At 34.4% G+C, this 57,671-nt stretch carries 48 protein-coding genes and 5 tRNA genes (1 of these 53 running past the window's edge); 40 read left to right on the top strand and 13 right to left on the bottom strand.

Annotation, left to right across the window (positions count from 1 at the left end; all coding sequences use genetic code 11):
- The 4 genes in view from GBH57_RS10225 to GBH57_RS10210 are tightly spaced (at most 9 nt apart) and all read left to right on the top strand, a layout consistent with a single transcriptional unit that may run on beyond the window.
- Nucleotides 1-141, top strand: the end of a protein-coding gene (locus tag GBH57_RS10225) for a sulfatase-like hydrolase/transferase (protein ID WP_151674403.1). Its footprint begins 1,338 nt before the window's first position; only the last 141 of its 1,479 coding nucleotides appear in the window; its start codon lies beyond the left edge, outside the window; it ends in the stop codon at nt 139-141.
- Entirely contained in the window at nt 77-1,114 is a 1,038-nt protein-coding gene (locus tag GBH57_RS10220; RefSeq protein ID WP_235904689.1) for a GNAT family N-acetyltransferase, read from the top strand. The genes GBH57_RS10225 and GBH57_RS10220 overlap by 65 nt, the downstream gene beginning before the upstream one ends.
- Nucleotides 1,111-2,214, top strand: coding sequence for a DegT/DnrJ/EryC1/StrS family aminotransferase (locus GBH57_RS10215; protein WP_151674402.1), 1,104 nt, complete (start codon nt 1,111-1,113; stop codon nt 2,212-2,214). Before GBH57_RS10220 ends, GBH57_RS10215 begins: the two co-directional genes overlap by 4 nt.
- A 9-nt stretch (nt 2,215-2,223) precedes the next feature.
- Nucleotides 2,224-3,546, top strand: coding sequence for an O-antigen translocase (locus GBH57_RS10210; RefSeq protein WP_151674401.1), 1,323 nt, complete (start codon nt 2,224-2,226; stop codon nt 3,544-3,546).
- A gap of 23 nt (nt 3,547-3,569) precedes the next feature.
- On the opposite strand, the gene GBH57_RS10205 is transcribed toward GBH57_RS10210, so the two are convergent.
- Complete coding sequence (locus GBH57_RS10205; protein ID WP_151674400.1) at nt 3,570-4,703, bottom strand: glycosyltransferase family protein; 1,134 nt, start codon at nt 4,701-4,703, stop codon at nt 3,570-3,572.
- Between the two features lie 49 nt (nt 4,704-4,752).
- Between GBH57_RS10205 and GBH57_RS10200 the strand changes: the two genes are divergently transcribed.
- Nucleotides 4,753-5,862: a glycosyltransferase gene (locus tag GBH57_RS10200; RefSeq protein WP_151674399.1), complete on the top strand. Its 1,110-nt coding sequence runs from the start codon at nt 4,753-4,755 to the stop codon at nt 5,860-5,862.
- The gene (locus tag GBH57_RS10195; protein ID WP_151674398.1) at nt 5,849-6,265 is read left to right on the top strand and encodes a sugar 3,4-ketoisomerase; all 417 of its coding nucleotides are present in this window, start codon (nt 5,849-5,851) and stop codon (nt 6,263-6,265) included. The genes GBH57_RS10200 and GBH57_RS10195 overlap by 14 nt, the downstream gene beginning before the upstream one ends.
- 2 nt (nt 6,266-6,267) lie before the next feature.
- Here GBH57_RS10195 and GBH57_RS10190 read toward each other — a convergent pair whose 3' ends face one another.
- The 5 genes from GBH57_RS10190 to GBH57_RS10170 all read right to left on the bottom strand — a co-directional run bounded on the left by GBH57_RS10190 (nt 6,268) and on the right by GBH57_RS10170 (nt 11,056).
- Complete coding sequence (locus GBH57_RS10190; protein ID WP_151674397.1) at nt 6,268-7,200, bottom strand: glycosyltransferase family 2 protein; 933 nt, start codon at nt 7,198-7,200, stop codon at nt 6,268-6,270.
- Nucleotides 7,193-8,098 (bottom strand): glycosyltransferase family A protein, encoded by a 906-nt coding sequence (locus tag GBH57_RS10185; RefSeq protein ID WP_151674396.1) that lies wholly within the window; start codon nt 8,096-8,098, stop codon nt 7,193-7,195. The genes GBH57_RS10190 and GBH57_RS10185 overlap by 8 nt, the downstream gene beginning before the upstream one ends.
- 9 nt (nt 8,099-8,107) lie before the next feature.
- Nucleotides 8,108-8,791, bottom strand: a complete 684-nt coding sequence (locus GBH57_RS10180) for a cell division ATP-binding protein FtsE (protein WP_151674395.1) — start codon at nt 8,789-8,791, stop codon at nt 8,108-8,110.
- A 67-nt stretch (nt 8,792-8,858) separates the two neighbouring features.
- Complete coding sequence (locus tag GBH57_RS10175; protein ID WP_151674394.1) at nt 8,859-10,535, bottom strand: S8 family peptidase; 1,677 nt, start codon at nt 10,533-10,535, stop codon at nt 8,859-8,861.
- Complete coding sequence (locus GBH57_RS10170) at nt 10,535-11,056, bottom strand: hypothetical protein (RefSeq protein WP_151674393.1); 522 nt, start codon at nt 11,054-11,056, stop codon at nt 10,535-10,537. Before GBH57_RS10170 ends, GBH57_RS10175 begins: the two co-directional genes overlap by 1 nt.
- Before the next feature lie 327 nt (nt 11,057-11,383).
- On the opposite strand from GBH57_RS10170, the gene GBH57_RS10165 reads away from it, so the two are divergent.
- The 3 genes from GBH57_RS10165 (at nt 11,384) to GBH57_RS10155 (ending at nt 18,092) form a co-directional block, all read left to right on the top strand.
- Complete coding sequence (locus tag GBH57_RS10165) at nt 11,384-14,407, top strand: tetratricopeptide repeat protein (protein WP_151674392.1); 3,024 nt, start codon at nt 11,384-11,386, stop codon at nt 14,405-14,407.
- A 60-nt stretch (nt 14,408-14,467) separates the two neighbouring features.
- On the top strand, nt 14,468-16,237 hold the full coding sequence (locus GBH57_RS10160; RefSeq protein WP_151674391.1) for a TonB-dependent receptor: 1,770 nt from the start codon (nt 14,468-14,470) through the stop codon (nt 16,235-16,237).
- A 166-nt stretch (nt 16,238-16,403) separates the two neighbouring features.
- The gene (locus tag GBH57_RS10155; RefSeq protein WP_151674390.1) at nt 16,404-18,092 is read left to right on the top strand and encodes an amidohydrolase; all 1,689 of its coding nucleotides are present in this window, start codon (nt 16,404-16,406) and stop codon (nt 18,090-18,092) included.
- A 75-nt stretch (nt 18,093-18,167) separates the two neighbouring features.
- Here the strand turns inward: GBH57_RS10155 and GBH57_RS10150 are convergent, their stop codons facing one another.
- The gene (locus tag GBH57_RS10150; protein WP_151674389.1) at nt 18,168-18,953 is read right to left on the bottom strand and encodes a zinc metalloprotease; all 786 of its coding nucleotides are present in this window, start codon (nt 18,951-18,953) and stop codon (nt 18,168-18,170) included.
- Nucleotides 18,954-18,998: 45 nt separating this feature from the next.
- Here GBH57_RS10150 and GBH57_RS10145 point away from each other — a divergent pair, with 45 nt between their 5' ends.
- Nucleotides 18,999-19,532 carry a DUF2059 domain-containing protein gene (locus GBH57_RS10145; protein WP_151674388.1) on the top strand — a complete coding sequence of 178 codons (534 nt, stop codon included), beginning with the start codon at nt 18,999-19,001 and terminating at the stop codon, nt 19,530-19,532.
- On the opposite strand, the gene GBH57_RS10140 is transcribed toward GBH57_RS10145, so the two are convergent.
- On the bottom strand, nt 19,510-20,277 hold the full coding sequence (locus GBH57_RS10140) for a class I SAM-dependent methyltransferase (protein ID WP_151674387.1): 768 nt from the start codon (nt 20,275-20,277) through the stop codon (nt 19,510-19,512). The genes GBH57_RS10145 and GBH57_RS10140 overlap by 23 nt on opposite strands.
- A 40-nt stretch (nt 20,278-20,317) precedes the next feature.
- Between GBH57_RS10140 and GBH57_RS10135 the strand changes: the two genes are divergently transcribed.
- The gene (locus GBH57_RS10135; RefSeq protein WP_151674386.1) at nt 20,318-20,857 is read left to right on the top strand and encodes a YkgJ family cysteine cluster protein; all 540 of its coding nucleotides are present in this window, start codon (nt 20,318-20,320) and stop codon (nt 20,855-20,857) included.
- Here the strand turns inward: GBH57_RS10135 and GBH57_RS10130 are convergent.
- Entirely contained in the window at nt 20,854-22,206 is a 1,353-nt protein-coding gene (locus GBH57_RS10130) for an exo-beta-N-acetylmuramidase NamZ family protein (protein ID WP_151674385.1), read from the bottom strand. The genes GBH57_RS10135 and GBH57_RS10130 overlap by 4 nt on opposite strands.
- A gap of 8 nt (nt 22,207-22,214) precedes the next feature.
- On the opposite strand from GBH57_RS10130, the gene GBH57_RS10125 reads away from it, so the two are divergent.
- From GBH57_RS10125 to GBH57_RS10080, 10 genes are all read left to right on the top strand, one after another.
- The gene (locus tag GBH57_RS10125; RefSeq protein ID WP_151674384.1) at nt 22,215-23,453 is read left to right on the top strand and encodes an ABC transporter permease; all 1,239 of its coding nucleotides are present in this window, start codon (nt 22,215-22,217) and stop codon (nt 23,451-23,453) included.
- A 77-nt stretch (nt 23,454-23,530) separates the two neighbouring features.
- The gene (locus GBH57_RS10120) at nt 23,531-24,184 is read left to right on the top strand and encodes a hypothetical protein (protein ID WP_151674383.1); all 654 of its coding nucleotides are present in this window, start codon (nt 23,531-23,533) and stop codon (nt 24,182-24,184) included.
- A 94-nt stretch (nt 24,185-24,278) separates the two neighbouring features.
- A complete protein-coding gene (locus tag GBH57_RS10115) occupies nt 24,279-25,637 on the top strand; it encodes a pyridoxal-phosphate dependent enzyme (RefSeq protein ID WP_151674382.1) in 1,359 nt (452 codons plus the stop codon).
- A gap of 135 nt (nt 25,638-25,772) precedes the next feature.
- Nucleotides 25,773-27,044 carry a DUF2851 family protein gene (locus GBH57_RS10110; RefSeq protein ID WP_151674381.1) on the top strand — a complete coding sequence of 424 codons (1,272 nt, stop codon included), beginning with the start codon at nt 25,773-25,775 and terminating at the stop codon, nt 27,042-27,044.
- Nucleotides 27,045-27,096: 52 nt separating this feature from the next.
- Nucleotides 27,097-27,327, top strand: a complete 231-nt coding sequence (locus tag GBH57_RS16240; protein WP_151674380.1) for a PspC domain-containing protein — start codon at nt 27,097-27,099, stop codon at nt 27,325-27,327.
- A complete protein-coding gene (locus tag GBH57_RS10100; RefSeq protein WP_151674379.1) occupies nt 27,324-28,334 on the top strand; it encodes a potassium channel family protein in 1,011 nt (336 codons plus the stop codon). The genes GBH57_RS16240 and GBH57_RS10100 overlap by 4 nt, the downstream gene beginning before the upstream one ends.
- 93 nt (nt 28,335-28,427) lie before the next feature.
- Nucleotides 28,428-30,026: an alanine/glycine:cation symporter family protein gene (locus GBH57_RS10095; RefSeq protein ID WP_151674378.1), complete on the top strand. Its 1,599-nt coding sequence runs from the start codon at nt 28,428-28,430 to the stop codon at nt 30,024-30,026.
- 65 nt (nt 30,027-30,091) lie between these two features.
- Nucleotides 30,092-30,979, top strand: coding sequence for a ComEA family DNA-binding protein (locus tag GBH57_RS10090; RefSeq protein ID WP_151674377.1), 888 nt, complete (start codon nt 30,092-30,094; stop codon nt 30,977-30,979).
- A gap of 57 nt (nt 30,980-31,036) precedes the next feature.
- On the top strand, nt 31,037-32,194 hold the full coding sequence (locus tag GBH57_RS10085; RefSeq protein ID WP_151674376.1) for an acyl-CoA dehydrogenase family protein: 1,158 nt from the start codon (nt 31,037-31,039) through the stop codon (nt 32,192-32,194).
- A gap of 64 nt (nt 32,195-32,258) precedes the next feature.
- Entirely contained in the window at nt 32,259-33,686 is a 1,428-nt protein-coding gene (locus tag GBH57_RS10080; protein WP_151674375.1) for a carboxypeptidase-like regulatory domain-containing protein, read from the top strand.
- Nucleotides 33,687-33,695: 9 nt separating this feature from the next.
- Here GBH57_RS10080 and GBH57_RS10075 read toward each other — a convergent pair whose 3' ends face one another.
- From GBH57_RS10075 to GBH57_RS16300, 3 genes are read right to left on the bottom strand one after another with little or no spacing between them, the layout of a single operon-like run.
- Nucleotides 33,696-34,061, bottom strand: coding sequence for a hypothetical protein (locus tag GBH57_RS10075; RefSeq protein ID WP_151674374.1), 366 nt, complete (start codon nt 34,059-34,061; stop codon nt 33,696-33,698).
- A gap of 28 nt (nt 34,062-34,089) precedes the next feature.
- Nucleotides 34,090-35,217, bottom strand: coding sequence for a hypothetical protein (locus GBH57_RS10070; protein ID WP_151674373.1), 1,128 nt, complete (start codon nt 35,215-35,217; stop codon nt 34,090-34,092).
- Between the two features lie 3 nt (nt 35,218-35,220).
- Nucleotides 35,221-35,346 (bottom strand): hypothetical protein, encoded by a 126-nt coding sequence (locus GBH57_RS16300; protein WP_262714255.1) that lies wholly within the window; start codon nt 35,344-35,346, stop codon nt 35,221-35,223.
- A 304-nt stretch (nt 35,347-35,650) separates the two neighbouring features.
- Between GBH57_RS16300 and GBH57_RS10065 the strand changes: the two genes are divergently transcribed.
- The 18 genes from GBH57_RS10065 (at nt 35,651) to GBH57_RS09980 (ending at nt 51,339) form a co-directional block, all read left to right on the top strand.
- Nucleotides 35,651-35,899, top strand: a complete 249-nt coding sequence (locus GBH57_RS10065; RefSeq protein ID WP_235904688.1) for a helix-turn-helix domain-containing protein — start codon at nt 35,651-35,653, stop codon at nt 35,897-35,899.
- A gap of 58 nt (nt 35,900-35,957) precedes the next feature.
- The gene (gene rpsU, locus GBH57_RS10060; protein ID WP_151674372.1) at nt 35,958-36,152 is read left to right on the top strand and encodes a 30S ribosomal protein S21; all 195 of its coding nucleotides are present in this window, start codon (nt 35,958-35,960) and stop codon (nt 36,150-36,152) included.
- A 99-nt stretch (nt 36,153-36,251) separates the two neighbouring features.
- Nucleotides 36,252-37,142: a tyrosine-type recombinase/integrase gene (locus tag GBH57_RS10055; RefSeq protein WP_151674371.1), complete on the top strand. Its 891-nt coding sequence runs from the start codon at nt 36,252-36,254 to the stop codon at nt 37,140-37,142.
- Nucleotides 37,143-37,353: 211 nt separating this feature from the next.
- Nucleotides 37,354-37,427 (top strand) — tRNA-Thr (locus GBH57_RS10050).
- Nucleotides 37,428-37,499: 72 nt separating this feature from the next.
- A tRNA-Tyr gene (locus GBH57_RS10045) sits at nt 37,500-37,581 on the top strand.
- 90 nt (nt 37,582-37,671) lie between these two features.
- Nucleotides 37,672-37,744 (top strand) — tRNA-Gly (locus GBH57_RS10040).
- Nucleotides 37,745-37,861: 117 nt separating this feature from the next.
- Nucleotides 37,862-37,933 (top strand) — tRNA-Thr (locus tag GBH57_RS10035).
- A gap of 56 nt (nt 37,934-37,989) precedes the next feature.
- On the top strand, nt 37,990-39,177 hold the full coding sequence (gene tuf / locus GBH57_RS10030; RefSeq protein WP_151674370.1) for an elongation factor Tu: 1,188 nt from the start codon (nt 37,990-37,992) through the stop codon (nt 39,175-39,177).
- 160 nt (nt 39,178-39,337) lie between these two features.
- Nucleotides 39,338-39,410: transfer RNA gene (locus GBH57_RS10025), tRNA-Trp, on the top strand.
- Nucleotides 39,411-39,510: 100 nt separating this feature from the next.
- A complete protein-coding gene (gene secE / locus GBH57_RS10020) occupies nt 39,511-39,696 on the top strand; it encodes a preprotein translocase subunit SecE (protein WP_151674369.1) in 186 nt (61 codons plus the stop codon).
- 5 nt (nt 39,697-39,701) lie between these two features.
- On the top strand, nt 39,702-40,256 hold the full coding sequence (gene nusG, locus GBH57_RS10015) for a transcription termination/antitermination protein NusG (protein WP_151674368.1): 555 nt from the start codon (nt 39,702-39,704) through the stop codon (nt 40,254-40,256).
- Between the two features lie 73 nt (nt 40,257-40,329).
- Nucleotides 40,330-40,770: a 50S ribosomal protein L11 gene (gene rplK, locus GBH57_RS10010; RefSeq protein ID WP_151674367.1), complete on the top strand. Its 441-nt coding sequence runs from the start codon at nt 40,330-40,332 to the stop codon at nt 40,768-40,770.
- Nucleotides 40,771-40,784: 14 nt separating this feature from the next.
- Nucleotides 40,785-41,480 (top strand): 50S ribosomal protein L1, encoded by a 696-nt coding sequence (rplA, locus tag GBH57_RS10005; protein ID WP_151674366.1) that lies wholly within the window; start codon nt 40,785-40,787, stop codon nt 41,478-41,480.
- A 12-nt stretch (nt 41,481-41,492) separates the two neighbouring features.
- Entirely contained in the window at nt 41,493-42,014 is a 522-nt protein-coding gene (gene rplJ / locus GBH57_RS10000) for a 50S ribosomal protein L10 (RefSeq protein WP_151674365.1), read from the top strand.
- Between the two features lie 51 nt (nt 42,015-42,065).
- Complete coding sequence (gene rplL / locus GBH57_RS09995; protein ID WP_151674364.1) at nt 42,066-42,440, top strand: 50S ribosomal protein L7/L12; 375 nt, start codon at nt 42,066-42,068, stop codon at nt 42,438-42,440.
- A gap of 134 nt (nt 42,441-42,574) precedes the next feature.
- Nucleotides 42,575-46,387: a DNA-directed RNA polymerase subunit beta gene (gene rpoB, locus GBH57_RS09990; protein WP_151674363.1), complete on the top strand. Its 3,813-nt coding sequence runs from the start codon at nt 42,575-42,577 to the stop codon at nt 46,385-46,387.
- Nucleotides 46,388-46,496: 109 nt separating this feature from the next.
- Nucleotides 46,497-50,801, top strand: a complete 4,305-nt coding sequence (rpoC, locus tag GBH57_RS09985; protein WP_151674362.1) for a DNA-directed RNA polymerase subunit beta' — start codon at nt 46,497-46,499, stop codon at nt 50,799-50,801.
- A 223-nt stretch (nt 50,802-51,024) separates the two neighbouring features.
- The gene (locus GBH57_RS09980) at nt 51,025-51,339 is read left to right on the top strand and encodes a DUF3467 domain-containing protein (RefSeq protein WP_151674361.1); all 315 of its coding nucleotides are present in this window, start codon (nt 51,025-51,027) and stop codon (nt 51,337-51,339) included.
- A gap of 101 nt (nt 51,340-51,440) precedes the next feature.
- On the opposite strand, the gene GBH57_RS09975 is transcribed toward GBH57_RS09980, so the two are convergent.
- The gene (locus GBH57_RS09975) at nt 51,441-53,051 is read right to left on the bottom strand and encodes a peptide chain release factor 3 (protein ID WP_151674360.1); all 1,611 of its coding nucleotides are present in this window, start codon (nt 53,049-53,051) and stop codon (nt 51,441-51,443) included.
- 551 nt (nt 53,052-53,602) lie between these two features.
- Between GBH57_RS09975 and GBH57_RS09970 the strand changes: the two genes are divergently transcribed.
- On the top strand, nt 53,603-57,671 hold a 4,069-nt coding region (locus GBH57_RS09970), incomplete at its 3' end, for an Ig-like domain-containing protein (protein WP_151674359.1).

Genomic DNA, 57,671 nt, shown 5'->3' with positions numbered 1-57,671 from the left:
ACAGCATATTTAAGTGAAGAGCCACGTTTTTTAGAGAATTTGCAAGACGACGGTAGTTACTTAATACTCAATGATAATGAGTTTAAAGGAGTGTACAAATACTTTGATGACGATGGGGAATCCACATTTAAAAAACAATAATATTTATACAGTAAAACGATATACGGAGTCTCAAAAAGAACTGTGGAATGCCTTTGTTGAAAACGCAAAAAACGCCACATTTCTATTTAACCGAAACTTTATGGACTATCACAGTGATCGATTTAAAGATCACTCGGTTTTAGTTTTTAAAGAGGAAAAACTCTATGCGGTTTTACCAGCTAACGAAGTGAATGGTAAGGTGATTTCGCATCAAGGTTTAACCTACGGTAGTTTTGTTTTAGCCGAAAGTGGAAAGCTTTTATATTCCTTAGAAGCATTTAAAGAAGTGCTTAAATATTATGAAAGTGAAGGGATTACAGCAATTGAAATACGAAACATTCCTACCTTTTATAACACAATGCCGGCAGATGAATTGTCGTACTTTCTATTTTTAGCAAAAGCCGAAATGGTAAAGCGCGATGTGTTAATGGTTATAGATACTACTAACAAATTAAAATTTCAGAAAAACCGTAGAGAAGGAATTAATAAAGCCATTAGAAACGGATTGAGAATAAAAACAGATGGTAATTTTAAAGACTTCTGGAATAAAATTTTAATCCCTAATCTAGAGCAAAAACACGGTATAAAACCTGTGCATACTTTAGAAGAAATAGAATTGCTAGCAGCTAAGTTTCCTGAACAGATTAAACAAGTAAACGTGTATAAAGATGATGAGATTGTGGCGGGAACAACGGTGTTTTTGACAAAGACTACAATTCATCCGCAATATATTTCTGGAAATGCAACTAAAAATGCTTACGGAAGTATTGACTTGGCGTACGATTTTATTATCAATCATTTTGATAAGTCGAAGCGTTATTTTGATTTTAATATATCGAGTGAAAACAATGGTAAGGCACTTAATAGCGGACTCATTTTCTGGAAAGAGACTTGTGGTGCTCGCGCTTACACTGCAGATACCTATGTTATCAATACAGCAAATTATCGATCAATAGATCTTACCATATTATGATACCATTTTTAGATGTCCATAAAATTAATGCGCGCTTTGAAACTAAATTTAAAGAGCAATTTGATGCGTTTTTAGCATCGGGTTACTATATTCTAGGAAACCAAGTAAGCCTGTTTGAATCGCAGTTTGCTGACTTTTGTGGTGCTAAATACTGTATTGGAGTTGGTAATGGCTTAGACGCATTAAGGCTTATTATTGAAGGTTATAAAGTACTTGGAAAATTAAAAGATGGAGATGAAGTTCTTGTAGCTGCAAATACATTTATTGCAACCATTATCGCAATTAAGCAAGCAGGTTTAAAGCCTGTACTTGTTGACTGTGAAGGAGTAAATTACAACTTTAATATGTCGGCATTAAAAAGTGCAATAACAGCTAAAACTAAAGCGATAATGCCTGTTCATTTGTATGGCGAATTAGCGCCAATGCAAAAAATTAAAACACTGCTAAAAGGGAGTGATATTTTAATTATTGAAGATGCAGCACAAGCACACGGAGCAGAAAGTGTGAATGGTAAACGTGCAGGGAATCTTGGAGATGCTGCAGGATTCAGTTTTTATCCTACTAAAAATTTAGGAGCCTTAGGCGATGGTGGAGCAATTACTACTAATGATGACGCTTTAGCAACTGCTATTAAAAAATTACGTAATTACGGAACATCATCAAAATATGTAAACGAGCTAGTAGGTTTTAATTCTCGTTTAGACGAAATTCAAGCTAGTTTTCTTCATTGTAAATTGCCAAAATTAGAAGCAGATAATGAGAAAAGAAGAGCTGTCGCAACACGTTATTGTGCTGAAATTACTAACGATAAAGTGACATTGCCTAATTACACTTCAGGGAAATATCATGTATTTCATTTGTTTGTTGTGCAGGTAGAAAATAGAGTGGAATTTCAGGAGTATTTGACGGCTCATAAAATTGGGACATTAATTCATTATCCTATTGCACCACATCAACAAGAGGCTTTAAAAGAACTTAACACCTTTAGTTTCCCACAGGCCGAAATGTTACACAACCACGTAATTAGTATTCCTATAAGTCCAGTAATGACTAAGGCGCAAGTGACAAAAGTAATTAAGGTTATCAATAACTATATATAAAATAAGCTTTTGAAAATACCAGATTTTATTAAGTCTAACTTATTATTGAAAATGACTTCGCTTAATGCGGTGGTTGTTTCTATGCGCTTATTAGTGAGTGCGGTGATACAGCGACTACTTTTTGATCAAGTAGGAGCAGAGGGCTTATATAAAATAGGACAACTTCGTAGTTTAACACAGTTACTAACATCAGTTACGTCACTTGGTGTTTTTAATGGAGTTGTAAAATACCTAGCCGAATATAAAGATGATAAGGAAAAATTAAAGGAGTTGTTTTCTTCCACCTTTGTGTTTATTCTAATAGGATCTTTAGTTTCAGGAACGTTTTTGTTTTTCTTTTCAGACTGGGTGAGTTTCTATTTGTTTAACTCAACGGAGTATTCTTATTTAGTAAAGTTTGTGGCCATACTTACACCGTCGATAGCAGTGCAAAGAGTTTTTAATGGTGTTATAAACGGACTTTCAGAATATAAAAAGTTTGCTAAAATTGAATTGATTAGTTACTTACTAGCAGCAGGTTTATTAGTATTATGCCTATATACTAATAACATAGACGGAGCTTTAATGGCCATTGCTTTAGCGCCGTTAATTTGGATTTTAGTGATTCTTGTTATCTTTTTCAAATTATTAAAAGATACGATTCAGTTTTCAAGTTTGAAGTTAAAAGCGCCACTCGCTAGAAATTTATTAGCTTTTTCATTAATGTCTTTTGTAGCAACGGTGTTACTCAACTTTGTTCATATTGATATTCGTTCTATGTTAGCGGAACAAATGACGGAACGCGATGCAGGTGTCTGGACTAATATCACCTTTATTTCACAAAATTATATGGTGTTTTCAAGTTCACTTTTCACACTATATGTATTACCGAAATTCTCCGGAATTTACACTGGTTCAGATTTTAAGAAAGAAGTTTTTAATATCTATAAAACACTACTTCCAATATTCGGGTTAGGAATGTTGCTCGTATTTTTTGCTAAATCGATTGTTGTAAACTTACTATATCCTGGCCTTGACGAAATGCTACCCTTGTTTAAATGGCAGTTATTAGGTGACTTTATTAGGTTAGCATCTTTGGTTTTAGCTCATCAGTTTTTAGCTAAAAAAATGGTGCGTAATTTTATTTTTAGCGAATTACTATCGCTTGGACTATTTTATGGATTTGCAAATTATTTAGTTGCGAGTTATGGTGTGGAAGGTGTTGTAATAGCGCATTGTATTCGCTATGTTATTTATTTCTTTGTAGTGAGTTTCTTGGTTTGGAGATATTTCAGAAATAAGAAAACACAAAACTTCGATACAGGAATAGCAAATGATATTGTTAGTGATTAGGGATAATTTAAATAACTAAAAGTTTATTTCCCCCAAATTTCAAGATACTTTTTCGCTACAGTTCTATATTCGTGATGCGTTTCTACAAAGGCTCTTGCGGCAGAACCAATTTGTACTAACTGCGCTGGAATTTCAATAAGTTTATTAAGTTCTGTAACTAAATAATCTACATTAGGTAACGCATTAATAGCAACAGGTTGCTTTAAGTGATATTGCTCTTCAAATGCTTTTTCAGCTCCTGTAAATACTACTTTACCTTTTGCCATTGCCTCTAGAGCATTGTATCCTTGGTCATAGGCAAGTACTTGGTCTAAAACAATATGTGCGGTATTATACTTTTCTATATATTCGTTATACGGCAGGTTTTCTGCAATTTCTATTTTGACCTTTTTACCGTGTTTCTTTTGTATTTTTTCAATCGCCTTTTCGAAATAAATAATACCTTTTGTATGATAGGTAGATCTATTAATCCCCATAAAAATAACTATAGGTGCTTGTTGCGTTAGCGATACAAACTCTAAGTTTTCAATGTTTATAGGGTTAGGAATAAGACCTAAATATTTAGGGTGATTTTTTAATGGAATATGATAATCGATATCACTTGCAATTACACCATCAATCAATTTAAAAACGTGTTCGTGTAATTTTTTAAACGGAGGGCTTACATACTTTAAAATGTACTTGAAGGTATCAGCTTCAACACTTTTGTCTTTGTAAAAACTTAAAATAGAATAAGGGTTGTCGTCGCTTAAAGCGTGACTAACACTTGTATAGTCAGTTCCGCAGCTTAATAAAACTAGTTTTTTGTTATATTTTTTTAAAAATGAAATCATGGTCATTTCATCTTTAGGTGAAGCGCTAAAAGGGCTCTCGTTAATAAGCTGTACAATGTCAAATCCTTTTAGCATTTCCGCATTAGCGAAAAACTGTTTTTTTAGATTTTGAGAAGTAATATCCCATTTAAAAATACTATAAAGAATAATTTTTACTTTTTTCATCACACCACTTTCGTGATGACGAATCAGCTTAATATCACTGGGGTAATCTTTAAAATAATCGCCAGTCGAAATTAACGTAACCTCGTGGCCTAGATGCCGCAATCCCTCTTGTAAAGAGTTGTGCAATCTACTGTATTCTCCCACGAGCAGTATTTTCATATTTATGGTATCTTTGATGTTTAGTGAACTTCAAAAATAGCATTTATTGATGACGCAAACGGCGAATCAGTCTACATTTAAAATTTGTCTTGTCTCAATTTCTTTAGCAAAAGGAGGTGCGGAACGATCTGTAGCCATGTGCTCGCAAATGCTAGCAGCACAAGGACACAACGTCCATATCGCGGTATTGAATGATGATGTAGGTTTTCCTTTTGAGGGCACATTGTTTAATATGGGAGCTTTAAAAAATACAAATGGGTCAGTAAAATCAAGATTGCAACGGTTTATAGCACTTCGGAAATATCTTACATCTGAAGCCTTTGACGTTATAATAGACCATAGACCAAAAAATCAATATTTTCGAGAGCTGTTTTATGCATACTATGTATATCGAAACCTAAAAAAATGTTATGTAATTCATAGTAGCAACGTTCCAGAATATTTTACGCATAGAACAAAATCTTTTGTGAAAGTGTACAATAGCACTGTTAAAACGGTAACTGTTTCAGATTATATTACTAACGAAATAGCGGTTAAAAAAGGTGTTACTAATGTTGTGACAATACATAATGCATTTAATGCTAACTGGGGTAAAGTTGAAGTGCAATCTCAAGTTTCTGGAACATATATTTTAAGCTATGGTAGGTTAGTAGATACTATAAAAGATTTTAAGTTTTTAATGCAATCTTTTGAAGCATCGTTAGTTTGGAAACAAGATATCAAATTGGTTATTATGGGAAATGGTCCAGATGAAGCCCAATTAAAATTGTTTGCTAACTCTTTAACTTGTGCAGCATTTATTACATTTTTACCATTTCAGAAAGTGCCTTTCGCTATAGTAAAAGGTGCACGATGTGTTACATTAACAAGCAAATATGAAGGTTTTCCAATGGTGCTAGTGGAGTCTTTAGCAATAGGAACTCCAGTGGTTTCGCTAGATATTGTTTCAGGACCTTCGGAAATTATCAAACACCGAAAAAATGGCTTGCTCATTAAAGATAGAGATGTGTCGCAGTTTGGCGAAGCTCTAAACCTCATAGCCACAGACGAAAAGTTATATTTAAAATTAAAACAACATACCATTCCATCAGTTCAGGCGTTTTCAATGGAGCACATAGGGATTAAATGGAACAAATTATTACAAGATGCAATACATTAATATAGATAAAATAGCGTTAACCGAAATCACTAAAATTAGTGATCCAGACGGTCGCGGAAATCTTTCAGTAATTGAAAAGGATGTGCTTCCCTTTGAAATTAAGCGTGTGTATTATTTGTATGATGTTCCTAGCGATAGTAGTAGAGGAGGTCACGCTCATAAAGAGTTAAAACAGTTTTTAATAGCACTAAGCGGTAGTTTTGATGTGGTGCTTGATAATGGAAAAACTAGACGAAGTATTACCTTAAATAGACCCAATAAAGGATTGTTGATTCCTAGTGGTGTATGGCGTGAGTTAGAAAACTTTTCCGCAGGAGCAGTTTGTCTATCTTTAGTGAGTGCTGAATATGATGAAACAGACTATATTAGGAACTACGACGAATTTAAAACCTTTGAGTTTTAAGCTTATTTGTAAGCGCTCGTAGAAATACCTAATAGATCCATAAACTTTTTAGTGTACTTAAAAATTACAAGTTGATATCTAGGAGATGCTAATAAATAGCGTTGTTTGTTATTCAGGTTTGTAACGTCAATGCCTTTTTGATACTTTTCAAAAGCTGTTTTGTTACCAGCTAAATTTGCAGCTACTGCAAGCGAAAATCTATTGATATCTAAAAACTTTTTAAGTCCGGGATGATGAGGAGTTTCACTTTCATAAGCGTCAAGATTTAACACGCTATCAAAATCTATACGTCCGTTTGAAAGACTTTCCCCATCAAATCTGTAAGTAGCTAGCGGAGTATTTTTAAAAGCGATAGCATAATTTAATCCAAGTCGTATCCAGTAATCTGTATCTTCAGTACTTTTTAGTTGTACATCGAATTCTCCTATCTCAGCAAGTGCTTCTTTGTGTACAACTGTACTTGACGACGTAAGCAAACTACTTATTAAACTACTTTCAAAAAAGTTGAGTACTCGAGTTTCATTTGGTTTTAAATCTGAAACTGAATATACAGGAGCGATGCTTTGTTTTTTAGTTTCAACAACACATTGTGTTGCAAATACACGTTGTCTATCGAATGTAGAAATTAGTTTAGAAATACTACTTAAATAACTAGGATCCCATAAGTCATCTGCATCTAAAAAAGCGATGTAGTCATATTTTGCAGCTGTAATTCCTGTATTTCTAGCTGCTGAAACTCCACGGTTAATTTGCGATATATAGTTGATTTCACTGTTATCAAACTCTTTGATGATAGCTTCACTTTTATCTGTAGAGCCATCATTTACAAGGATAATTTCAAAAGTAACGTCCACTTGGTTGAGAACAGATTGTATGGTTTCTTTAAGGTATTTTTCCTTGTTATAAACAGGTATGACTACAGAGAACTTATGCATTTTTTTTAGTGTCAAGTTCTAGATAGTATCCTAATCTGTACACGTCAAAAGTGCGTAAGGAAGGTTTTTTAGAAAGTAAGTTTGAGCGCATCGTGTTTTTCGCTCTTTTGTAAAACACCAATACAAATCTAGCTATTCCAGATTTTTTTAGTGAAGCCGCTTTTTTAGAGAGCGCTGTTTCATTTGCATCAATTAAGCCTTCTTTTACAAACATATGTAGTGCCTCAACAGACTCCATTGACTTACGTAAAAACGTTTCACTGCTTTCTAATCCATTATGTTGAACAGGGTTGTCAATGTGTGCTACATTGATGTTGTTCTTTTTACAATCGAGTGCAAATAAGGTGTCTTCGTGTCTAAGATTTGGGATTTCTTCGTTGAAAGTCAATACATCAAAAACCGCTTTTTTAATCAAGAAGTTTAATGTTAGAAAACGTAAATGTGGAGCTTTCATTCTCTCAGAAACTGGCAATGCTTCTCTTGCATGACCATAGTGCCACCTTAAAATTTCAGAAGGACTAGGTATTTCTTTTTGATAGGTAATACCGCCGTAAATAATTTGCGATTCAGGTTTTAAAGCTGTTAAATATTGCGATAGGAAATCGGCTCTTATAATTTCAGTATCAGCATCAAGAAAAAGTAGGGTGTCGAAGTTGGCATCTTTTGCAAGTTTATTTCGAATTGCGCTTCGGCCTATGTTTTTATCTAATACTGTAAATGTTGCGTTTGAGAGTGTATTTATTCCATTGTTTCTTTTTACTGGAGTTGGCGAGCAGTCGTCATAAACAGTGATTTCAAAAGGTATAGTACTAGCAATTCCTTGACGATGTAATTCGAGTACAAGCTGTGACACATCATAATTATATGTGGGAATTAAAATAGAAAGCGATTGTTGCATAAGTAGTTATTAAACCGTTTTCTGCACAACTTCGAAAATTTGATTTTCATCGCATTTTAAAGTTTTAGAAGGGTATTTTAAAATCAATGCGTAATCGTGAGTAGCCATTAATATGGTATTTCCGTTTGCATTAATTTCTTTTAAAACTTGCATAACTTCAACACTGGTTTGTGGATCTAAATTTCCCGTAGGTTCATCAGCGAGGATTAACTCAGGGTCGTTTAATAATGCTCTTGCGATAGCAACCCGTTGTTGTTCACCACCAGAAAGTTGGTATGGATATTTAAAACTTTTAGTTTTCATCCCAACTTTTTGAAGGACTTCATCAATTTTAAGTTCCATTTCTTTTTTGTCTTTCCAGCCGGTTGCTTTTAAAACAAAGCGAAGATTATCTTGTACCGTACGATCGTTAAGTAATTTGAAATCTTGAAAAACAACACCTAATTTACGTCTCAAAAAAGGAATGTCTTTTTCCTTAAGTTTCGCTAAATCAAATCCAACAATATTTCCTTCACCTTTTTGTAATGGTAAATCGCCATAGAGTGTTTTCATAAAACTACTCTTTCCTGCTCCCGTTTTTCCTATTAAATATACAAATTCTCCCTTTTCAATAGAAACTGTTACATCATCAAGAATGAGGTTTTCTTTCTGAAATATAGTAGCATTTGTAAGGTGTAATACGGCGTTAGACATAAGTTGCAGTTTTTAACAAAGATAGCGTGATTTTCTAATTTTTAAAATTTCCGAAGTACTTAACAAATTACTTCTCATAAGTAGCTTCTTTCCAAGGACCATAGTCTTTTACGGGTTGCACATCGCAAGTTTTTAAAGTTATAGAAGGGTCAGACTTTAAGGCGATTGCACCATCTTTGTTTGGCTTTAAATGAGTTCCGGGTTTTAGCACGATACCATTTTTAGCTTTAAAGTTAACGGTGGCTTCATCTCTAAACGTTTGGTTTTTTATGGTTATTATATTTGGTGCGCTTGTTAAATTGAAATCGAACCTATAAAAATCTCTGTTTTGAACAATGATGTTGCTGTTTTTTGTTGCCATTAGTTTAGACATAGCAACAGCGCGATACGTGTTTAATCTACCTGCACCCATTAATCCTTTATAATGTGTATTTCCTGGCAGATTTTCAATTTCCTCTGTTGTAAGTTTTAAAATGGTTTCAATCTCATAGGACGATAAGCAATAATTTGCAGACCACATTAGTCCAATAGTCCCCGTTACATAAGGTGCAGCCATAGATGTCGCTCCTCCATATGATACTTCAAGTTCGCATTGTTCGTTAGTAATTAGTAAACTTTGGCAAGGAGACATTAAATCTATAGCTTTATTAACTTGCATCCCTTTTTGAACTTGGAATTGGCCTAAAGATCCATCTTCTTCCACAAAGAAATACCCATCTCTACGATCCTTTAATGTCTTAGTCATAAGGTTTCCTTCTTTATCAGGAAACACTTTGTCTGTACTAAAATTATGTTGAACAAAAACTCCGGAAACTGAAATTACTCGTTTAAAACTTGCTGGATAAAGTGAATCTCCAACGGCAATTTTGTCTTTATTGCAATCTGTTCCATTTCCGGCACCTGCAACTATAATAATTCCATCGTCGTACCATTCACTAATTCTGGCATCAATGTTTTCTGAATATTTCCCTCCCATTTTACACATTGCCCAACTTGCATTAATCACTTTTGCACCAGCAGCAACAAGTTCTTCTAATTGTGCCATACCTCCGTAATTTGTGGCAATTACATCGCAGCCGCTGCAAATACCAGCTTTCCCAAAATTATTATCCATACGGCCTATTGCAATTCCTGCAACATTACCACCGTGAGCACAGGCTTGACCTTTCTCACTATTTCGGTAATGTAAATAGTTGCTGACCCTTCCCCTTAAATCAGGGTGGAGGGAGTCTATTTTAGTATCGGAAATACCAACAACTACTTTTTTGTCACCCTTCGTTATTCCCCAAGCTTCAGGAGCCATTACAATATCTAAGTCTTGAGAAGGATAGTCTAAACCACTGTTTTTAATTGGACTTGTTTCGCCGTAATCATTGGGATAGTAGGCGTTGTCTGTGGTATAGAATTGATCTATTCTAGTGTATTTTTTTGGGAAATTATAACTAAGTTCACTTAATAAATTCACGTTATCTGTAGCAATAGTGTGCACTGTTTTAATTAAATCGGATTTAGTATTGGGGAACGCTAATTGAAATTTGTAAATCGTATATTTTTCAAAAATGGCATTCTCCTTTCTATTTCTACTTTTTACATCGATAGTTCCGTTTCTGTTTTCTTTAATTTTTAAAGATGAAACGTCATCAATATTAGTGTGGAAGTAGAATATTTCTGGATCAGTTTCTTGTCCATTCGCGATTAGAATTGAACAGAACAATAATAAAAGGCTGTAAAATTTCGGCTGCATTATTTTTTGATTAATGTTGATACAGCAACTTTTAATTGGTCAATTTGCGATTGTTGTTCGATAGTGTATAGCGTGAGTTCCTCTATTTTTTGAAGTAATAATAAATTCATTTTTTTAAGTTCTAATCCTTCCTTCGCTAATGTTGCTGCACTTTCAATTTCTGGAAGATGGTGGTGTTCTTTTATATAAGCCGAAACGTCATTTAAATCCATCATTTGGTAAGAAGGTTTTAAGGCTGAAGCTCCATTAAAATATGCTTCAAAAACGTAATCTGGAGCAACAGCACCTTGAAGATCGACTAAAACTTCTTGTGAGTGAATTATACCTTTTACTGTTAATAGTTCATCTGGAGTTGCAGTTCCAATCCCTATTTTACCGTTATATTCTTTAATGATTCCTGAGGAGTTTGAAATATTTTCTTGACTACTTGTAGTTACTGGAGCCGTTGCGGAAAGTGTGTTTTGTGCTGCGCAGGATGTTAATGCTAAAACACTTGAAATAATGAATACTGAAATTTTCATATAGATGTTACTTTTTAGTTGTTTGAAAGTTAGGTAATTTTTAAGAAACAATTAACGCATTTAATCCAAATCAAGTCTCTCAATATATAATTAACTATCAGTAGCTGCGTTATCAAGTAAGAAAGTTGTAAGGCAATTAATTACCGAAACTACTGGTATAACTGGCAGACAGGGTTTTAGCTTTGTTTTTCATAACAGTTTTTTAGTTGGTAATACACAATTTCTACTTACATTTTTTACGTTAACAACCTGTGAATACTTCAATTATATAATTGATTTCTTGAAGTGTTTAAGTATTATTTTTGATATAGCAAAAAACCACTATTTATGTTAAAAAACCTTTTCGTTGTATTTTCTATTTTCGCTTATTCTTTTAGCGGAATTTCACAACAAACCGCGGCTTTTACAAACGACCTTGTAGCTTATAATCAGGCAATTGAGTTGTATAATAATAATCAGTATCTGGCAGCACAAAGTATGTTTTCTAAAGTGAAGCAAACTTCAGATCGTGAAAGTATTGAAAGCGATTGCGCTTATTATATTGCAAATTGTGCTGTACGTTTAAATCAACAAGATGCAGATCAATTAATGGAGTCGTTCGTTTCAAATTACCCAACGAGTGTAAAACGAAACTCAGCATATATTGATGTTGCTAATTACTATTTTGAAAATGGTAAATATGCTTATGCTCAAAAATGGTATGAGAAAGTAGATGCTGGAAGTTTAAGCAAAGCTGAAACGGAACGCTTCAATTTCAACAGTGGATATTCTTTTTTTAAAGCAGAACAATTTACACAAGCAAAAAAATATTTAAACCGTGTAAGCGATTCAGAAAAGTATGGCTCTCAAGCAAAATACTATTTAGGTTTTATCGCTTATGAAGGTGATAAGTATCAAGAGGCAAACGATTTGTTTGAAGAAGTTAAAGATAACGAACGTTACAATAAAGAGCTTTCATATTATCAAGCAGATATGAATTTTAAGCTAGGAAAATTTCAGAAAGCAATCGATATGGGGACGGAGCAATTTGATAACTCAAGTCCAAAAGAAAAAAGTGAATTGTCTAAAATTATAGGAGAAAGTCACTTTAATCTTGGGCAATATGCGCAAGCTGTTCCTTATTTGAAGGAGTATAAAGGCGAACGTGGAAAATGGAATAATACAGATTATTACCAACTTGGATATGCGTACTACAAACAAGGAGACTATTCTAACGCTGTAGGTGAATTTAATAAAATTGTTGATGGACGTAATGCAACAGCACAAAACGCCTATTATCATTTAGCCGAATCATATTTGAAACTTGGTAAAAAACAAGAAGCACTAAACGCATTTAAAAATGCAAGTGAAATGGATTTTAGTGCTGAAATTGCAGAAGATGCTGCTTTGAATTATGCAAAGTTGAGTTACGAAATTGGGAATAGCTACCAGAGTGTGCCACAAATTCTATTATCATTCATTGAAAAATATCCAAACAATACTAATAATCCATTACTTAAAAATCTATTGATTGATAGTTACATAACATCACGAAATTATAAAGAAGCTATTACATTATTAGAAAACAATAGTGAATTTGAAAATAAGCTTGCTTATCAAAAAGTAACGCTATATAGAGGGTTAGAATTATATAACGAAGGTGATTATACATCTGCAATTACATTGTTTAAAAAATCATTGAAAGAACCTCGCGACCCTAAAATTACAGCGCGTGCTACATACTGGAAAGCAGAGAGTGATTTTCAGTTGTCTAACTTTGAAGAAGCTGGTTTAGGATATAAACAATTTTTACAACTGCCAGGAGCTGCTAGTACGCCAGAATATGCTAATAGCAGTTATAATATGGGATACAACTATTTCAAATTGAAAAATTATGAAATGGCAATCACTAATTTTAAAAAATATGTATCAACTTCTAATGCAGAAGTTTCACGAAAAAACGATGCTTATTTACGTTTAGGAGATAGCTATTTTGTAACCAGTCAATACTGGCCAGCAATGGAAAATTACAATCTTGTTCTTGAAGCAAATGGGAATGATAAAGATTATGCAGCTTTCCAAAAAGCAATTAGTTATGGTTTTGTTGATAGAACTGAATCTAAAGTAACTGAACTAAACTCGTTTGGGTCCAAATACCCAAAATCATTTTTTAGAGATGACGCTTTATATGAATTAGGAAACACATACATATCACAAAACAAAACTGCCGATGCGCAACGAACTTACAGCAAACTAGTAAAAGATTTCCCTTCAAGTAGCTATGTTGCTCGCTCATTATTGAAGCAAGCGCTATTATACGATAATACAGGTGATACTAATAAAGCATTGACACTCTTCAAAAAAGTAGCTAACGATTTTCCTTCAACACCAGAAGCAGTGCAAGCTGTAAATAGTGCGAAAATAATTTACATAGACCAAGGTCGCGTGGATGATTACGCATCTTGGGTACAAACATTAGACTTTGTAGACATTGAAGATGCAGAACTTGATGATGCAAGTTATCAAGCAGCAGAACAGCCTTATCTAGAAAATAATGTGTCGCAAGCTACAAAGCGATTTGAAGATTATTTAAAACAATTCCCATCAGGGCAGCACGCTTTACAAGCACACTTTTATGTAGGTCAGTTGTATTTTGGCAAAGCCGAAATATCACAAGCCATTCCACATTATAAGTTTGTTTTAAATAAGGAACGCAGCGAATTTACAGAGCAAGCACTTGCTCGTATTTCTGAAATTTATTTGACACAAAAGGATTATCCAAATGCATTATCCTATTTAAAACGATTAGAAGCTGAAGCAGATTTCCCGCAGAATATCATTTTTGCTCAAACCAACGCAATGAAAGCAAGTTACGAGCTAGAACAATATACTAAAGCTGTAGCTTACGCAGATAAAGTATTGTCAAACGATAAGATTGACACAAATATCCAAAGTGACGCTCAAATTATTATAGCACGTTCTGCAATCAAAACTAACAACGAAGCGAAGGCTAGAATAGCATACCAAGAAGTAGCTAAAATTGCTACAGGGCAATTAGCAGCAGAGGCTTTATATTATGATGCTTATTTTAAAAACAAGGATTCTAAGTTTGCAGCTTCAAATGAAAGCGTACAAAGGTTAGCAAAAGATTATTCTGGTTATAAATTATTCGGAGCTAAAGGTCTTGTGTTAATGGCGAAGAACTTCTATGCTTTAGGGGATGCTTATCAAGCTACTTATATTTTAGAAAGTGTTATTACAAACTTTAAAGATTTTCCAAACGTTGTAGCAGAAGCACAAACCGAATTAAATAAAATTAAAGCCGCAGAAGCAAAAACGAACTCTTCAGTGGAAAGTCCGGAAGGAAATTAATTTCTTATTGAGCAGTTTTAAAACAATCTAATAATTAGTACAACATAATATTTCAGCAATATGAATACAGACTCATTAAATAAAAGAGCCAATACTATTCCATATTTATTTCAAATTTCAATCGCTTTGTTTGGGTTACTTTTAACGGTGCCAGCAATCGCACAAACAGATGATGACGATCCTCTAGGAACGGAAGTTGTAAATATTGTAAAGCCATATACGCCTACAATTAGTGATGCATTTAAAATAAAAGAAACACCACAACTTAACGATAGTGTTTCAACGCAAAAGCAACCAGTAACATATAATATTTTTTCTGTGCCAGTAGCATCAACATTTACCCCAGCAAAAGGAAAAGCTGCAACAGTTGAGAAAGCAAAAAAAGTGAAGTTGTATGATAATTATGCAACCTTAGGTTTCGGAAATTATACAACAGGATTGGCTGAGTTGTACAGTAATTTTCAATTAAGTAGAACGGATAATGCTGGAATCTTTTTTAAGCATAACTCGGCTCAGGGTGATATTGATGGCATCCGTGCAGATGCTAATTTTATGGATACCCAATTAGACTTGAATTATACAAGTAGACAACGTGATGCTGCTTATAGAATTGATGCCGGAATAGAACACCAAATGTATAATTGGTATGGAATTAATGATACATTTAATTTCCTAACAGATGATGAAGTAGAAAGTCTTGATGTAGCCCAAAATTATTTTAGTGGTTATTTAGGTGGAAGTATTTCTATGGAAGATTCATTTTTCAATAAGGTTTCGGCTAAAGTTAGATACTTAGCAGATAGTTATGAGACATCAGAATTAAACGCTATAATTAAGCCAGAGTTCGCATTCCCTATTGCAGAAAATGATTTTAAAGTAGGAGTAGACATTAATTACTTGAGTGGTAGTTTTTACGAAGGATTATTTACTCCAGGAACTATAAATTATAGTCATTTAAATGCAGGTGTTTTACCATCACTTTCAGTAGTACGTGATGACTTGTCTTTAAAATTAGGTGTTAACGCTTATGTAAATTTAGATACTGAAAACAGTGAAACTAACATTTATATTTCTCCTAATGTTTCAGCATCCTATAGAGTAGTAGATGAGTTGTTGATTGCTTACGCTGGTGTCGAAGGTGGATTAAAACAAAACACATTTTATGATTTTAAAGAAGTGAATCCGTTTATTTCTCCTACACTTAATTTAAAACCAACAAGTACACTGTATGATGCTTTTGGAGGGGTAAAAGGGAAACTTACAAATGCAGTTGCATACAATTTGAGAGCAGGATATAAACGAGAGTTAGATAAAGCTTTTTTCGTGTCAAATCCTTTTTCAACTCAATTAGATACGGAAGGGTATAAATTTGGAAATTCGTTTGATGTAGTTTATGACGATACAAACACACTATCAGTTTTTGGAGAATTAAAAACGGAACTTTCTCAGAACATAACTATAGGAGTAAATGCAACGTTCAATAGTTACAGTACAGATGTATTATTAGAAGCGTATAATGCACCTTCTTTGCAAGCAACCTTATTTAGTACCTTTAATATTACCGAACAATTATATGGTGGTGTTTCCGTATTTTATGTGGGAGAACGTGAGGATCTTAACAGCGATATAGCATCTAATATATTAGAGCCAAGTGTAACGCTAGACGGTTATGTAGATTTAAACGCACATTTGGGGTATCGCATAAACGATCGTCTTACGGTATTTGCTAAAGGAAGTAATTTAATTGGCGACAACTACGAGAAATGGTACAATTATGATGTACAGGGAATCCAGATTCTTGGAGGAGCAACTTATAAGTTTGATTGGTAATACCTATATAAGGCAAAGCCGAAATTTTAATAATTTAAAAAACCGTACGTTCAAATTAATATTGAGCTTGCGGTTTTTTTGTTTCTGCACATATTTAAACTCACGGCATTTTTTAAGAACCCTTTTCCTTATTTTTACGAAATAAGAAATTCGAAATATTAATACAATGAGACTCTTAACTACGTTTATAATTTCAGTAACAATATTTAGCTGCGTGCCTAATAAAATAGACGCAGATTTACTTGTTAAAAATGCAAATATCTACACAGTAGATCAGGACTTTAGTACCGCAAGTTCTTTTGTGGTAACAGATGGGAAAATAGTTGAGATAGGGATAAAACCCGAATTAGAACTTAAATACAACATTGCCAATACTTATGATGCAAAAGGACATACTATTGTGCCAGGGCTAATCGATGCTCATGGTCACGTATTTAATTTGGGAGTTTCAAAACAGTATGTAGACCTAATGGGGACTACTAGTTTTGAGGAGGTATTAGAAAGAGTTGTAGCATTTCAGAAAGAAAAAAAATCCGATTTTATTTTGGGAAGAGGTTGGGATCAAAACGATTGGGAAGTACAAGAGTTTCCTAATAATAAAATGCTAGATTCATTATTCCCAGATACTCCAGTGGCAATAACTCGTGTTGATGGTCACGCATTAGTAGCAAACTCACTTGCATTATCAATGGCAGGAATTACTACTAAAACTAAAATGCCTGGTGGAAGTATTGAAGTTGTAGAAGGGAAACTTACAGGAATAGTAATTGATACGCCAATGGATTTAGTGTATGCTGCAGTTTCTGAGCCAACTCCAGAGTTTATAAAAACAGCTTTGCTAGATGCAGAAGCTGAATGCTTATCTCTTGGTTTAACAACCGTAGATGATGCGGGCCTATCAGTTGAGGTAATTGAGGCTATAGATACAATGCAACAAGAAGACGAGTTGAAACTGCGTATTTATGCTATGGTTAGTAATACGCCAGAAAATTTAAATCATTTTTTAACCAAAGGGATTATTAAAACAGACCGTTTAAATGTGCGTTCTGTAAAAGTATATGCGGATGGAGCTTTAGGTTCTCGCGGAGCCGCTATGCGTGAGCCTTACAGTGATCGTCATAATCATTTTGGAGCAATGATTACAACACAAACCGAATTAAATGACTTAGCACAACGCATTGAAAAAGCAGGTTATCAAATGAATACACATGCTATTGGTGATTCAGCTAATGTAGCAGTACTTCGTGCATATAAAAACACACTAAAAGGTAAAAAGGATATGCGCTGGCGTATTGAGCACGCGCAAATAGTAACACCTGTAGATTTTAAAGATTTTTCTAAAAACATTATTCCTTCAGTACAGCCTACGCACGCAACAAGCGATATGTATTGGGCAGAGGAGCGTGTAGGGAAAGACCGTATTGAAGGTGCTTATGCTTATAAAACATTATTAGATAATGCAGGGATAATAGCTCTAGGAACAGATTTCCCTGTAGAACGCGTAAACCCGATGCACACTTTTTATGCAGCTGTCGCTCGTAAGGATTTAAAGCATTATCCTGAAGGTGGTTTTAGACCTTCGGAAATTTTAAGCAGAGAGGAAGCTTTAAAAGGAATGACTATATGGGCAGCTTACGCAAACTTTGAAGAAAATGAAAAAGGAAGCATCGAAGAAGGAAAATTAGCAGACTTTACGATCTTAAATCAAGATATAATGACAGTTAATGCAGATAGTATTCCTCATACTAAAGTAGTTGCTACATTTATTAATGGAGAAGTAGTCTTTGAGAACACTACTCTTAAAAGTGTTGAGAGAAAAGAAGAGAGAATTAAAGCTACTGATGAAGCGCATTAAAATTTAATTCATTTAAGTATTAAAAACAACAAAGCTCGAAAACTAAGTTTTCGAGCTTTGTTGTTTTAGTTAGAATTACTTGCCACCTTTAGCTTGCAAGTCTGCAATGCAAAGTGGATCTAGGTCTGCAACCTGAGCTCTAGATCTCGCACGCTCCATAATGCGTGTTACATTGTTAGCTTCAAAATACATTAAACAATCTTCAATAATACAGTGCTTTAAGTGATCTAAATCTTCGTGATCACCTCCAGGATGTATGTCATCTTCTTGAATATTTACTAAACCAAATAAATGTCCAAATTCGTGATGCAATGTTGTGGATTCTAATATAGGTAATATTTCAGGCTCGTCTAGAGTAATTTGTTGCAGTGTACGTTCATACACAACCATTGATGTATTTTGGTAAGCTGTACCCAAAGTTACAGAGGTAGAAGTGTCATTTTCTGAACTTCCGTTAGAGAAAAATACATATACAGCTATATCATCACCTACAGTATATTGTGTTCTATTTAAATCTTCAATGTTTCTTATTTCTTCAATAGTAAAAGGAGCATTGGGTTGATTTGAGATTTCAGTTTCTATAAATGTAACTCCATCAGGTTTGTTGACTCTTGCAAGTATAAAATCTTTAAAAGAGTCTATTGATTCTTGCTTAGGTCTATAATTAGGAGCATAAACAAGTTCAACCGTCATACTCTTAAAAGTATCATCACTCAATAACTCTTCAGCTGAAGTGCCTAGCGAGCGTCTATTTTCTGCTTTAGGATCATCAGCATTGTTGTCTGAATCATCGTCTTTACACCCTGTAAATAGGATAATTGATAAAAAAACTAGAAGTATTTTGTGAGGGACGTTAATCATGGTATTATATTTGTCTATTAGCAAATCTAACTCTTTAATCGCATTATGAAAATACGTTTATTCTTTTTAACGATAATTTGCGCCGTTTGTTTTCAAGCAAACGCACAAAATGAATTTCAACAGGAAGTTATTTCCTATTTGACTGTAAATGGTACAGTAAAACAATACAACACAGTCTATGATGATATGATAGACGTACTTAAAAGTCAGTTTTCTGGTGCTAACGTTCCACAAGCTGAATGGGATGCTTTAAGAAATGATAAGCCAAAGGCGGTTAGCCAATTAGTGCGCATGATGTCTTCAGCGTACCGTAAGCACTTTAGTCAGGACGATATAGCTCAAATGTCTAAGTTTTTTGGAAGTCCAGCTGGTGTACAAATGCGTATTAACCCAGACGAATTAGATTCAGATCAACGTCAAGTAGTTGGAAAGTTTTATTCAAGTTCAGTTGCTAGAAAAATTGATGAAGTAAAAATTGATTTAACTACTGATGTATCTCAAATTTCAGAATTTTGGAGTAGAGATTTGTTTAATAGCACAATGAATAGTTTAATTGCTAAAGGTTACTCTCCGCAATAGTTAAACGAGCAAGGTAATCGTAATGATTACCACGTTCTAAAATTTCAAAATTAAAACCGTTTGCAATAGCTGCGGTTTCAAATAAATTTTCATCCAGATAGAGCCAAGAAAACGGTGCGGTCTGGATTTTTTTATACTTCATTGTGAAGGTTAGTTCGCCGTAGTAATGATCACCAGGAACCCAAACTCCTTTAGGTGTATCATTGGCATTCGCCGAAACATTATCTACATTTTCACTTTGTTCTGTTTCATCCTCCTCATACATATATATTAAATCGCTACTGTCAATTAATATTTGACCTGCTTTATTTAATAGTGTTTTTAAATGCATTAAAGCGTCTGAAACATGGGCTAGTTTTCCGAAGATTCCAGTTCCATTCATTAAAAGAAGAAGGGTGTCGAACTTGGCATTTTTTAACTCAAGAACATTTCCGAAGAGTACCTCGTTTACACCTCTTTTTTTTGCAACTTCACAAGCACCTTTTGAAACATCCATTGCTGTAACTTCTAACCCTCTTTTTTGTAATATAAGTGAATGGCTACCAGCGCCACAACCTACATCTAGTGTTTTACCGTTACATTTTTTTAGAGCTGCTTTTTCAATAGTAGGCATTTCCTCGAGGTCACGAAACAAATAAGAAAGTGGTAACACATCATCCTCACTAATGTTTGTGGATGTAATTATATCCTCAGTGTAGTTGCCTAATTGATAGTCTAATAATGCTTGACCTAAAACATCGCTCATAGAATTGATTCTGTTAAAAAAATTACCTTAGTTTTGTACTATGCAAGACATCATTGACGGCTTACCTAAAAAGGCCAAAGATAAACATAAGGATAATAAAAAATATTTTACAAAGCTTAAGAATAGGCCTCCTAAAAATTTAGATACCGTTATGGTAGAATTGCACGATGCTGAGTTTGAAAAAACCGATTGTCTTGAGTGTGCTAATTGTTGTAAAACAACGAGTCCTATTTTTACGACTAAGGATATTACTAGGATTTCAAAACACTTTAGAATAAAAGATCAGCGTTTTATTGAAACATATCTTGCAGTTGATTCAGATAATTTTTTTGTTTTGAAAACGGCTCCGTGTACTTTTTTAGCTGACGATAATACGTGTTCCATTTATGAGGTACGTCCAAAAGCTTGTCAAGAGTTCCCTCACACAAACCGTAGGGATTTTCATAAAATTAGTGAGCTAACATTAAATAACGTAGCTATTTGCCCAGCAGCGTTTAATATTGTAGAGGCTATGAAAAAAACTATAGGACTTGGTAAAAACCCTAAAGGTCAAAAATATAAGTTTAATGGGCGTGACTAGTACAAAAAGTACTGTTGTCTCATTTGGTTGTAGTTTTCTAAACCTTTAAGCCATGTTTTCCTAATCTCACGAGCAGTATATCCTTTTTCAATTTGCTCTTGTAGTTTATTTGTACCTGCAAGTTTTACAAAAAAGTTGTTGAAAAACGTTTTCTTTTTACCGTTTGCAACATAAGCGTCAATAAGCCACTCTAGATTCAGTAATTTTAATTTTGGTGTTTGTCTTAAATCTAAGCCATTACAAGTTTCTCCTTTAAACTTAGGGTATTTAGCACCTTCGTTTGCTTGAGGTGTGTATTGATAGTTATATATTTTAGATGGTAAACTTGGCGCTCCAAAAACTTGGAACTGCGTCTCTGTTCCTCTTCCAGCACTTACAATTGTACCTTCAAAAAAGCACAGGCTAGGGTATAGGTTTATAGCTACGTCATTAGGTAAATTTGGGGATGGCTTAATAGGAAGCGAATATTCCATTTCGCGATTGTATTGCTTCATTTTAATAACGGTTAAATCACATTTAACACTATTTTTTAACCAGCCTTCACCATTAATCATTTGTGCGTATTCTCCTATAGTCATTCCATGTACAACAGGAATTGGGTGCATACCTACAAAGCTAGCGTGTTCTCTTTCTAAAATAGGACCATCTATATAATGGCCGTTTGGATTAGGTCGATCTAAAACGATTACTGGAATACCTGCTTCTGCACAAGCTTCCATTACATAATGTAAACTAGATATATATGTGTAAAATCTAGCGCCCACATCTTGAATATCAAATACCATTATGTCAATATCTTTCAACTGCTCTTGAGTTGGCTTTTTGTTTTTTCCGTAAAGCGAAACTATTGGTATTCCTGTTTTTACATCAACTCCATCTTTTACAATTTCGCCAGCGTCTGCTTTTCCTCTAAAGCCGTGTTCTGGTGCAAAAACTTTAACAACTTGGTTGTCAAACTCCATTATAAAATCTACTAAGTGATTGTCAACAATACGACGCTCGTCTGTGTAATCTAGAGAATCGTTCACTATAGAAGTTTGATTTGCAACAATTCCTACTTTCTTTCCTTTTAACAAAGGCATATATGCAGTAAATTGATTAGCTCCAGTACGAATAGTGTTTTTATCTTCTATAAAAGTTCGGCCTACACGTTTAGTGGTATCATTTGGTTTATTATTAAAAACAATATTTGTGTTTATTTCGGTAGTAGTTGATGAGGTTTGTTCTGCAATAGTTTTTTGATTTGAAATCGATGTTTGCTCATTAAGGGGTGTCGATGTGCTATTTCCACACGAAAACAAACTCAACAACGTTATAAATACTGTATTTTTGAAAAAAGCTAAGACCATATATTTCTGTGAATTTTGAATATTTTATAGCCCGCCGTATTGTTGCGAGCAAAGATTATAAAAGTAGTATTTCGGCACCAATAATAAAAATTGCTATTGTAGCAATTGCATTGGGTATGGTGATGATGCTCATCTCGATTGCAACAGGTTTTGGACTTCAAAAAAAGGTGCGCGAAAAAGTGTCAGCATTCAATGGTGATATTATTATTACCAATTTTGATACCAACTTTTCAGACGACTCCCAAATACCAATTTCTAAACAACAGGACTTTTATCCCGATTTTACTATTTCGGATAATGTTACCAATATACAAGTTACTGCTTCTAAAACGGCAGTGATTAGAACCGAAACTGATTTTGAAGGTATTATTGTGAAAGGGGTAGGTGATGATTATGATTGGAAATTCTTCGAAGAATTTTTAGTAGAAGGTGCTTTGCCAGATTTTAAAACCAAAGCTTTAGGTTCCGAAATTTTAATTTCGTCATTTCTTGCTAATAGATTACATATTGGGTTAGGAGATAAAGTACTTACGTATTTTTTTGATTCGACAAGTGAAAAGGGTCCAAGAACAAGAGGTTTTAATGTGGTTGGGATTTATAATAGTGGTTTTCAGGATTTTGATGCACAGTTTATAGTTGCGGATATTCGGCATATTCAAAAACTTAATAAATGGGATGATGATCAAATAGGAGCCTTTGAAGTTTTTGTAGATGATTTTGAAAAAATAGACGCCATAAATAATACCATTTACGATAATATAGGGAGCGAATTAGATACTCAAACTATTAGAGGAAAGTACTATTCTATTTTTGAGTGGATGGATTTGTTTGATTTTAATATTGCTTTGATTATTGTGATGATGATTATTGTTTCTGGCTTTAATATGATTACTGCTTTGTTAGTGTTAATACTAGAGAGAACGCAGATGATTGGGATTTTAAAAGCGATGGGTAGTAACGATTGGAGTGTTCGTAAAATATTTATTTATAATGCATTGTATTTAGTTGTTGTAGGTTTGTTTTGGGGAAACTTAATTGGGATTGGTCTTCTTGTCATACAGGATACTTTTAATCTTTTTCCGTTAAATCCAGATACTTATTATGTAGACCAAGCACCGGTCTATTTACATTGGAGTTATATTGTCGCGCTTAACGTGGGGACATTTGTGTTGTGTTTTTTAATTCTATTAATTCCTAGTTATATTATTTCTAAAATTAGCCCAGTTCGAGCGATTAGGTTTGAGTAGGTTTTTTATTACTCAACCAAACGATGGTTTTACTAATTGTTTATTTCATATTAATAGTGATAGCAATATATTTAAATATGAAAAAATATCTAATATTCTTTTTATTAATTTCCTTTCCAATTTGGTCTCAAAGGGAATTAGTTAATTTTGAAATAATTGAAGAAAATATAGAGCGAGAGGTTTTGTCTAAGTTTCTATGGGAATTACCAAATTACACTCATCTTGATAATGAAATTAAAGGTTTTGATAAACCTGAAAATATCATTAATCGTGTTAAACGAAATTTACAGAGTTATAAAAATAATGATAGTATTTGTAGATACAGTAATAATATAGAACAGCTACGCATAGCGTGTCAAATTAGTGAAGGTTTATCTGATTTTGCTAATTTATTTACAGAAGAAGATTTTAATTACTTAAAAGAAACTTATTCTGTTGAAAGCAAAACTCGTGCCTTAGATGTTGATTCATACATTAAAAAGGGGTTCATATTAAAAAAACATTCAAAGGAGTACTACAATGAGAAGAAGAAACAAAAATCTTTTACAACAAATATATTTGAAGGATATCCAAGTGTAGTAATCTATGATATTTATTATACCGAAAATAAAGAAATAGCAATTATAATTTACGGTTATAATCATACACATGGAATGCCAGGTTATTTCATTCTCCAAAATGTGAGAGGAATTTATTGGCGAATTATCAGTAAGACTAATTTTAAAAAATAATTTTTTATATTCTTTGAATCTTTGAAGGCTTACAACAATTTAGTTGCAAGCCTTTTTTGTATCAAGTACCTTTGCAGCTCATTAAAAGATATACATGGAATACGCTGAAAATATACTTGGAACCATAGGAAATACTCCTTTAGTAAAAATCAATAAACTTGCTGAAGGCATTCCTGCATTGGTACTTGCAAAGTATGAAACTTTTAATCCTGGAAATTCTACAAAGGATAGAATGGCATTAAAAATGGTTGAAGATGCAGAGGCAGATGGAAGATTGCAACCTGGAGGGACTATTATAGAAGGTACAAGTGGTAACACAGGTATGGGTCTAGCGCTTGCTGCTATTATTAAAGGCTATAAAATGATTTGCGTGCTTAGTGATAAGCAGAGTAAAGAAAAAATGGACATCCTTCGTGCAGTAGGGTCTAAAGTGGTTGTTTGTCCTACGAATGTTGAGCCAGACGATCCACGCTCATATTATTCAACTTCGGCAAGATTAGCGAAAGAAACTCCTAATAGCTGGTATGTTAATCAATATGATAACCCAAGTAATGCAGCAGCACATTACGAAAGCACAGGTCCTGAAATTTGGAAACAAACTGATGGTAAAGTAACGCATTTTGTAGTAGGTGTTGGAACAGGAGGAACTATTAGTGGTGTAGGTAAATACTTAAAAGAACAAAACCCGAATATTAAAATTTGGGGAATTGATACCTACGGAAGTGTATTTAAGAAATACCATGAAACAGGAATTTTTGACGAAAACGAAATCTATCCATACGTAACTGAAGGTATTGGGGAAGATATACTTCCTAAAAACGTTGATTTTTCTGTAATTGACGGTTTTACTAAAGTTACTGATAAGGATGCTGCAATCTGGACACAAAAATTATCTAAGACTGAAGGTATGTTCTTAGGAAATAGTGCGGGTTCTGCAATGAAAGGAATTCATCAATTAAAAGAGCATTTTACAAAGGATGATGTAGTTGTGGTTTTATTCCATGATCACGGAAGTCGTTACGTAGGTAAAATGTATAACGATGAGTGGATGAAGCAAATGGGTTATGTGGAAGAAGAAGTAACTATTGCGGCAGATTTAATTAAAAATCATATCGATAAGCCTTTAGTAACAGTTAAAACTGAAGAGTTAGTTTTACACGCTATTGAGAGAATGAAGCATTTTAAAATTTCTCAAATCCCTGTGGAAGATATTACAGGAATTGTTGGGTCACTTGATGAAACTGATTTGCTTAGAAAATTTATAGATAATAAAGACATTGCAAATCTACCTATTAGAGAAGTAATGGGGGCACCATTCTCAATTGTTCAAAAAAACACTAGCATCGAAGATGTTTCTAAGCTAATTGACAAAGACAGAAATGCTGTTTTAGTTGATCTTGAAGATGGTAAATATCATATAATTACAAAGCACGATATCATTAGCGCATTGTAATAACTATTAAAAATAATGAAAACTCTCTTTGTTTAATCAAGGGGAGTTTTTTTATGCGCATATATTTCAAAAATGAATTGCGCTTCAAATTTTACTATCTTTATAACATTGTAAGCTCCCCGCAAACAGCTTTTTATGAAAGAAGATTTTCTGCATTATGTGTGGAAGTTTCAAAAGTTTACAACGCCTACACTCCTTACCGTAGATGAAAAACCAATTCAAATTTTTAAAACTGGCCAACATAACTATCTTGCTGGTCCTGACTTTTTTGACGGCCGTATAAGTATTGGTAACCAAAAGTGGGCAGGTAATATTGAAATACATATTAACTCTAGCGATTGGTATGCCCATAGCCACGAGAAAGATATAGCTTACGACAATGTAATACTACACGTTGTTTTTAATCACGATGTCGAAATTTATAGAAAAGACCATACAATAATTCCAACCTTAGAATTAAAAAATTATATCCCTTCGGAAATATTACAGAATTATAACGCGTTATTTTCTAAGAATAAAAAGTTCATTAATTGCGAACAGCGTTTTACTGAGGTAGATTCTTTAATAGTAGAGAATTGGGTAGAACGTTTATTTATTGAAAGACTTGAGCTCAAAAGTGGCTTACTTCAATCGCGGTTAGCTGTACTTCAAAACCATTGGGAAGCATTACTGTTTGAAATGCTGTGTAAAAACTTTGGGTCTAAAGTAAACGGAGCTTCTTTTTTAAGCATAGCGCAATCTGTGACTTTTCATGTGATACAAAAGTGTAGGCATTCTCCACTAATGTTAGAGACTTTGTTATTAGGACAATCAGGTCTTTTGGACAGTGATATTAATGATTCATATTTTAAAGCACAGAAAAAGGAATATGCCTTTTTAAAACAAAAATTTCAACTTGATATTAGTTCGGTTATAAAACCTCAATTTTTCAGACTTCGTCCCCCAAATTTTCCTACAATTCGCTTATCGCAATTGGCTTCTTTGTATAGTTCAACGCCACAGTTATTTTCTAAAGTAAGCACGATTAAAAGTATAGAAGAATTAATTTCAATTTTTAAAATTTCGGCATTGCCTTATTGGGAATCGCATTACAATTACGGTGTTGCTTCTAAAAAAAGCTCTCGAAAATTAACACCTAATTTTATCCACTTGTTAATCATTAACACCATAATACCATTACAATTTGCTTTTCAGAAATTTATAGGTATTGAAGATTCGGAGCGGTTATTTGAGTTAGCACAACAGCTTCCTAGCGAGAAAAATAGCATTATTGAAAAATTTAATAAACTAAAACCAATTGCTAAAACCGCGTTGGAAAGTCAGGCTCTGCTTCAATTAAAGACAAGCTATTGCGATAAGTTACGCTGTTTAGAGTGTGCAATAGGAAATCAATTACTAAAGCACTAATAGGTGTTAATTATACTTTTTGATTACCCCTTAATGTTGTATTTTGCATGCTATGTTACAATGGGTTTATAATGTGCGACATTACTTTGAACGACACGGCTATTATGTTTGTGCACGTCTAGCAGATCGATTAGGTATGCGAGCAAAAAGTGTGAGGTTGTTTTTTATCTACGTATCCTTTGCAACATTAGGAGTGTGGTTTGCTATTTATCTTACACTTGCATTCTGGTTAAAATTAAAAGATTTAGTCTATACTAAACGAACATCAGTTTTTGATTTATGAGTAGGTTTTTCCCATCTAAAATAGTTGGTGCTATTTATTTGTTACTTCTGGTATTTGTTACAGGTGTTTTTGGCTACCGTTTTATATCAGATTATACTTGGATAGATGCATTTTACATGACAGTTATTACTGTTACTACTGTAGGTTTTGGTGAAGTCCAAACGCTAAATGATGTAGATAAAATTTTTACATCAATACTAATTATCTCTAGCGTATTTATTTTTGCTTATGCCATTACATTAATAACAGAATATATTTTAAGTAAAAATAATATTGGTAACCTTAGAGAAAAAAGAGTGCATAAAATGATAGAAAATTTAAAAGGTCACGTTATTGTTTGTGGTTATGGTCGTAATGGAAAGCAGGCTGTTCAAAAATTATTAGATTATAAACAACAGTTTGTAATTATAGAAAGTGATCAAGAAGTCGCAGAAAAGTTATCTGAAGAAAATTTATTATTCGTTCTAGGTAATGCCAATGAAGATGAAGTTTTATTAAACGCAGGGATTGAGCGTGCAAGCACTTTGATTTGCGCTTTGCCAAGTGATGCGGATAACCTTTTTATAGTTCTGTCTGCTAGACAAATAAATCCAAAATTAAAAATTATAAGTCGTGCTGCTGAAGAGACAAGTTATCGTAAAATGAAGCTTGCTGGAGCAGATAATGTAATTCTTCCAGCTAAAATAGGAGGAGATCACATGGCTTCATTGGTTGTCGTTCCAGATTTAATTGAATTTCTAGATAATTTATCGGTTTCAGGTAATGAAGATAGTATAAATGTGGAGCAAGTAGGATTTGAAAATGTTTGCCCTTCTGGTGAAGAACGCGCTATAAGTGATCTTGATGTTCGCCAAAGAACAGGCTGTTCTATAATAGGTTATAAATCTCCAAGCGGCGAATATATTGTAAATCCTGAGCCGTCATTGGTACTTGAAAAGGGTTCTAAACTAATTTTAATAGGCCGTCCTACACAAATTGAAAGCCTTAAAAATTTGTACAACGTTTAGTTTTTCGTTAACATTTTAACGGCTAATAATTTGAAAAACTCATTTTTTTTAGCATCTTGCTAGCTATATTAATCAAAACTAGAATAAAAGATTATGAAGAGATTTCTTCTTTCCTTATTAACAATTGTCTTACCATTAGTTTCATTTGCCCAAGAAGCGCAAGAATTAGGTATGGATCAAAAAATAGATCGGGCCTTTGGAAATGCTACAGGCTGGTTTGTAGAATTTATATTTTATCAAATTCCTTTTACAGACGAGATAAGCATTTACTGGGTGTTGTTTCCGTTAATTTTAGGAGCGATGTACTTCACAGTTTATTTTAATTTTATAAACTTCCGTGGTTTTTTTACATCTATCAATATTGTTAGAGGAAAACACGACCACGTAGAAGGACATGAAAATCACTTCGTTGAAGTGTCAGATGCAGTACATAAAAATGCAGAAGGAGATAATCCAGATACTATAAGGGTCGAAGGTCATGAAGGTGAGGTTTCTCACTTCCAGGCGTTAACAGCAGCATTATCTGCTACAGTTGGTTTAGGAAACATTGCGGGAGTTGCAATTGCAGTTTCAATTGGTGGAGCTGGAGCGACATTCTGGATGATAATCGCAGGATTTTTAGGAATGGCATCTAAGTTTGTTGAATGTACACTAGGAGTTAAATATCGTGATATCGCTGCAGATGGAACTGTATATGGAGGTCCTATGTATTACTTAACAAAAGGATTGAAAGAAAAAGGAATGGGCGGATTAGGAAAGGTGCTAGCAGCACTTTTTGCAATTTTCGTTATTGGTGGATCTTTTGGTGGTGGAAACATGTTCCAAGTAAATCAAGCATTTCAATTAGTGGAAAATATAACTGGAGGAGATCAATCATTTTTACATGATAGAGGATGGATGTTCGGTATTGTAATGGCAGTATTAGTAGGTATTGTGATTATTGGTGGTATCAAGAAAATCGCTAAAGTAACTGATAAAATTGTACCATTTATGGTTGTAATTTATGTTGCTGCATCGTTATTTGTTTTAATAGCAAAATATGATTTAATTGGAGATGCATTTGGACAAATCTGGGATGGAGCTTTTAGTCCAACAGGTATTGCCGGTGGTGCTGTAGGGGTGTTGATTCAAGGGTTTAGACGTGCAGCTTTCTCTAACGAAGCTGGTATAGGTTCTTCATCAATAGCACACTCTGCTGTAAAAACTAAATATGCTGCAAGTGAAGGTATGGTTGCTTTATTAGAGCCATTTATTGACACAGTAGTAGTTTGTACAATGACCGCTTTAGTATTGATTATTACAGGATCATTAACAGGTACAGGACCTGCAAACGATGCAGAAGCAATTTTAATGACATCAGGAGCATTTGAAAGTGTTATTTCTTGGTTCCCATACGTATTAACAATTGCAGTTGTGTTATTTGCATTTAGTACAATGATTTCTTGGTCTTATTATGGTTTCCAAGGTTGGGCTTACCTATTTGGTCGCTCAAAGAAAATGGAATATGCTTACAAATTTTTATTCTGTGTATTCGTTGTAATTGGTGCAGCAGCAAGTTTAGGGTCTGTAATTGGCTTCTCTGATGCAATGATTTTCGCTATGATGGTTCCTAACATGATTGGACTTGTATTACTTGCTCCAAAAGTGAAAGAAGAATTGAAAAAATATATGACAGCGATCAAGAAAAAATAAGCTGTAAAATAAGCTGAAATTTTAATGCCTTATAGACTCCCCGATGATGCTTAATCCGGAGTCCTATGGAAAATTTTAAATCCCACCTATTGTTCAATAAAGAACAACAAGGTGGGATATTGCTTTTAGCCTTATTGATACTTGGAAGCATTTTGTTTCTGTTATTCAATAACCCCGAACCCAAAATTGTTTTTGATTCCAGCTCTGCTGAAATTTTAAAACATCAAGCTTCGATAGATTCATTAAAACTGATAGCTCTCGAAAAAAGAAAACCCAAAATATATCCTTTCAATCCTAATTTTATAACAGATTATAAGGCCTACACGTTAGGAATGACAACAGAACAATTTAATCGTCTATCAAATTTCCGAAGTAAAGATCAATGGATAAATAGTATAGCAGATTTTAAACGTGTGACTAAAGTGTCAGATTCAGTGCTTGATAAAATAAGTCCATATTTTAAATTTCCAGATTGGGTGACGCATCCGAAACCTCGAAAACAATACCCAACTCAGTTTACTAAAAAGGCAACTGTTGTAAAAAGTTTTGATCAAAAAATAGATTTAAATGAAGCTACGGCAGACCAGCTTCAGGCAGTTAGAGGTATAGGGCCAGCTTTAAGTGCTCGAATTATTAAAGATCGAAAAAGATTAGATGGCTTCAGTACAGATGATCAGCTTTATGGAGTTTGGGGTATTGATGCGGAAGTAGTCGTTAGGGTGTTAGGGCAATTTACCGTTAAAACTCCTAAAGAGATTCTAAAAATTCAAATTAATACAGCTTCCGCTTCAGATATAGCTACGATTCCAGGTGTGTCCTTCGATTTGGCAACTGAAATATGGGAATATAGAACCTTAAGAGAGCGAATTAATAATCTAGAGGAACTTCGTAAAATAGACGGTGTTAATGATTCAAAATTTAAGCTATTTCAATTATATTTGAGCGTTGAATAATCTTCATTATATAGTAAGATTATCGATATAATATTAAGGATATATCAATTATAGCATATGTATTTTACAGAAGAACACGATTTTTTTAGAAAGAGTTTTCAAGATTTCTTGAAAAAAGAAGTAGTCCCACACATTGAAAAATGGGAAGAAACAGGAACGATTGATCGTTTTATTTGGGAGAAGTTTGGAGAGATGGGATACTTTGGTTTAGCAACTCCAGAAGAATATGGTGGTTTAGGACTTGATGTTTTTTATACAATTATATTTATTGAAGAATTGCAGAAAATAAGTAGTGCAGGTTTTGCAGCTGCTATGTGGGCGCATGAATATCTTGCAATGACGCATCTAAATAAAGAAGCTAACCACGAACAAAAATTAAAATATTTAGCTCCAAGTGTGACAGGAGAAAAAATAGGATGTCTTTGTATCACAGAACCTTTTGGTGGGAGTGATGTAGGAGGTATGCGTACAACTGCTGTGAAAAAAGGAGATAGCTATATTATTAATGGATCTAAAACATTCATTACAAATGGTGTTTATAGTGATTACTTAATTGTTTGTGCTAAAACAGCACCAGAATTAGGAAATAAAGGGATTAGTATTTTTGTGATGGATCGTGATACTCCAGGTATTTCGGCTACAAAACTAGATAAGCTAGGATGGAGAGCAAGTGATACAGCTGAGATTGCATTTGACAATGTTGAGATTCCTGCAGCTAATTTAATGGGTGAAGAGAATAAAGGTTTTCCTTACATTATGCAGCATTTTGCTTTAGAGCGTTTAATAATGGGTGTTAATGCACACGCTCGTAGTGAATGGGCATTAGATTATACCATTGAATATATGAAAGAGCGTCACGCTTTTGGGAAATCAATTTCTAAATTTCAAGCATTACGTCATAGAATAGCAGAATTAGCTAGTGAAGTTGAAATGGCTAAAACATTTAATTATGTTACCGCTAAAAGGCTAGATGATGGTGAGTATGTTGTGAAAGAAGCTACAATGTCTAAGTTACTTTCAACTAAAATAGCAGATAAAGTTGCTTATGACTGTGTGCAATTTTTAGGTGGATATGGATATATGGAAGAATACCCAATGGCACGGAATTTAAGAGATAGCCGTTTAGGACCAATAGGTGGTGGTACTTCTGAAATATTAAAAGAAATTATTGCTAAAATGGTAATAGAAGAGGTTAGCTACAAACCAGCAACTTAATCAAGTTCTATTTTTCGGCACATTATTCGCTAAGTTTGTATTTAATAACTAAAAGTCAAAAATTTTGAAAAATACGTTTTTAAAAGGATTACTAGCGAGTACATTATTTATACTCGCATTTTCTGCAACCGCTCAAATTGAGATAAAAAGTAAGATTATAGATTTTACTTCTTTCGAGCCTGTTGAAAGTGCGAGTATTTATGTTCAAAATAGTACTGTAGGAACCATTAGTAATGTTGATGGGAAATTTGTGTTACTTGTTCCTAGAGAATTAGAGAATGATACTTTGATTATATCGTCTATTGGGTATAAAAGTTTTAAAACTGTAGTAAAAGACTTCGATGCTACTATGGATGTAATTCTTGAGGAAGATATCGCTTCGCTAGACGAGGTTTTGCTTATTGTTGAAAATAGGCCAAAAACAGGAAACGACATTGTTTTAAAAGCAATTGAAGAAATAGGAGAGAACTTACCAGAACAACCTTATATGATGAAAGGTTTTCTTCGTCATAAAGAAAAAAATACTACGGAGTATAAATGGTTAGTGGAAAGTGCGATTACGTTATATGATGATAGTTATGCCTCTGGAGCGAAGAAAAACTTACGTATTAACGTAGACGAGACCCGTAAAAGTTATGATTTGCGAGATGTAGATAGTTTGTTTGCGTACACGGCTTATTTAAAGAAACGAACTCGGAATAAAAAATTACGCAAAAGCAATCTTCGAAGAGATACTATTTCAACGTCATCTTTAGTAAATGCTATTCGCTGGAATGATGAACGCGTAAATGGTGTTGGAAATCTTTTAAAAGGTCGTCTCAATTTAGTGCGAAACGCTAACGACAGAAATGCATTGTTTGGAGAAGATATATTAGAGAAGCACCAGTTTAAGCTAGACACCGTTTTAGTAGAGAACGATAAAAAGCTTTATAAAATTAAAATAGGAAAGAGCAAAGATTTTGTAGGTTTAAATACCGAAGATATCTATAACGAGGGTTTTGAAGCTGAAGGGTGGATGTACATAGACTGGGAGACATATGCTATTAAGAAAGTTGAATATCAGCTTATTGCAGCTTCAGATGTTCAGAAAAGGCGAAGTAAAAGTCTTTTTGGTACAACGCTCAATCATAAACTTGTGATTTCCTATTTGCAATACAATGATAGAATGTACCCTAAATATATCTATTATGAAACGCCAAAACTTGTAAATGCAGGTGACAGATCATCAGACCAAGTGGACAAGGATGGAAACCCAACGCAAGACAAAACCGAGTTTTATTACAATACCGTTCAAGAAATTGTTTTTACTGAAATCATAGAAGATCCAGAAACTCTTACGGAAGCATTAACGAAAAAATGGGATGAAGATATCTTTTCTCCACGTCCATATCACAAAGAATTTTGGGAAGACTATAATGTTTTGTTAGAAAGTGATGAAGAAGATAAATTAATTCGTGATTTGAGTCAGCGGGTTTCACTTTATAAGCAATAGCGGGAGGATTTAATTTAGGTTATTAAGAAAAGCAAATTGATTTTTTTTGTCTTTTACATTAATTTCTAATATGGTGTCAATTTTTTTGTTAGTTAAAACGATGGCTTTTGTTTTTTGAAAAAATGGATCTTTAAATTTTTTTCTAATAACATTACTTTTTGGAGTTTCAAACATAGAAATGTCTACTTGTAAGCCTTTTGCATTGATTATAAAAAGTGCTGTGCTGTCTTTTAAGTTTTGTTCCATAAATAATGCAAATTCCTTATTGCAAGTTGGGCATTCTTTTTCTGTAAGTATGTAGACCCTTTTTGTGTCTTTGGTAACAGCTAAGTCCACATTATTAAATAGAATACTCTCTTCTTTTTTGTAACCCATTTCTTTTTGAGTACAAGATGAAAAAATACTAAAAATCAAAAAAATCGTAGTGTAATTCTTCATCGGTGCTTTCTTTTTTATTTAATAGCATTAGCCCTTTAGGAGTGAATTGAATTGAAGAACCCTTGTAAATTTCATTAGTAAAAGGAATCTCCTTTATTTTAATAAACTCTTTATTGTATTTAATTATTGAAAATGGTCGAAGGGATATATCCTCTATTTTTTGATAATTTGTTTTGTGATAGATCAAAACATAAAATTCATTTTTAGTACTATTATGTAATATAGTGCCAATCCTCCCTGAATTTTTAGCAATTTCACCAGTTTTTTTACCTAAATTAATACTGTTCTCTTGAATTAAATCTAATGCTTCTGATCCAACAGAAGTATATTGAGATTCAATAATAAAAGAATTTGATAATTTGAAATCATTTATGTTGAATTTAAATATTTTATTTGAATATAATGAAAATGCATAAAATTCATTTCCCAATTGGATGTACTTCGGAGTTTCTAAGAAGATTTTTGGTTTTGAATAAATCTCTTTGTACAGAGAAGAATTTTCAGAATAACTTACATTAATAGAATCTCCAAAAAAATCACTTATTCTTGAATACATAGGTTTTTCAAAATAATTGGCATAATATTCTTTAAAATTTAAGTCTGGTTCGTTTTTATTGTATCTCCAATCGTGATATAGTATTATTTGACTTGTATTGTTAGTGAAATTTGAAATGGTTGGAGAACCGAAAATAAAAAAATCTCCATTAGTGTTTTCTAGAGGTAATTCCTTACTGTGAGTAATAGTGCCGAATCTATTTATTGCGATTATCTTATCAGCAAAGTACATTAAAATAGTATCTCTTGAGATAACCGAAATGTTTTCTACATTAGCAATTTTAGATGCAATTGGCTTTAAATTAATAGAATCTTTGTATTCTCCATTTAAATCAAAAAACTTAATTATTTTTTTAGTAACTGGCTCTGCAAAATATACTGAAAATTCATTGGCTTTTTTTGATTTTACGTTACCAACAAATACTTTTCTAGGTTCGAAGCCAGTATTAAAAATTACATTTTCAATATGATGCTCTTTTTGATTGCAGCTAGAAAAAAGGTAGCTTATGAATAAAAAGATAATAATTTGAATTTTCATTTGTTAGAGTGTAGTAATAAATACAGCAAATGGAGGGGAGATCCATTGCTGATTTATGTTTGATGTTAAATTAATATCTTCATCATCATCATCATCATCAAAGCAGTGGTTGTTTCTTCCGTTTCGCAACTTGCAAAGCAAACTAAAAGTGATAAACACATTAAATATTTCATAATTATTGATTGTTTCTTATGCAATGAATTACCATTAGGTTTGAAAACTTTAGAAACAGTTTTAAGTTAGTTGTTCCGACCAACCATTAATAATATAGCTGTGTTGATCGCCATCTACGCCGTCGTATTTCCTGCATTATTTAAACTAAGTAAAAATTATCTGGATACATTAGTTATTAGTGATTTATGGTTAACGTAAATATAGAGTCAATTACCGTACGGTAATTGTTAAAAATTTTGATTGTTAGAAATTTACCTTCTTGAATTTAAAAGAGGAAAATAGTATCAATCTTGCTTGGCTTGCTAAAAGAATAAAATCTTTAAGGAGTGAAAGTGGTTTGACGCAACTCCAGTTTTTACACGAAACAAATATTCATATAGGTAGAATAGAGCAAGGTAAAAGGGATATTTCTTTTACAACATTATGTAAAATTTGTGATTATTTTAAAATTTCTCTTGAAGATTTTTTTGCTAATGAAAGATTGCATAAAAAAAATCATAATTCATAATTCATAATTCATATTTTGTAGTATTTTTGCAGTCCAATAGAGAGGAGGTTATGGAACTATGTTAATTATACCAGTTAAAGACGGAGAAAATATCGATAGAGCATTGAAGCGTTTCAAGCGTAAGTTTGATCGTACAGGAACAATGCGTCAATTACGTGCACGTCAGGCATTCTCAAAACCATCAGTTGTGAGAAGAAAAGAAATCCAGAAGGCACAGTACATTCAGGGACTTAGAGATGCAGAAGAAATCTAGTATTCTGTTATCAATTTATATAAAACCGCTATCATTTATGGTAGCGGTTTTTTCATGGCTTATGTTTCCGTAATTTAGTCAAGTAATAAATCCAGTCACGTGTATATTAATCCATTTGTTGAGTATTTGAAATTTGAGAAGAAATGTTCTGCTCATACTACATTGGCTTATGAAAAAGATGTAGAGAATTTCCATCTATTCATACAGAGTGAGTTTAATGAAAACGATCTTTCTAAAGTTTCGTATACATTAATAAGAAGTTGGATTGTTCAATTAGTGGATAGTGGTATCACAAATAGATCAATCAATCGTAAAATTTCTTCTTTAAATACATTCTATAAGTTTTTAATTAAGACTTCGGTTATAGAAGAGAATCCCTTAGCAAAACATAGAGCTTTAAAAATTTCAAAAAATATTCAAGTTCCATTTTCCGAAAAGGAAGTAATAGAGGTTTTAGATTTGCTTTCAAAAGCAGACGATTTTGAATCGTTTAGAAATAAAGCGATAGTTGAGTTGTTTTATAGTACTGGGATGCGTAGGGCGGAACTAATTAATTTAAGGGTTGAGGATGTTTCAGTTATTAAAAAGTCGATTAAAGTATTGGGTAAACGAAATAAGGAGCGAATAGTTCCTCTTCTTTCTACAGTATTAATATCTATTAATGAGTATCTAGAATTTCGCGAGAATCTTCCAAACATAACTGATGGCGAATTTCTTTTCTTGACAGCTAAAGGAAATAAGTTGTATCCTAATTTAATTTATAGAGTAATCATAAATTACTTCAAAAAAGTTTCAGCAAAAGTTAAAAGGAGCCCTCATATTTTGCGACACTCGTTTGCGACGCATTTGCTTAACCAAGGAGCAGAGTTAAATGCAGTAAAAGAACTGTTAGGGCATACTAGTCTGGCTTCCACGCAAGTATATACTCATAATGACATTGCAAAATTAAAAGACGTTTATAAAAATACACACCCTAGAAATGAAGGGTAAAAAAAAAGTGAAATTTTTATTTAAAAATGTTGTCGGTAAGAACAAATTGTTTTAATATTGCACCCGAATTAAATGCAAGTGGTTATTTAATTTTAGCAAAATTTTTTTTCAGAAAAAGTTTGCGAGAAGGAAATAAAGTTATACATTTGCACACCGTTAGAAAAAACGGAATTTTTATACTAGATTATTTAGTGTAAAAAGGCATTAAAACGCCGATGTAGCTCAGCTGGCTAGAGCAGCTGATTTGTAATCAGCAGGTCGTGGGTTCGAGTCCCTCCATCGGCTCATTTTTCTACTAAAAAGTAGAGAATTGAAATTTTGAAAATTATTGTTTGAAGTGTAAATTTTAGACAATTTGGGGAGATACTCAAGCGGCCAACGAGGGCAGACTGTAAATCTGCTGACTACGTCTTCGCAGGTTCGAATCCTGCTCTCCCCACAAGAATATTTCGAAAGAAATATAGGTGAAAGAGAATAGTTCATAAAATTATTGAAGTTTGAAAGTTTGTTAAAAATCTTTCTATAAAAAGCGGGAGTAGCTCAGTTGGTAGAGCGTCAGCCTTCCAAGCTGAATGTCGCCAGTTCGAACCTGGTCTCCCGCTCTATTTAACCTTCACATTAGTGAGGGATTTCTTGTTTGTAGAAACGAGAACATTATAAGCTCTTAGGGTTTAAGTTTTTAAAACTTAACACTAGCGTCTATGGAGGCAATTGTTATTGCCGGTGTAGCTCAGGGGTAGAGCGTTTCCTTGGTAAGGAAGAGGTCACGAGTTCAATTCTCGTCATTGGCTCAAAAAAAATATTACAATTGAACACTAATATATAACTAAGTTTAAATAAATACAAAATGGCAAAGGCAACATATGATCGTTCGAAACCACACTTAAATGTAGGTACTATCGGACACGTAGATCACGGTAAAACAACATTAACAGCTGCTATTACTAAGGTATTAGCTGATGCTGGATATTCTGAAGCTTCGGCTTTTGATCAAATTGATAACGCTCCTGAAGAAAAAGAGCGTGGTATTACAATTAACTCTTCTCACGTAGAGTATGCGACGGCTAATCGTCACTACGCACACGTTGACTGTCCAGGTCACGCCGATTACGTTAAGAACATGGTTACTGGTGCTGCTCAAATGGACGGTGCTATTTTAGTTGTTGCTGCAACTGATGGTCCAATGCCACAAACACGTGAGCACATCCTTTTAGGACGTCAGGTAGGTATTCCACGTATCGTTGTATTTATGAATAAAGTAGATATGGTTGATGATGAGGAGTTACTTGAATTAGTAGAGATGGAGATTAGAGATCTTTTATCTTTCTATGAGTATGATGGTGATAATGGACCTGTAATTGCTGGTTCTGCATTAGGTGCATTGAACGGTGAGCAAAAATGGGTTGATACTGTGCTTGAATTAATGGCGGCTGTAGATTCTTGGATCGAAGAGCCTTTACGTGAGGTTGATAAGCCTTTCTTAATGCCTATCGAGGATGTATTCTCTATTACTGGTCGTGGAACTGTAGCTACAGGACGTATCGAAACAGGTATCGCTAATACAGGAGATCCTGTTGAGATTATTGGTATGGGTGCTGAGAAATTGACATCTACTATTACTGGTATTGAAATGTTCCGTCAAATCCTTGATAGAGGTGAGGCTGGAGATAACGCTGGTATCTTATTAAGAGGTATTGAGAAGTCAATGATCTCTAGAGGTATGGTAATTGTTAAGCCAGGATCTGTAACACCACACGCTAAGTTTAAGGCTGAGGTTTATGTGTTGAAAAAAGAAGAAGGTGGACGTCACACTCCATTCCATAATAACTACCGTCCACAGTTTTACGTACGTACTACTGATGTTACAGGTAACATTTCACTTCCTGATGGAGTAGAGATGGTTATGCCAGGTGATAACTTAACTATTCATGTTGAGTTGATCTCTGCTATCGCGATGAGCGTAGGTTTACGTTTTGCAATCCGTGAGGGTGGTAGAACAGTAGGTGCAGGACAGGTTACTGAAATTTTAGACTAATTTTTAGTCAAAAGATAAATAGTCAAAGGTGTTCCGTTTTTGCGGAACGCCTTGACTTTTATAACAGGTTTAGCTTCTGTTAGGAGTTGGGTCTTTTTAGGGGAGTTTCTATGGAAATGTTAAACCTCTAAAGCTAAATTCAATTTATTGAATTAATTATACGGGATTAGCTCAGTTGGTAGAGCACTGGTCTCCAAAACCAGGTGTCGTGAGTTCGAGTCTCCCATCCCGTGCAATTTGGAACATAGCTAATATTTAATTAGGATGTGTTTGTTCTTCTGAAATTTAGTATTTCAGAAAATACAGAAAGAATAATAAATACCTTTTACAACAATGGTAAATTATATTAAAGAGTCTTATAACGAATTGAAAAACCACGTAACTTGGACTCCTTGGGCTGAAGCTCAGCGTCTAACTGTAATAGTTGCGGTATTTTCTATAGTACTAGCTTTAGTAGTGTGGGGAGTAGATAGTGTTTTTTCAAAAGTTATTGCTTATTACTTTGATCTAATTAAATAATAAGAATGGCTGAAACTAAAAGTACAAAAAAGTGGTATGTGGTCCGTTCAGTAAGTGGACAGGAAAACAAGATCAAAGAGTATATTGAATCTGAAATTGGGAGACTTAATTTAGAGGATTATATAGAACAGGTTCTAGTTCCTACTGAAAAGGTAATACAAATACGTAACGGAAAAAAAACAAACAAAGAGCGCGTTTATTTTCCTGGTTATATCATGATTCAAGCTAGTCTTGCTGGTGAGGTACCACACATTATAAAGTCTATCAATGGTGTTATTGGTTTCTTAGGAGAGACTAAGGGAGGAGATCCTGTTCCATTGAGACAAGCTGAGGTTAATAGAATGCTAGGAAAAGTTGATGAGCTTTCTGTTAAGGATGAGAATGTAAATATCCCTTACGTTATTGGGGAGACTGTAAAAGTTGTTGATGGTCCATTTAATGGTTTCAATGGTACAGTTGAAAAAATTAACGAAGAGAAGCGTAAACTTGAGGTAATGGTTAAGATCTTCGGAAGAAAGACTCCATTAGAATTAAGTTATATGCAAGTTGAAAAAGTATAATTGTTACATGCTAGATAATAGGTTTTTTCTTTGGCTTCCACTTTAGAAGAAATCGCAAATCAAAAATTAAGAAATGGCAAAAGAAGTCAGTAAAGTAGTAAAATTGCAAGTTCGTGGAGGTGCGGCTAACCCGTCACCACCAGTTGGACCAGCTTTAGGTGCTGCCGGTGTGAATATCATGGAGTTCTGTAAGCAGTTTAATGCTAGAACACAAGATAAGCAAGGAAAAGTATTGCCAGTTGCGATTACGGTTTATAAGGACAAGTCTTTTGACTTTGTTATTAAAACTCCTCCAGCTGCAGTTCAAATTCTTGAAGCTGTAAAGATCAAAAAAGGATCTGGTGAGCCTCACGTAAAGAAGGTTGGTACTATTACTTGGGATCAAGTAAGAGCTATTGCAGAAGACAAAATGCCCGATTTGAATGCGTTCACAGTTGAAAGTGCTATGAAAATGGTTGCTGGAACTGCTCGTTCAATGGGAATCAAAACAAAAGGTGATGCACCTTTTAACTAAAAAGAATCTATAAAATGGCAAGATTAACAAAAAAGCAAAAAGCAGTTGCTGGAAAAGTAGAGGATAGAGCCTATACTGTTGCAGAAGCTTCAGCTTTAATAAAAGAAATCTCCAGCACAAACTTTGATCCTTCTGTGGATTTAGCGGTGCGTCTTAATGTAGACCCACGTAAAGCTAACCAAATGGTAAGAGGAGTTGTTACCCTACCTCACGGTACTGGTAAAGATGTAAAGGTGCTTGCATTGGTTACTCCAGATAAGGAAGCCGAAGCAACAGCAGCCGGTGCAGACTTTGTTGGATTAGATGAGTACCTCGATAAGATTAAAGGAGGTTGGACAGATGTTGACGTAATTGTAACAATGCCTAGTGTGATGGGTAAGTTAGGGCCTTTAGGTCGTGTTTTAGGACCTCGTGGTCTTATGCCTAACCCAAAGACTGGTACGGTAACAATGGACGTTGCTAAAGCGGTTTCAGATGTGAAAGCTGGTAAGATCGACTTTAAAGTTGAGAAAAACGGTATCGTTCACGCAGCAATAGGTAAAGCTTCTTTTGATGCAGAAAAAATTGCTGGAAACGCGAGAGAATTATTAACTACATTAGTAAAATTGAAGCCTCAGGCTGCTAAAGGTTTATATATCAAAAGTATATTTATGTCTAGTACAATGAGTCCAAGTGTTGAGATAGACACTAAAAGATTTACTGATCAGTAAAAACCAGAACTTATGACAAGACAAGAAAAATCACAAGTAATCGAAAGTTTGACTGCTCAGTTACAAGAAAGCCCAACAATTTATGTTGCGGATATATCAGGACTTGATGCAGGAGCTACTTCAAACCTACGTCGTGCTTGCTTTAAAGCAGGTGTGAAGTTGGCTGTAGTTAAGAATACATTGCTTGCTAAAGCAATGGAAAGTAGTGACAAGGAATTCGGTGATTTAATCGGAACTTTAAAAGGCAATACTTCATTATTATTTTCAGAAACTGGTAATGCACCAGCAAAAGTAATTAAGGAATTCAGAAAAAAATCTGATAAGCCTTTACTTAAAGGAGCATATATCGAAGAAGCTATATATGTTGGAGATGATCAACTAGAAAACCTAGTTAATATCAAATCTAAAGAAGAGCTTATCGGTGATATCATCGGATTATTACAATCTCCTGCTAAAAACGTTGTTTCAGCACTTAAGAGTGGTGGAAACACATTATCAGGACTTGTTAAAACTCTTTCTGAAAGAGCAGAATAAATTAGCACTAATAATTACAATTAATAAATTACAATTTTAAAACGATAGAAAATGGCAGATTTAAAAGATTTCGCAGAAAAATTAGTTAACTTAACCGTATTAGAGGTTAATGAATTAGCTACAATATTAAAAGATGAGTATGGTATCGAGCCTGCTGCTGCAGCTGTAGCTGTTGCTGCTGGTGGAGGTGCTGGTGGAGACGCAGCAGAGGAAAAGTCAGAATTTGACGTAATTCTTACTGCAGCTGGTTCTTCTAAACTAGCAGTTGTAAAACTAGTTAAGGAATTAACTGGAGCTGGTCTTAAAGATGCAAAAGAATTAGTAGACAACGCACCATCTCCTATCAAGGAAGGTGTTTCAAAGGACGAAGCTGAAGCTTTAAAAGCACAATTAGAAGAAGCAGGAGCAGAGGTTGAGCTTAAGTAAGCTTAACACATCCAAACCTTAAAGGTTTAGGTCATTTCATTCGTGAGATGACCTAAACCATTTTGCGTATATAAAGGTTAGTACATTTTTGAGTATACGCTCACACAGTTATTTTAATTAAATTCCGTCCATAGATGTCAGCAACGTTAACTGAAAGATTGAATTTTTCTTCTGTACAAAACAAGCCGGACTACCCGGACTTTTTGGATATCCAAATAAAATCTTTCCAAGATTTTTTCCAATTAGAGACCAAGTCAGAAGAAAGAGGCCAAGAAGGACTTTATAAGACTTTCTTAGAGAATTTCCCTATTACAGACACTCGTAACCAGTTCGTACTAGAGTTTTTAGATTATTTCGTAGATCCACCAAGATACTCTATTCAAGAGTGTATTGAGCGTGGTTTAACTTATAGTGTGCCTTTAAAAGCACGTCTAAAATTATATTGTACAGATCCTGAACACGAAGATTTCGAAACAATTGTACAAGATGTGTACTTAGGTACTATTCCTTATATGACACCTTCTGGTACATTCTGTATCAATGGAGCTGAGCGTGTTGTTGTTTCTCAGTTACACCGTTCACCTGGTGTATTTTTTGGACAGTCGTTCCACGCAAATGGAACAAAATTATATTCTGCTCGTGTAATTCCTTTCAAAGGATCATGGATTGAATTTGCTACTGATATTAATAGCGTTATGTACGCATATATCGATAGAAAGAAAAAATTACCTGTTACTACACTTTTCCGTGCAATTGGTTTCGAAAGAGATAAAGATATTCTTGAAATCTTTGACCTTGCAGAAGAAGTTAAAGCATCTAAAACAGGATTGAAAAAATTCCTAGGTCGTAAGTTAGCAGCACGTGTGTTGAAAACTTGGCATGAGGATTTCGTTGATGAAGATACTGGTGAAGTAGTATCAATTGAACGTAATGAAATTGTATTAGATCGTGATACTGTTCTTGAAAAAGATCATATCGAAGAAATAATTGAATCTGGTTCAAAGACTATTCTTTTACATAAAGAGGATAATCATTTAGCAGATTATGCTATTATTCATAATACATTACAGAAAGATCCAACGAACTCTGAAAAAGAGGCTGTTGAGCATATCTACAGACAATTACGTAACGCTGAACCGCCTGATGAAGAAACAGCACGTGGAATCATCAATAAATTATTTTTCTCTGACCAGAGATATAATTTAGGTGAAGTGGGTCGTTATAGAATGAATAAAAAATTACAGTTAGATATCGCTATGGATAAGCAAGTGCTTACTAAAGAAGATATTATAACTATTGTAAAATATTTAATTGAATTAATTAACTCTAAAGCAGAGATTGATGACATTGATCACTTATCTAATCGTCGTGTACGTACAGTAGGTGAGCAATTATCTTCTCAGTTTGGTGTAGGTCTTGCTCGTATGGCTAGAACGATTCGTGAGCGTATGAATGTGCGTGATAATGAAGTTTTTACACCTATTGATTTAATTAATGCTAAGACATTATCTTCTGTGATTAATTCGTTTTTTGGAACGAACCAACTATCACAGTTTATGGATCAAACTAATCCTCTTGCAGAGATCACACATAAACGTAGACTTTCAGCATTAGGACCAGGTGGTTTATCTCGTGAGCGTGCAGGTTTTGAGGTACGTGATGTACACTATACACACTACGGAAGACTTTGTCCAATTGAAACTCCTGAAGGACCTAACATTGGTCTTATTTCATCTTTAGCAGTATACGCTAAAGTAAATAACTTAGGATTTATAGAAACACCTTACAGAAAAGTAACTGATGGTGTAATCGATTTGAAAACTGTACCTCAATATCTTTCTGCAGAGGAAGAAGAAGGACAGATGATTGCACAGGCTAACATACCATTAAAAGAAAATGGTACTATTGATGTAGATAGAGTAATTGCTCGTGAAGAAGGTGATTTTCCAGTTGTTGAGCCAAATCAGATTAACTATGCTGATGTTGCTCCTAATCAAATTGCTAGTATTTCAGCTTCATTAATTCCTTTCTTGGAACATGATGATGCCAACCGTGCATTGATGGGATCTAACATGATGCGTCAGGCTGTACCTTTATTGATTGCAGATTCGCCTATTGTAGGTACAGGATTAGAGCGCCAAGTTGCTTCTGACTCTCGTGTACTTATTAATGCAGAAGGCGATGGTTCTGTTGTAAGTGTTGATGCTAGAGAAATTACTATTAAGTATGATCGTACAGAGAGTGCTGCAATGGTAAGTTTTGATAGTGATGAGAAGACATATCAATTAGTTAAATTTAGAAAAACTAACCAAGGAACATCTATCAACTTGAAGCCTATCGTTTCACAAGGTGATAGAGTACAAAAAGGACAAGTATTATGTCAAGGGTACGCTACCGAAAAAGGAGAGCTAGCTTTAGGTCGTAATATGAAAGTTGCTTTTATGCCTTGGAAAGGATACAACTTTGAGGATGCCATTGTAATTTCTGAACGTGTAGTACGTGAAGATATCTTTACATCTATTCATATTGATGAATATTCTTTAGAAGTTCGTGATACTAAATTAGGGAACGAAGAATTAACTAATGACATTCCTAATGTTTCTGAAGAGGCTACTAAAGACTTAGATGAACACGGAATGATCCGTATAGGAGCAGAGGTTAAGCCTGGTGATATATTAATTGGTAAGATTACTCCAAAAGGAGAATCTGATCCAACTCCAGAAGAAAAATTACTTCGTGCTATATTCGGTGATAAAGCTGGTGATGTAAAAGATGCATCTTTAAAAGCATCTCCATCATTACACGGTGTTGTAATTAATAAGAAATTGTTCGCAAGAGCAATAAAAGATAAGCGTAAAAGAGCAAAAGACAAAGAGGATATCGCTGCACTTGAAGTGAAGTATGATGCAAAATTTGATGCATTAAAAGATGTTCTTGTAGACAAACTATTTGCTATTGTTGGTGGTAAAACAGCTCAAGGTGTTACTAATGATTTAGGTGAAGTAGTATTCCCTAAAGGTAAAAAGTACACATTGAAAATGTTGAACGCTGTAGATGATTATACGCATTTAGTAGGTGGTGTTTGGGCAACTGATGATGAAACCAATCAAATGGTTGCAGATTTAATGCATAACTACCGTATTAAAGAAAATGATCTTCAAGGAAGTTTACGTCGTGAGAAGTTTACAATCTCTGTAGGAGATGAACTTCCTGCAGGTATTCTAAAACTTGCAAAAATTTATGTTGCTAAAAAACGTAAATTAAAAGTAGGTGATAAAATGGCAGGGCGTCACGGTAACAAAGGTATTGTAGCACGTATCGTACGTGAAGAAGATATGCCTTTCTTAGAAGATGGATCACCAGTAGATATCGTGTTGAACCCTCTTGGGGTACCATCTCGTATGAACATTGGACAAATCTATGAAACTGTTTTAGGTTGGGCAGGTCAAAAATTAGGTCGCAAGTATGCTACACCTATTTTTGATGGTGCAACAATTGATCAAATCAATGATTTGACTGATGAAGCAGGAATTCCAAGATACGGACATACATACTTATTTGATGGAGGAACAGGACAACGTTTCGATCAACCTGCAACAGTAGGAGTTATTTATATGCTTAAATTAGGGCATATGGTAGACGATAAGATGCACGCACGTTCTATTGGACCATACTCATTAATTACACAACAACCATTAGGAGGTAAAGCTCAGTTTGGTGGACAGCGTTTTGGTGAGATGGAAGTATGGGCACTTGAAGCTTATGGAGCATCGAGCACCCTACGTGAAATATTGACGGTTAAGTCTGATGATGTAATAGGAAGAGCTAAAACTTACGAAGCAATCGTAAAAGGAGAAGCTATGCCGGAACCAGGTTTACCTGAATCTTTTAACGTGTTAATGCACGAATTGAAAGGTCTTGGGCTTGATATCAGATTAGAAGAATAATCTTAGAACCCCGTGATTCGTCATGGGGATTTTAGACATTTTCTTCGGAAATTTTAAACATCGATTAGAATTTCCATTTCAATAACAACAAAGTTTATTTTACAGCATTATGGCAAGAAATAATAACAGAGAACAAGCAGCACCAAAATTCAATAAAATTTCTATTGGATTATCCTCTCCTGAGAAGATTTTAGCAGAGTCGCGTGGTGAAGTATTAAAACCAGAGACAATTAACTACCGTACGCACAAACCAGAGCGTGACGGTTTATTTTGTGAGCGTATTTTTGGACCTGTAAAGGATTACGAATGTGCTTGTGGAAAATATAAAAGAATACGTTACAAGGGAATCGTATGTGACCGTTGTGGTGTTGAAGTAACAGAGAAAAAAGTACGTCGTGACCGTGTGGGCCATATTAATTTGGTAGTACCGGTTGCACATATTTGGTATTTCCGTAGCTTACCAAACAAAATTGGATACCTTTTAGGCTTACCATCTAAGAAATTAGATATGATTATTTACTACGAACGTTACGTAGTAATTCAGCCTGGTATTGCTAAAAATGAAGAAGGTGATCCAGTACAAAAATTAGATTTCTTAACAGAAGAAGAATATTTAACTATTTTAGATAGTCTTCCTCAAGAGAATTTATATTTAGACGATTCAGATCCAAATAAGTTTATCGCTAAAATGGGAGCTGAGTGTCTAATCGATTTATTAGACCGTATAGACTTAGATGCATTGTCATTTGAGTTACGTCATAAAGCAAATAACGAAACTTCTAAACAACGTAAAACGGAGGCTCTTAAAAGACTTCAAGTTGTAGAGGCTTTACGTGATGCAAACAAGAATCGTGAAAACAAAGCAGCTTGGATGATAATGAAGGTGGTGCCAATTATTCCACCAGAATTACGTCCATTAGTACCATTAGATGGTGGTCGTTTTGCAACTTCAGATTTAAATGATTTATATCGTCGTGTAATTATTCGTAACAACCGTTTAAAACGTTTGATGGAGATTAAAGCTCCTGAAGTAATTTTACGTAACGAAAAGCGTATGTTACAAGAGGCAGTGGATTCACTGTTTGATAATACACGTAAATCTTCAGCAGTTAAAACAGATAGTAACCGTCCATTGAAATCTCTATCAGATTCATTGAAAGGTAAGCAAGGACGTTTCCGTCAAAACTTACTTGGTAAACGTGTTGATTATTCTGCACGTTCTGTAATTGTTGTAGGACCAGAATTAAAATTATTCGAATGCGGTATTCCTAAAGGAATGGCAGCTGAATTATACAAGCCTTTTGTGATTCGTAAGTTAATCGAAAGAGGTATTGTTAAGACTGTAAAATCTGCAAAGAAAATTATAGATAAAAAAGAACCAGTTGTTTGGGATATCCTTGAAAATGTATTGAAAGGACACCCTGTTATGCTTAACCGTGCGCCTACTCTTCACCGTCTAGGTATACAAGCATTCCAACCTAAATTAATTGAAGGAAAAGCTATCCAATTACACCCATTAGTATGTACGGCATTTAACGCCGATTTTGATGGGGATCAAATGGCAGTACACCTTCCATTAGGACCAGAAGCTATATTAGAATGTCAATTATTAATGTTGGCATCTCACAATATTCTTAATCCAGCAAATGGTGCTCCAGTAGCAGTACCTTCTCAGGATATGGTACTTGGTCTTTATTATATGACTAAACTTAAGTTGTCTACACCAGAATTAAAAGTTAAGGGTGAAGGATTAACGTTCTACTCAGCTGAGGAAGCAGTTATTGCTTACAATGAGAAGATGGTTGATTTGAATGCTCAAATTAAGATTCGAACAAAAGATTTTAATGAAGAAGGTGAGCTTGTTTATCAGATTATTGAAACAACTTTAGGAAGAGTAATCTTTAATCAAAACGTTCCAGAAGCGGCAGGATATATTAATGAGGTATTGACTAAGAAATCTCTAAGAGATATTATTGGTGGTATTTTAGCTAAAACATCTGTACCAGTTACAGCAGCTTTCCTTGACGAAATTAAAACATTAGGATATAAGTTTGCATTTGAAGGAGGGTTATCATTCTCATTAGGGGATATTATTATTCCTGCAGAGAAGTACCCAATGATTGATGAAGCGAACGAAAAGGTTGATGGAATTAGATCTAACTACAACATGGGTCTTATTACTCAAAACGAACGTTATAATCAAGTAATTGATATTTGGACAGCAACCAATGCGGCGCTTACGGAGTTATCAATGAAGCGTATTAGAGAAGATCAACAAGGATTTAACTCGGTATATATGATGCTTGATTCTGGAGCTCGTGGATCTAAAGAACAGATTCGTCAGCTTACAGGTATGCGTGGATTAATGGCAAAGCCTAAGAAATCGAATAGTGGAGGAGGAGAAATTATTGAAAACCCAATTCTTTCTAACTTTAAGGAAGGACTTTCAATTCTTGAATACTTTATCTCAACTCACGGTGCACGTAAAGGACTTGCCGATACAGCCCTTAAAACGGCCGATGCAGGTTACTTAACTCGTAGACTTGTAGATGTTTCTCAAGATGTTATTGTAAACACAGAAGACTGTGGTACCCTAAGAGGTATTGAGGTACAAGCTTTAAAGAAAAATGAAGAAATAGTTGAAAAACTTAAAGCAAGAATTGTTGGTCGTACTGCATTGAATGATGTAGTTAATCCATTAACGAAAGAGGTACTTGTTGAAAGCGGTCAACATATTGATGAAGCTATAGCAGCTAAAATTGAAGCATCTCCAATTGAATCAGTTGAAGTACGTTCTGCATTAACATGTGAAGCGCAAAAAGGTATTTGTGCTCAATGTTACGGTAGAAATTTAGCTACTAATAAAATGGTACAACGAGGGGAAGCTGTTGGTGTTGTAGCTGCACAGTCTATTGGTGAACCAGGAACACAGCTTACATTACGTACATTCCACGTAGGAGGTATTGCAGGTAACATTTCAGAAGAAAATAAACTTAAAGTTAAGTTTGATGGTAAAGCTGAAATAGAAGATTTGAAAACAGTTAAAGGTCAAGATAGTGAAGGGAATGATATTGATATCGTGATCTCTCGTACATCAGAGCTTAAATTGATTGATAAGAAAACTGGTATTACATTAAGTACTAATAACATTCAATACGGTTCTACTATCTATGTAAAAGATGGAGATATGCTTAAAGCTGGTGACATTGTTTCACAATGGGATCCATATAATGGTGTAATTATTTCAGAATTTGCAGGTAAGATACGTTACGAAAATATTGAACAAGGTATTACGTATGCTGTAGAGATTGATGAACAAACTGGTTTCCAAGAAAAAGTAATTACAGAATCTAGAGATAAGAAAAAGATTCCTACGTTACAGATATTAGGTAAAAAGGATGAAGTGATTCGTTCGTATAACTTACCAGTAGGGGCTTTAATTCAAGTTGATGATAGTGAGAAAATTAAGATTGGAAAAATCTTAGTTAAGATTCCACGTAAATCTGCGAAAGCGGGTGATATTACAGGGGGTCTTCCACGTGTAACTGAATTATTCGAAGCACGTAACCCTTCTAATCCTGCTGTCGTTAGTGAGATTGATGGAGTTGTTTCTTTCGGAAAAATCAAACGTGGTAACCGTGAAATCATCGTTGAGTCTAAGTTAGGTGAAGTAATGAAGTACTTGGTTAAATTAAGTAACCAGATACTAGTACAGGAAAATGATTATGTGAGAGCTGGTATGCCACTTTCAGATGGATCAATTACTCCTGAGGATATTTTAAGAATTAAAGGGCCATCAGCAGTTCAGCAATACTTAGTAAATGAAGTACAAGAGGTATATCGTTTACAAGGTGTGAAGATTAATGATAAGCACTTTGAGGTAGTAGTTCGCCAAATGATGCGTAAAGTACGTATTGTTGATAGTGGAGATACGCTATTCCTAGAAAATCAACTAGTTCATAAGTCAGATTTTATCATAGAAAACGATAAGATTTTCGGTATGAAAGTGGTTGAGAATGCTGGTGATTCTGAAAACCTTAAAGAAGGACAGATTATTACAATGCGTGAGTTGCGTGATGAGAATTCTATTTTGAGAAGAGCAGACAAAACTTTAGTAGAAGCAAGAGATGCCGTTAACGCAACAGCAACTCCTATTCTGCAAGGTATTACGAGAGCGTCGTTACAGACTAAATCGTTTATTTCTGCTGCATCTTTCCAAGAGACAACTAAAGTGTTAAACGAAGCTGCAGTAGCAGGTAAAATAGATACACTTGAAGGTCTTAAGGAGAATGTAATTGTAGGACATAAAATCCCTGCCGGTACCGGTATGAGAAAGTATGATACTATAATTGTAGGGTCAAAAGAAGAGTTAGAAGCAATGACTCAAGAAAAGCAAGAAGTTAATTATAACTAATCGATAGTAATATCGTTCCTTAATAAAGGTTAAGGCTTGTAAATTATATTTGAAAATCCCGTGACAATCGTTTCGGGATTTTCTTTTTTATATACCTTTAAGGCTTAAGGCAGTGCCGAAATATTAATTGTTTTCTAATTATTTAACACATTAATATTTCAGAATAAATCTATTAAAATAACATTATTAATTCATCAGTTTTACTGAAGTAATAACGCAAAATATGGAAGAAAATAAAAAACCAAAACAAGGCCAAATTAATATAGAACTAGACGCTGATGTGGCGCAGGGTATCTACAGTAATTTGGCAATTATCAACCATTCTCAATCTGAGTTTATAGTTGATTTTGTGTCAATTATGCCTGGTATACCTAAGAATAAGGTTAAATCTAGAATAATATTAACCCCAGAGCATGCAAAGCGATTAGTGAAAGCATTACAGGAAAATGTGTCGCGATTTGAGCAACAACATGGTGTTATCAAAGGGCAGAAGCAGCCTTCTATTCCAATCAACTTTGGGCCAACAGGAGAAGCCTAATACATGTTTATTATCTAATAATTTAGACAAGGAAAAACCCGCATATTTAATGCCTATTTGGATTACATATGCGGGTTTATTTATACTGTTAATTTTTCAAACTATGCTTTAGCTTTTTCATTTTTCTCAAACTCACTTACAAAATGAAGCTTTACATTTGGGTATTTACTTTGTGTCATCTGTAATGTAAAAGCTGAATCTGCAAAGAATACCAACTGCCCTCTTTTGTCTTTCGCTAGGAATTTAGATTTAACCCTTTTGAAATCTTTAAACTCGTCACTTTTAGGGTCTTTAGGTTCTACCCAGCAAGCTTTATGAACATTAAGGTTTTCATAACGACAGGTAGCACCGTATTCGTGTTCTAGTCTATATTGAATTACTTCAAACTGTAGCGCTCCTACAGTACCAACAACCTTACGTCCATTAAGTTCTAAAGTAAATAATTGTGCAACTCCTTCATCCATTAATTGATCAATTCCTTTTTCAAGTTGTTTGCTCTTCATTGGGTCTGCGTTATTAATATACTTAAAGAACTCGGGAGAGAAGCTAGGGATGCCTTTGTATTTCATTTCTTCCCCTTCTGTTAGTGTGTCTCCTATTTTAAAATTACCGGTATCATGCAAGCCTACAATGTCTCCTGGGTATGATACATCCACAATTTGTTTCTTTTCTGCAAAAAATGCGTTTGGGCTTGAAAATTTCATCTTCTTACCATTGCGTACGTGCATGTAATTAGTATTTCTTTCAAAAGTTCCTGATACAATTTTCACAAAAGCTAAACGGTCTCTGTGTTTAGGGTCCATATTAGCATGTATTTTAAATACAAAACCTGAAAATTCTTTTTCCTCTGGTTTAACTAGTCTTGTGTTACTTGACTTTGGTTGTGGTTTAGGTGCTATTTGGATAAAACAGTCTAGTAACTCTCTAACACCAAAATTATTTAACGCTGAACCAAAAAATACGGGTTGTAATTCTGCAGCCAAGTAAGCAACTCTGTCAAATTTAGGGTATATACCTTCAACAAGTTCCAGCTCTTCTCTCAACGTTTCTGAGGCTTTTTCACCTATTAGCTCGTCTAATTCTTTATTAGCAAGATCTTCAATCTCTATGGTTTCTTCTATATTTTTACGGCTATCTCCACTAAAGAGGTTAACATTCTTTTCCCAAATATTGTATATACCTTTAAAATCGTAGCCCATACCAATAGGGAAGGAGAGTGGTGTTACTTTAAGATGTAGTTTTTGTTCAATCTCATCAAGTAGTTCAAAAGCATCTTTTCCTTCACGATCTAATTTATTCACAAAAACGATCATTGGAATATTACGCATTCGACAAACTTCAACTAATTTTTCTGTTTGTTCCTCAACACCCTTTGCAACATCAATAACAATAATAACACTGTCTACGGCGGTTAGTGTTCTAAATGTATCTTCAGCAAAATCTTTGTGTCCAGGGGTATCTAATATGTTTATTTTTATTCCATCATATTCAAATGCCAAAACGGAAGTTGCAACCGAGATACCACGCTGGCGTTCAATCTCCATAAAGTCACTTGTAGCTCCCTTTTTTATCTTGTTACTTTTAACGGCTCCGGCTTCTTGAATAGCACCTCCAAATAATAATAGTTTCTCGGTAAGTGTTGTTTTACCTGCATCTGGGTGTGATATGATACCAAAGGTTTTACGTCTATCTATTTCTTTTTGTAATGACATTTTCTATAAAATTATACCACAAAGATAAGTTTAGTTTGTGAAAGGTTAAACTTCTTTATCGAACTAATGTTTAAGTAAATTGCACCGAATTGAGGGAATTTACCTACATATTAAGTTTGATAACAGAAATGTACAAATACACTTTATCGAATATATTTGTACTTAATCGTTTATACCTGTGTGTTAATAATTTGTTAAGCTATGTTGATATTGCTTGTTTTAAATTTTAACATATGTTTTAATTATTTTTTAAATAAATGAAATAATAGGTGATAATGATTTAGTGTAATTTTGATTGTGAAAGTAATTTTTCCTACAACCACAATAGGTATAAATGCGTGGTTTTACTGCAATTTTGCTTAGTGTAGTGACTGCGGTTCCTACAACATTTATAGTGAATATTAAGGTAAAATAGTATTTGAACGAGTATTTAATGCTCTTTAGCTAATACCCCTATATTAATAGAATGTGTAGGCTTTTATGCTCTTATATTTGCGTTATCTAAAAGAATAAACCTTTATGGAATTAATATTTCATATAAATTAATTACTATGTATAAAACTATTACTCATCTTAACATTAACTGGAACGCAGTCTTGTTCTCGATTGTTGTTTTGTTTTCATCAAGCTTATTTGCGCAAATAGGAACTCAGTCTCCTTCAGTGCAAAGTGGTGTAACATTTCAATGGAATGATATACAGGATATCAACTTTAATGGCGATATAGATACATCAGAGAATAATAGACCTGCATCAATACGCTCTATTATAATTAACGACGGTAATGAGGCTACTGTGTTTGATAAATTTGCAATTCCTACTTTTTATCAATTGACACGATTAGGGAACGGTGGATCTGTAATAAATCATTCTCGAAATCACTTATGGTTAAATGGAGTGCAAATTGTGAGTACTAGTGCTACGGCAACTTTAAATGTAAATGATAATAATTTATGGGATACTAGTGCAATAGCTGCATTTCAAGATAAAAACTTAAATCACTATTTTGAAGCTAATCCTGTTGGTAGAGATATTTGTGGTGATTTTGATGCTGCTAATGGTACTAATGGAGTGCCGGAGACTGATGCTCAATTACAAACTATATTTTATGACCCTGCGCTTCCTTCTAATGAAGGAGGTGTTTTAGCGGTTACGGAAAGAGGTGGAAACAACTGTTATTATATAAGAATGATTGGAATACCAGCAGGTGGAGGTTCTGAGCAGGTTTTAGGTGACACTTTTGTTAATAATGATGGGCAAGATTATAGAAATTTAGGATATAGCCCTCCTTTGGGTAATTCTGATTATTGGAGTTCAGGACGTGAATATGAAAATAGCCAAGATATAGCGATTGCACTTTTTCAATTAAGTGATGTTGCTCCTACGGGTTCTTTTATTACTAGAATTGAGTTTGTTGCTGCTACTAGAGATCACGGTGATGGTAAATTCTTTATACTACAACGTTATGCAGAAGATTTAGAGAAATATGGTTGTGAAGACTCAATTTTTAATGGTGATATAGCTGAAGAAAATAATGTCCCTGAAACATCAGTATATAGTGTAGAATCTGCACCTTCTCCAGCTGGAGCAGTGCAGTCATTTAGTTTAAACGCGGATGGAACTTATACACTTGTACCTACTCCTGGTTTTGTGGGTGTAATCAGTTTTGATTATGGGGTTTGTTTACCGGCTCCAAATGAAGTAATTTGTGATACGGCAACGATAACTGTTGAGTTTTATCCTTTACCTGATCCTGCTGTTGTAGAAGTGAGTTGTCCAGGTAATAATAATGTTGCTCAGATTACAGTTGTTTCTCCATTAGGATCACAATACGAGTATTCTTTAGATGGTGGAGCTTTTCAAGCATCTACAGTTTTTCCTAATATAGGAGAAGGTTCTTATGAGATTACAGTGAAAAATATAAATACTGAATGTGAAAGTGATGTTTCTACAACAGTAACTTTTATAGAAGTAGAAATAGGAGCAATAACAGACGTAGCTTGTTATGGAGCTAGTACTGGTGCTATTAATATTAACGTAAGTGGTGGAACTGCTCCTTATACATATGCTTGGAGTAATGGAGCAACTACAGAAGATTTAGAGAATGTACCTGCTGGGGACTATACGGTTACAGTAACAGGGGCAAACGGATGTTCTGATTCTGATACATATACTATAGGTCAGCCAGCTGAAGATATTGTAATAACAGGAGTTGTAACTGATGTTTCTTGTTTTGGCGCTTCTACGGGAGCGATTGATATATCTGTTTCAGGTGGGACGTCAGGATATACTTATTCTTGGGATAACGGTGCAAGTACTCAAGACATAACTAATTTAGCTGTAGGTCAATATACTATTGTAGTAGAAGATGCTAATGGTTGTGAGAAAGAAGTTAGTTTTTCTGTTTCTGGTCCAAATGAAGGATTAAATATTTCATTTACTAAGGTAGATGTATTGTGTAATGGTGCTAGTACGGGATCAGTAAATATTACTGTTTCTGGTGGAACTGCTCCTTATACATATGCTTGGAGTAATGGAGCGGCTACAGAAGATGTTTCAAGTCTTCCGGCTGGTAGTTATTCAGTAATAGTTACTGATGCAAAAGATTGTACATTAGCTCAAAATGGAATAAACATAGAAGAGCCGTCATCGCCAATAGGTATTGTAATTACTAAGGTAAATGCGACTAATGCTCAAGGATGTGCTGATGGAGAAGCTACTGCGTCTGCTAGTGGTGGAACAGGACCATATACTTATCAATGGAGCGCTAGTGCTGGTAGCCAAACAGGTGCTACGGCTTCAAATTTACCATCAGGAAATCATACTGTTGTTGTAACAGATGCAAATAATTGTACTTTGGAACAAACGGTTGTTATCGATTGTTCAAATACTTGTGATCAAGTAATTGCGGTAGATAATGTAACTAATGTGTTGTGTACTTCTGATACAACAGGTTCGGCAACGGTAAGTGCTAGTTCGATTGCTAATCCATCTGCTACTTATACTTTTGTGTGGAATACTGTTCCAGTGCAAACTGACGCTGGAGTAACTTCTAGTACAATTAGTGGTCAAGGTGCAGGTGTGTATACAGTAAGTGTAACAATAGATGGTACGGTATGTTTACCAGTTGAACAAAGTGTAACAATAACAGAGCCAACAAACGCATTAGATGTTAGTGCCTCATCAACAGATGAGAGTGGACCAACAACAAATGATGGAACTGCAACTGCTAATGTTTCGGGAGGAACACCAGTATATGCATACTCTTGGGCTCCAGGAGGTCAAACTACTCAAACAATAACAGGTCTTGATGAAGGGACGTACACTGTAACAGTTACTGATGCAAATGGATGTGTGTCGACTGCAACAACTGTTGTGAACCCAGGAAGTTGCCAAAACTTAGCTGTAACTGCTACACCTTCCGGTGTAACTTGTAATGGTGATAGTGATGGTACTGTAGATGCTACAATAACAGGAGGTTCAGGAAACTTTACGTACTCTTGGGATAATGGAGCGACAACAGAAGATATTTCGGCACTAGCAGGAGGTGTTTATACAATTACAGTTACAGATACAGTTACTTTATGTACAGCTACAGCAAACGCAACAGTTATAGAGCCAAATGTTTTAAGTTCAGGTATTGCAGTTAATAGTGTGCTTTGTTTTGGAGAATCAACTGGTTCATTAGATTTAACAGTTTCAGGTGGAACAGCGCCTTATAGTTTTGCTTGGAGTAATGGAGCAACAACAGAAGATATTAATACGCTTTCAGCTGGAGTTTATAGTGTTGTCATTACAGATGTTAATGGGTGTAGACTTAATGATAGTGCAGAAGTTTTAGAGCCGGCCGCTGAATTAACAGCGCAGGTTGACTCTCAAGTGGATGTTCTTTGTGGAGCGGAAAGTAGTGTGACTGTTTCGGCACAAGGAGGAACACTTCCTTATAGTTACAGTCTAGATGGTGCAACTGGTCAAGCTAATGGAATTTTTACAGATTTAGCGGCAGGAACTTATGTGGTAACTGTTGTAGATGGTAACGGTTGTACTATTGATGTTGATATTGATATCTTATCAAATTGTACAGATGCTATCGATGATATTAACGATACATTTATTAATGTAGCTGTTGACGGCAACGTATTGACAAATGATGAAGACGAAGAAGGAAACACTCAGGTGGTAACATCAAATACACAACCATCAAATGGAAGTGTAGTTGTTAATCCTGACGGAACATACACTTACACACCTGCTACTGATTTTGTAGGAACTGATATGTTCACATATACTATATGTGATGATGGAACGCCACAAGCTTGTGATACAGCAAATGTTGTCATCGAAGTTTCAGATATTCCAGTGAATGATCAGAACAATCCACCTGTAGCAAATAACGATACAAACACAACGGAAGTTGGCGAGCCAGTAGATGTTGTAGTGTTATCAAATGATTTTGATCCTGATGGAGATATGATTGCTGTAACGCCAGGTTCGGTAACAGATCCAGCAAATGGTACAGCAGTTCTTAATCCTGATGGAACAGTAACTTACACACCAGATCCTAATTTTACAGGAGAAGATACTTTCACATATGAAATTTGTGATAATGGTTCTCCAGTAT

Source organism: Patiriisocius marinus (genome assembly GCF_008974325.1).
GTDB lineage: Bacteria > Bacteroidota > Bacteroidia > Flavobacteriales > Flavobacteriaceae > Patiriisocius > Patiriisocius marinus.
The sequence above is the reverse complement of the archived record's forward strand: the minus strand, read 5'-3'. Positions and strand labels throughout refer to the sequence as shown.

Excerpts from the sequence above, each read along its gene's own strand:
- GBH57_RS10220 (WP_235904689.1), top strand. The coding sequence starts at position 77 with ATGAGTTTAAAGGAGTGTACAAATACTTTGATGACGATGGGGAATCCA.
- GBH57_RS10215 (WP_151674402.1), top strand. The coding sequence starts at position 1,111 with ATGATACCATTTTTAGATGTCCATAAAATTAATGCGCGCTTTGAAACT.
- GBH57_RS10205 (WP_151674400.1), bottom strand. The coding sequence starts at position 4,703 with ATGAAAATACTGCTCGTGGGAGAATACAGTAGATTGCACAACTCTTTA.
- GBH57_RS10200 (WP_151674399.1), top strand. The coding sequence starts at position 4,753 with ATGACGCAAACGGCGAATCAGTCTACATTTAAAATTTGTCTTGTCTCA.
- GBH57_RS10195 (WP_151674398.1), top strand. The coding sequence starts at position 5,849 with ATGCAATACATTAATATAGATAAAATAGCGTTAACCGAAATCACTAAA.
- GBH57_RS10190 (WP_151674397.1), bottom strand. The coding sequence starts at position 7,200 with ATGCATAAGTTCTCTGTAGTCATACCTGTTTATAACAAGGAAAAATAC.
- GBH57_RS10185 (WP_151674396.1), bottom strand. The coding sequence starts at position 8,098 with ATGCAACAATCGCTTTCTATTTTAATTCCCACATATAATTATGATGTG.
- GBH57_RS10180 (WP_151674395.1), bottom strand. The coding sequence starts at position 8,791 with ATGTCTAACGCCGTATTACACCTTACAAATGCTACTATATTTCAGAAA.
- GBH57_RS10175 (WP_151674394.1), bottom strand. The coding sequence starts at position 10,535 with ATGCAGCCGAAATTTTACAGCCTTTTATTATTGTTCTGTTCAATTCTA.
- GBH57_RS10170 (WP_151674393.1), bottom strand. The coding sequence starts at position 11,056 with ATGAAAATTTCAGTATTCATTATTTCAAGTGTTTTAGCATTAACATCC.
- GBH57_RS10165 (WP_151674392.1), top strand. The coding sequence starts at position 11,384 with ATGTTAAAAAACCTTTTCGTTGTATTTTCTATTTTCGCTTATTCTTTT.
- GBH57_RS10160 (WP_151674391.1), top strand. The coding sequence starts at position 14,468 with ATGAATACAGACTCATTAAATAAAAGAGCCAATACTATTCCATATTTA.
- GBH57_RS10155 (WP_151674390.1), top strand. The coding sequence starts at position 16,404 with ATGAGACTCTTAACTACGTTTATAATTTCAGTAACAATATTTAGCTGC.
- GBH57_RS10150 (WP_151674389.1), bottom strand. The coding sequence starts at position 18,953 with ATGATTAACGTCCCTCACAAAATACTTCTAGTTTTTTTATCAATTATC.
- GBH57_RS10145 (WP_151674388.1), top strand. The coding sequence starts at position 18,999 with ATGAAAATACGTTTATTCTTTTTAACGATAATTTGCGCCGTTTGTTTT.
- GBH57_RS10140 (WP_151674387.1), bottom strand. The coding sequence starts at position 20,277 with ATGAGCGATGTTTTAGGTCAAGCATTATTAGACTATCAATTAGGCAAC.
- GBH57_RS10135 (WP_151674386.1), top strand. The coding sequence starts at position 20,318 with ATGCAAGACATCATTGACGGCTTACCTAAAAAGGCCAAAGATAAACAT.
- GBH57_RS10130 (WP_151674385.1), bottom strand. The coding sequence starts at position 22,206 with ATGGTCTTAGCTTTTTTCAAAAATACAGTATTTATAACGTTGTTGAGT.
- GBH57_RS10120 (WP_151674383.1), top strand. The coding sequence starts at position 23,531 with ATGAAAAAATATCTAATATTCTTTTTATTAATTTCCTTTCCAATTTGG.
- GBH57_RS10115 (WP_151674382.1), top strand. The coding sequence starts at position 24,279 with ATGGAATACGCTGAAAATATACTTGGAACCATAGGAAATACTCCTTTA.
- GBH57_RS10110 (WP_151674381.1), top strand. The coding sequence starts at position 25,773 with ATGAAAGAAGATTTTCTGCATTATGTGTGGAAGTTTCAAAAGTTTACA.
- GBH57_RS16240 (WP_151674380.1), top strand. The coding sequence starts at position 27,097 with ATGTTACAATGGGTTTATAATGTGCGACATTACTTTGAACGACACGGC.
- GBH57_RS10100 (WP_151674379.1), top strand. The coding sequence starts at position 27,324 with ATGAGTAGGTTTTTCCCATCTAAAATAGTTGGTGCTATTTATTTGTTA.
- GBH57_RS10095 (WP_151674378.1), top strand. The coding sequence starts at position 28,428 with ATGAAGAGATTTCTTCTTTCCTTATTAACAATTGTCTTACCATTAGTT.
- GBH57_RS10090 (WP_151674377.1), top strand. The coding sequence starts at position 30,092 with ATGGAAAATTTTAAATCCCACCTATTGTTCAATAAAGAACAACAAGGT.
- GBH57_RS10085 (WP_151674376.1), top strand. The coding sequence starts at position 31,037 with ATGTATTTTACAGAAGAACACGATTTTTTTAGAAAGAGTTTTCAAGAT.
- GBH57_RS10075 (WP_151674374.1), bottom strand. The coding sequence starts at position 34,061 with ATGGGTTACAAAAAAGAAGAGAGTATTCTATTTAATAATGTGGACTTA.
- GBH57_RS10070 (WP_151674373.1), bottom strand. The coding sequence starts at position 35,217 with ATGAAAATTCAAATTATTATCTTTTTATTCATAAGCTACCTTTTTTCT.
- rpsU (WP_151674372.1), top strand. The coding sequence starts at position 35,958 with ATGTTAATTATACCAGTTAAAGACGGAGAAAATATCGATAGAGCATTG.
- tuf (WP_151674370.1), top strand. The coding sequence starts at position 37,990 with ATGGCAAAGGCAACATATGATCGTTCGAAACCACACTTAAATGTAGGT.
- secE (WP_151674369.1), top strand. The coding sequence starts at position 39,511 with ATGGTAAATTATATTAAAGAGTCTTATAACGAATTGAAAAACCACGTA.
- nusG (WP_151674368.1), top strand. The coding sequence starts at position 39,702 with ATGGCTGAAACTAAAAGTACAAAAAAGTGGTATGTGGTCCGTTCAGTA.
- rplK (WP_151674367.1), top strand. The coding sequence starts at position 40,330 with ATGGCAAAAGAAGTCAGTAAAGTAGTAAAATTGCAAGTTCGTGGAGGT.
- rplA (WP_151674366.1), top strand. The coding sequence starts at position 40,785 with ATGGCAAGATTAACAAAAAAGCAAAAAGCAGTTGCTGGAAAAGTAGAG.
- rplJ (WP_151674365.1), top strand. The coding sequence starts at position 41,493 with ATGACAAGACAAGAAAAATCACAAGTAATCGAAAGTTTGACTGCTCAG.
- rplL (WP_151674364.1), top strand. The coding sequence starts at position 42,066 with ATGGCAGATTTAAAAGATTTCGCAGAAAAATTAGTTAACTTAACCGTA.
- rpoB (WP_151674363.1), top strand. The coding sequence starts at position 42,575 with ATGTCAGCAACGTTAACTGAAAGATTGAATTTTTCTTCTGTACAAAAC.
- rpoC (WP_151674362.1), top strand. The coding sequence starts at position 46,497 with ATGGCAAGAAATAATAACAGAGAACAAGCAGCACCAAAATTCAATAAA.
- GBH57_RS09980 (WP_151674361.1), top strand. The coding sequence starts at position 51,025 with ATGGAAGAAAATAAAAAACCAAAACAAGGCCAAATTAATATAGAACTA.
- GBH57_RS09975 (WP_151674360.1), bottom strand. The coding sequence starts at position 53,051 with ATGTCATTACAAAAAGAAATAGATAGACGTAAAACCTTTGGTATCATA.